This is a genomic window from Vibrio sp. 10N.222.51.C5 (assembly GCF_041474575.1).
Taxonomy (GTDB): Bacteria; Pseudomonadota; Gammaproteobacteria; order Enterobacterales; family Vibrionaceae; genus Vibrio; species Vibrio crassostreae_C.
Map to the genome: position 1 here is coordinate 1 of NZ_JBFRUJ010000050.1, position 57,671 is coordinate 57,671.

45 protein-coding genes are annotated in these 57,671 nt (G+C 44.1%); 24 read left to right on the top strand and 21 right to left on the bottom strand.

Annotation, left to right across the window (positions count from 1 at the left end; genetic code table 11):
* Nucleotides 1-347: 347 nt before the first annotated feature.
* From AB4558_RS15870 to fabV, 3 genes are all read left to right on the top strand, one after another.
* Nucleotides 348-977: a TetR/AcrR family transcriptional regulator gene (locus tag AB4558_RS15870; protein WP_017065403.1), complete on the top strand. Its 630-nt coding sequence runs from the start codon at nt 348-350 to the stop codon at nt 975-977.
* 55 nt (nt 978-1,032) lie between these two features.
* Nucleotides 1,033-3,315 carry an acyl-CoA dehydrogenase gene (locus tag AB4558_RS15875; protein ID WP_017071963.1) on the top strand — a complete coding sequence of 761 codons (2,283 nt, stop codon included), beginning with the start codon at nt 1,033-1,035 and terminating at the stop codon, nt 3,313-3,315.
* A 210-nt stretch (nt 3,316-3,525) separates the two neighbouring features.
* Entirely contained in the window at nt 3,526-4,728 is a 1,203-nt protein-coding gene (fabV, locus tag AB4558_RS15880; protein ID WP_017065406.1) for an enoyl-ACP reductase FabV, read from the top strand.
* A 306-nt stretch (nt 4,729-5,034) separates the two neighbouring features.
* Here fabV and AB4558_RS15885 read toward each other — a convergent pair whose 3' ends face one another.
* Entirely contained in the window at nt 5,035-6,717 is a 1,683-nt protein-coding gene (locus AB4558_RS15885; RefSeq protein WP_017060395.1) for an aspartate:alanine antiporter, read from the bottom strand.
* 249 nt (nt 6,718-6,966) lie between these two features.
* Nucleotides 6,967-7,230: a GrxA family glutaredoxin gene (locus AB4558_RS15890; RefSeq protein ID WP_009847069.1), complete on the bottom strand. Its 264-nt coding sequence runs from the start codon at nt 7,228-7,230 to the stop codon at nt 6,967-6,969.
* A 406-nt stretch (nt 7,231-7,636) separates the two neighbouring features.
* Here AB4558_RS15890 and AB4558_RS15895 point away from each other — a divergent pair, with 406 nt between their 5' ends.
* A complete protein-coding gene (locus AB4558_RS15895) occupies nt 7,637-8,929 on the top strand; it encodes an iron-containing alcohol dehydrogenase (RefSeq protein ID WP_017060396.1) in 1,293 nt (430 codons plus the stop codon).
* A gap of 124 nt (nt 8,930-9,053) precedes the next feature.
* On the opposite strand, the gene AB4558_RS15900 is transcribed toward AB4558_RS15895, so the two are convergent.
* The 5 genes from AB4558_RS15900 to AB4558_RS15920 all read right to left on the bottom strand — a co-directional run bounded on the left by AB4558_RS15900 (nt 9,054) and on the right by AB4558_RS15920 (nt 14,612).
* Complete coding sequence (locus AB4558_RS15900; protein WP_004734686.1) at nt 9,054-9,908, bottom strand: MurR/RpiR family transcriptional regulator; 855 nt, start codon at nt 9,906-9,908, stop codon at nt 9,054-9,056.
* A gap of 359 nt (nt 9,909-10,267) precedes the next feature.
* The gene (gene panP / locus AB4558_RS15905) at nt 10,268-11,911 is read right to left on the bottom strand and encodes a pyridoxal-dependent aspartate 1-decarboxylase PanP (protein ID WP_372074212.1); all 1,644 of its coding nucleotides are present in this window, start codon (nt 11,909-11,911) and stop codon (nt 10,268-10,270) included.
* Between the two features lie 118 nt (nt 11,912-12,029).
* Entirely contained in the window at nt 12,030-12,557 is a 528-nt protein-coding gene (locus AB4558_RS15910) for a hypothetical protein (RefSeq protein ID WP_017065407.1), read from the bottom strand.
* Nucleotides 12,558-12,731: 174 nt separating this feature from the next.
* Complete coding sequence (locus AB4558_RS15915) at nt 12,732-13,637, bottom strand: lysine exporter LysO family protein (RefSeq protein ID WP_017071961.1); 906 nt, start codon at nt 13,635-13,637, stop codon at nt 12,732-12,734.
* A 54-nt stretch (nt 13,638-13,691) separates the two neighbouring features.
* The gene (locus AB4558_RS15920; protein WP_017066065.1) at nt 13,692-14,612 is read right to left on the bottom strand and encodes an HDOD domain-containing protein; all 921 of its coding nucleotides are present in this window, start codon (nt 14,610-14,612) and stop codon (nt 13,692-13,694) included.
* A 358-nt stretch (nt 14,613-14,970) separates the two neighbouring features.
* On the opposite strand from AB4558_RS15920, the gene AB4558_RS15925 reads away from it, so the two are divergent.
* Nucleotides 14,971-15,552 (top strand): TfoX/Sxy family DNA transformation protein, encoded by a 582-nt coding sequence (locus AB4558_RS15925; RefSeq protein WP_017060401.1) that lies wholly within the window; start codon nt 14,971-14,973, stop codon nt 15,550-15,552.
* A 161-nt stretch (nt 15,553-15,713) separates the two neighbouring features.
* On the opposite strand, the gene AB4558_RS15930 is transcribed toward AB4558_RS15925, so the two are convergent.
* The 3 genes from AB4558_RS15930 to AB4558_RS15940 all read right to left on the bottom strand — a co-directional run bounded on the left by AB4558_RS15930 (nt 15,714) and on the right by AB4558_RS15940 (nt 18,976).
* Nucleotides 15,714-16,256 carry a hypothetical protein gene (locus tag AB4558_RS15930; RefSeq protein WP_017065409.1) on the bottom strand — a complete coding sequence of 181 codons (543 nt, stop codon included), beginning with the start codon at nt 16,254-16,256 and terminating at the stop codon, nt 15,714-15,716.
* A gap of 286 nt (nt 16,257-16,542) precedes the next feature.
* Entirely contained in the window at nt 16,543-17,040 is a 498-nt protein-coding gene (locus AB4558_RS15935) for a response regulator (protein ID WP_017065410.1), read from the bottom strand.
* Nucleotides 17,033-18,976, bottom strand: a complete 1,944-nt coding sequence (locus AB4558_RS15940; protein WP_017060404.1) for an ATP-binding protein — start codon at nt 18,974-18,976, stop codon at nt 17,033-17,035. Before AB4558_RS15940 ends, AB4558_RS15935 begins: the two co-directional genes overlap by 8 nt.
* A gap of 183 nt (nt 18,977-19,159) precedes the next feature.
* Here AB4558_RS15940 and AB4558_RS15945 point away from each other — a divergent pair, with 183 nt between their 5' ends.
* The 4 genes from AB4558_RS15945 (at nt 19,160) to AB4558_RS15960 (ending at nt 25,090) form a co-directional block, all read left to right on the top strand.
* Nucleotides 19,160-20,422 carry a DUF945 family protein gene (locus AB4558_RS15945; protein ID WP_372158927.1) on the top strand — a complete coding sequence of 421 codons (1,263 nt, stop codon included), beginning with the start codon at nt 19,160-19,162 and terminating at the stop codon, nt 20,420-20,422.
* Nucleotides 20,423-20,585: 163 nt separating this feature from the next.
* On the top strand, nt 20,586-21,680 hold the full coding sequence (gene serC, locus AB4558_RS15950) for a 3-phosphoserine/phosphohydroxythreonine transaminase (RefSeq protein WP_372158928.1): 1,095 nt from the start codon (nt 20,586-20,588) through the stop codon (nt 21,678-21,680).
* Between the two features lie 351 nt (nt 21,681-22,031).
* Entirely contained in the window at nt 22,032-23,180 is a 1,149-nt protein-coding gene (locus tag AB4558_RS15955; RefSeq protein WP_372055821.1) for an extracellular solute-binding protein, read from the top strand.
* A 20-nt stretch (nt 23,181-23,200) separates the two neighbouring features.
* A complete protein-coding gene (locus AB4558_RS15960; RefSeq protein WP_229647311.1) occupies nt 23,201-25,090 on the top strand; it encodes a GGDEF domain-containing protein in 1,890 nt (629 codons plus the stop codon).
* 211 nt (nt 25,091-25,301) lie between these two features.
* Here AB4558_RS15960 and AB4558_RS15965 read toward each other — a convergent pair whose 3' ends face one another.
* Both AB4558_RS15965 and AB4558_RS15970 read right to left on the bottom strand, forming a co-directional pair.
* Nucleotides 25,302-26,018: a 3'-5' exonuclease gene (locus AB4558_RS15965; protein ID WP_017060409.1), complete on the bottom strand. Its 717-nt coding sequence runs from the start codon at nt 26,016-26,018 to the stop codon at nt 25,302-25,304.
* Nucleotides 26,019-26,023: 5 nt separating this feature from the next.
* Nucleotides 26,024-27,913 carry a DUF294 nucleotidyltransferase-like domain-containing protein gene (locus AB4558_RS15970; RefSeq protein ID WP_017066062.1) on the bottom strand — a complete coding sequence of 630 codons (1,890 nt, stop codon included), beginning with the start codon at nt 27,911-27,913 and terminating at the stop codon, nt 26,024-26,026.
* Nucleotides 27,914-28,063: 150 nt separating this feature from the next.
* Here AB4558_RS15970 and AB4558_RS15975 point away from each other — a divergent pair, with 150 nt between their 5' ends.
* On the top strand, nt 28,064-28,705 hold the full coding sequence (locus AB4558_RS15975; RefSeq protein WP_017068768.1) for an outer membrane beta-barrel protein: 642 nt from the start codon (nt 28,064-28,066) through the stop codon (nt 28,703-28,705).
* Between the two features lie 124 nt (nt 28,706-28,829).
* Here AB4558_RS15975 and AB4558_RS15980 read toward each other — a convergent pair whose 3' ends face one another.
* The 3 genes from AB4558_RS15980 to AB4558_RS15990 all read right to left on the bottom strand — a co-directional run bounded on the left by AB4558_RS15980 (nt 28,830) and on the right by AB4558_RS15990 (nt 32,313).
* Nucleotides 28,830-30,020, bottom strand: a complete 1,191-nt coding sequence (locus AB4558_RS15980; protein ID WP_017065416.1) for an amino acid aminotransferase — start codon at nt 30,018-30,020, stop codon at nt 28,830-28,832.
* 202 nt (nt 30,021-30,222) lie between these two features.
* Entirely contained in the window at nt 30,223-31,764 is a 1,542-nt protein-coding gene (locus AB4558_RS15985) for an HD-GYP domain-containing protein (RefSeq protein ID WP_372158929.1), read from the bottom strand.
* A 249-nt stretch (nt 31,765-32,013) separates the two neighbouring features.
* The gene (locus AB4558_RS15990; RefSeq protein WP_017060414.1) at nt 32,014-32,313 is read right to left on the bottom strand and encodes a hypothetical protein; all 300 of its coding nucleotides are present in this window, start codon (nt 32,311-32,313) and stop codon (nt 32,014-32,016) included.
* 218 nt (nt 32,314-32,531) lie between these two features.
* Between AB4558_RS15990 and AB4558_RS15995 the strand changes: the two genes are divergently transcribed.
* Nucleotides 32,532-33,935, top strand: a complete 1,404-nt coding sequence (locus tag AB4558_RS15995; protein WP_017065418.1) for a PLP-dependent aminotransferase family protein — start codon at nt 32,532-32,534, stop codon at nt 33,933-33,935.
* Between the two features lie 127 nt (nt 33,936-34,062).
* The gene (locus AB4558_RS16000) at nt 34,063-34,269 is read left to right on the top strand and encodes a hypothetical protein (protein ID WP_004734707.1); all 207 of its coding nucleotides are present in this window, start codon (nt 34,063-34,065) and stop codon (nt 34,267-34,269) included.
* A gap of 133 nt (nt 34,270-34,402) precedes the next feature.
* On the opposite strand, the gene asnS is transcribed toward AB4558_RS16000, so the two are convergent.
* Nucleotides 34,403-35,803 (bottom strand): asparagine--tRNA ligase, encoded by a 1,401-nt coding sequence (asnS, locus tag AB4558_RS16005; protein ID WP_017060416.1) that lies wholly within the window; start codon nt 35,801-35,803, stop codon nt 34,403-34,405.
* A 557-nt stretch (nt 35,804-36,360) separates the two neighbouring features.
* Between asnS and AB4558_RS16010 the strand changes: the two genes are divergently transcribed.
* Nucleotides 36,361-37,851 (top strand): SulP family inorganic anion transporter, encoded by a 1,491-nt coding sequence (locus AB4558_RS16010; protein WP_136982514.1) that lies wholly within the window; start codon nt 36,361-36,363, stop codon nt 37,849-37,851.
* Between the two features lie 102 nt (nt 37,852-37,953).
* On the opposite strand, the gene AB4558_RS16015 is transcribed toward AB4558_RS16010, so the two are convergent.
* A complete protein-coding gene (locus tag AB4558_RS16015) occupies nt 37,954-39,576 on the bottom strand; it encodes a methyl-accepting chemotaxis protein (protein WP_372074216.1) in 1,623 nt (540 codons plus the stop codon).
* A 776-nt stretch (nt 39,577-40,352) separates the two neighbouring features.
* Between AB4558_RS16015 and AB4558_RS16020 the strand changes: the two genes are divergently transcribed.
* Complete coding sequence (locus AB4558_RS16020; protein WP_017060419.1) at nt 40,353-41,495, top strand: amino acid permease; 1,143 nt, start codon at nt 40,353-40,355, stop codon at nt 41,493-41,495.
* A 133-nt stretch (nt 41,496-41,628) separates the two neighbouring features.
* Here AB4558_RS16020 and AB4558_RS16025 read toward each other — a convergent pair whose 3' ends face one another.
* The 3 genes from AB4558_RS16025 to AB4558_RS16035 all read right to left on the bottom strand — a co-directional run bounded on the left by AB4558_RS16025 (nt 41,629) and on the right by AB4558_RS16035 (nt 45,273).
* Entirely contained in the window at nt 41,629-42,990 is a 1,362-nt protein-coding gene (locus AB4558_RS16025) for an L-serine ammonia-lyase (RefSeq protein WP_017060420.1), read from the bottom strand.
* 120 nt (nt 42,991-43,110) lie between these two features.
* Nucleotides 43,111-44,364 (bottom strand): aromatic amino acid transport family protein, encoded by a 1,254-nt coding sequence (locus AB4558_RS16030; RefSeq protein ID WP_017065422.1) that lies wholly within the window; start codon nt 44,362-44,364, stop codon nt 43,111-43,113.
* Between the two features lie 309 nt (nt 44,365-44,673).
* Nucleotides 44,674-45,273: a CoA pyrophosphatase gene (locus AB4558_RS16035; RefSeq protein ID WP_372074218.1), complete on the bottom strand. Its 600-nt coding sequence runs from the start codon at nt 45,271-45,273 to the stop codon at nt 44,674-44,676.
* Nucleotides 45,274-45,576: 303 nt separating this feature from the next.
* On the opposite strand from AB4558_RS16035, the gene AB4558_RS16040 reads away from it, so the two are divergent.
* On the top strand, nt 45,577-46,119 hold the full coding sequence (locus tag AB4558_RS16040) for a heme NO-binding domain-containing protein (protein WP_065584176.1): 543 nt from the start codon (nt 45,577-45,579) through the stop codon (nt 46,117-46,119).
* 1 nt (nt 46,120) lies between these two features.
* Nucleotides 46,121-47,839, top strand: a complete 1,719-nt coding sequence (locus tag AB4558_RS16045) for an ATP-binding protein (protein ID WP_102320450.1) — start codon at nt 46,121-46,123, stop codon at nt 47,837-47,839.
* Nucleotides 47,840-48,001: 162 nt separating this feature from the next.
* On the opposite strand, the gene pabB is transcribed toward AB4558_RS16045, so the two are convergent.
* Complete coding sequence (gene pabB, locus AB4558_RS16050; protein WP_017065426.1) at nt 48,002-49,381, bottom strand: aminodeoxychorismate synthase component I; 1,380 nt, start codon at nt 49,379-49,381, stop codon at nt 48,002-48,004.
* A 254-nt stretch (nt 49,382-49,635) separates the two neighbouring features.
* Here pabB and AB4558_RS16055 point away from each other — a divergent pair, with 254 nt between their 5' ends.
* The 8 genes from AB4558_RS16055 to AB4558_RS16090 all read left to right on the top strand — a co-directional run bounded on the left by AB4558_RS16055 (nt 49,636) and on the right by AB4558_RS16090 (nt 57,544).
* Nucleotides 49,636-51,153, top strand: coding sequence for a fumarate hydratase (locus AB4558_RS16055; RefSeq protein ID WP_017068776.1), 1,518 nt, complete (start codon nt 49,636-49,638; stop codon nt 51,151-51,153).
* A gap of 163 nt (nt 51,154-51,316) precedes the next feature.
* On the top strand, nt 51,317-51,502 hold the full coding sequence (locus AB4558_RS16060; RefSeq protein ID WP_004734731.1) for a hypothetical protein: 186 nt from the start codon (nt 51,317-51,319) through the stop codon (nt 51,500-51,502).
* Nucleotides 51,503-51,707: 205 nt separating this feature from the next.
* The gene (locus AB4558_RS16065; RefSeq protein ID WP_372074220.1) at nt 51,708-53,081 is read left to right on the top strand and encodes a YcjX family protein; all 1,374 of its coding nucleotides are present in this window, start codon (nt 51,708-51,710) and stop codon (nt 53,079-53,081) included.
* Between the two features lie 14 nt (nt 53,082-53,095).
* Entirely contained in the window at nt 53,096-54,148 is a 1,053-nt protein-coding gene (locus tag AB4558_RS16070; protein WP_102333205.1) for a YcjF family protein, read from the top strand.
* A 123-nt stretch (nt 54,149-54,271) separates the two neighbouring features.
* Nucleotides 54,272-55,816 (top strand): transcriptional regulator TyrR, encoded by a 1,545-nt coding sequence (gene tyrR / locus AB4558_RS16075; protein WP_136974821.1) that lies wholly within the window; start codon nt 54,272-54,274, stop codon nt 55,814-55,816.
* 18 nt (nt 55,817-55,834) lie between these two features.
* The gene (gene rimJ / locus AB4558_RS16080; protein ID WP_017065430.1) at nt 55,835-56,422 is read left to right on the top strand and encodes a ribosomal protein S5-alanine N-acetyltransferase; all 588 of its coding nucleotides are present in this window, start codon (nt 55,835-55,837) and stop codon (nt 56,420-56,422) included.
* A gap of 164 nt (nt 56,423-56,586) precedes the next feature.
* Nucleotides 56,587-57,060, top strand: coding sequence for a DUF2947 domain-containing protein (locus AB4558_RS16085; RefSeq protein ID WP_017060433.1), 474 nt, complete (start codon nt 56,587-56,589; stop codon nt 57,058-57,060).
* A gap of 268 nt (nt 57,061-57,328) precedes the next feature.
* A complete protein-coding gene (locus AB4558_RS16090) occupies nt 57,329-57,544 on the top strand; it encodes a hypothetical protein (RefSeq protein WP_017065431.1) in 216 nt (71 codons plus the stop codon).
* The last annotated feature ends 127 nt before the right edge of the window (nt 57,545-57,671 follow it).

Sequence of the window (57,671 nt, forward strand, 5' to 3'; positions counted from 1 at the left end):
CGATGAACCAAAAAAAAGCCCAAACCAACGTGGTTTGGGCGGATACAAGTATAGGAGTTAATAAGGAAAATGCAGTAATTAAGAAAGCAGTGAGAAGAACAAGTTTGACGGCCTGTTAAACTTCTAAATACGCTGTTTTCTATATAATTTATGACCCACCATTTCCATTTCAGTTCCAAGAAAATTCATTATTTTTTTCTTTTTTTGTAAACACACAGCGATTCAATCGGTTAGTGCTGAGTTTTATTAACTGGTACGACCAATTTGTGAAAATGTGATGTTGCTTGCTTGTTAAATAAATGTACTAAGCGTATATTTCAAACAGTTGTTTAATACGAGTGATTGAAATGGCACCAAGAAGTACAACCAAAGACAAAATCTTAGATGTGGCTGAAGGCTTATTTGCTGAGCACGGTTTTAATGACACTTCTTTACGCACGATTACGAGTAAAGCGAATGTCAACTTAGCTTCAGTGAACTATCACTTTGGCGATAAGAAGACTCTGGTTCGTGCGGTACTCAATCGTTACTTAGAAGCATTTATGCCAGCACTGCAAGATGCATTAGTGAACTTAAACTTGAACGAAACGTATTCTATGAGTGACGTGTTTGAGTCGTTGAGACAGCCACTAAGAGCACTTAATGATGTTAGGCCAAATGGTACAAGCCGGTTCATGTTACTTATCGGCAGAGGCTATACAGATGTGCAAGGACACTTGCGTTGGTTCATTACTACCCGTTATAGCGAAGTACTTTCTTTGTTTACAACGTCAGTAATGAAGGCGAATCCGAACCTCACTCAAGAACAGTTATTTTGGCGATTACACTTCACCCTAGGGACTTGTGTATTCACCATGGCATCAAGTCAGGCTCTGGTAGAAATTGCAGAGAATGACTATGACAGAAAGATAGATGCTAAGGCAGTGGTCGATATTCTTATTCCATATTTAGCCGCTGGCATGTCAGCAGAAGAATAAAACAATAAAAAGCGAAACATTCACAACCAATATAGTGAACAAAAGGATCTGAACTATGAGCTCTCTAAGACAAAAATGGGTAAGTGACCCAGCTTTTAAACTCTTTAAAAAAGTACTACCACCACTATCTAGCACCGAGAAAGAAGCGATGGAAGCGGGTAGCGTGTGGTGGGACGGAGAGCTGTTTTCTGGTAAACCAGATTTCACTAAGCTGCATCAATACCCAAAACCTCAGCTGACAGCAGAAGAGCAATCGTTCATGGATAATGAGCTTGAAACCTTGCTCGCTATGCTTGATGACCACCAAATTGTAAAAGAAGATCGAGACCTTCCTGAAGAGGTGTGGAACTTCTTACGCAAAGAGCGTTTCTTTTCGCTAATTATTGCGAAAGAGTATGGCGGTCGTGAATTCTCAGCACACGCTAACTCAACTATCGTAACTAAGATTGCGACTCGCAGTATCAGTACTGCGGTTTCGGTAATGGTTCCAAACTCTCTTGGTCCTGGTGAGCTGCTGTCTCACTACGGCACTCAAGACCAAAAAGACTACTGGCTACCTCGTCTTGCTGACGGTACAGATATCCCATGTTTCGCACTAACAGGCCCAGAAGCGGGTTCTGATGCGGGTGGTATCCCTGATGTCGGTACTGTGTGCATGGGCATGCACGAAGGTAAAGAGACGCTAGGTATCAAGCTTAACTGGAACAAACGCTACATTACACTAGCACCAGTTGCGACGGTACTTGGTCTGGCTTTCAAACTGCACGATCCAGAAAAGCTACTGGGTGACAAAGAAGACATTGGCATCACTTGTGCGCTAATCCCGGCTGACCACGAAGGTGTTGTGATTGGTGAGCGTCATGACCCACTTGGTCTTGCGTTTATGAATGGTCCAACACGCGGTCACGATGTATTTATTCCTATGGAATGGTTAATCGGTGGTGCCGATTACGCAGGTAAAGGCTGGCGTATGCTGGTGGAATGTCTGTCTGCAGGTCGTGGTATCTCATTACCCGCACTTGGCACGGCGATGGGCCACCTAACGGCGAAAACGACCGGCGCATACGCTTATGTTCGTAAGCAGTTCGGTATGTCGATTGGTAAGTTTGAAGGAGTTGCAGAGAGTTTAGGTCGTATTGGTGGCTTAACGTATCTACTAGAAGCGACTCGTACACTAACAACTACTTCACTCGATATGAAAGAGAAGCCGGGTATCGTTACGGCTATCGCGAAATATCACATGACAGAAATGGCGCGTACTATCCTGAATGATTCAATGGATATCCACTCTGGTCGTGCAATTCAAGATGGTCCAATGAACTACTTAGCTGCGCCTTACCTAGGTATTCCAGTTGCTATCACAGTAGAAGGTGCGAACATCTTAACTCGCAACCTGATGATCTTCGGTCAAGGTGCGACACGTTGTCACCCATACGTGCTAAGCGAAATGGAAGCGGCAGCAAACCCAGATGAGAAGCAAGGTGCGAAGGATTTCGATAACTTGTTGTTCAAGCATATCTCTCACGCAACTAAGAACACGTTTGGTGCGTTCGGTGCGGCATTGACAGGCTCTAAGTTCATTAAAGCTGATATGAGCGGTCCAACGAAGCCTTACTACCAAGACTTAACTCGCTTGAGCCGTGCGCTTGCAGTGAGTGCGGATTTCGCAATGCTTACACTAGGTGGCGAACTGAAACGTAAAGAGCTTATCTCTGCACGTCTAGGTGATGGTCTAAGTTACCTATACATGGCGTCTGCAGCGCTTAAGAAGTATGAAGATGAAGGTCGTCAACAAGCTGACCTAGACTACGTACACTACGCGGTTCAACACTGTTTCCATAACGCGGCTAAATCGCTACAAGAAGCGTACAGAAACTTCCCGAACAAGATGGTAGGTAAAGTACTTAAAGGTCTAGTTTTCCCTGTCGGTAACCACTTTGAAAAACCAAGTGATAATCTAACGGTACAACTGGCAGAAAGCTTGATGACTCCGGGTGCACACCGTGAACGTCTAACTCACCTTTGCTACATAGGCAAAGAAGAAGAGGATAGTGTTGGCCTAATGGAGAATGCGTTCAATGCGATGTACAGCATCAAGCCTCTCGAACGTAAGATCTTCAAAGCAGTGAAAGAGGGCAAAGTGGCTCGTAAAGGTCTATTGCAAGATAAACTTGCTCAAGCACTGGCGGCAGATGTTCTTACTCAAGACGAAGTTGACCAAATCATTGCAGCAGACAAACTTCGCTACGCAGCGATTCAAGTTGACCACTTCAGTCATGATTACAGTGAAACTTTGACGCGAAAAGAGTTAAAACCTAAGCTAAATAGCGTTGCTTAGATAAAGAAATGACAAAAGGCACCTTATTAGGTGCCTTTTTTTGTTTTTGTCGTAGAAGTTGCAATAGAGGCGTTAACAAATGGTGACTTAGTCAGCAAATATTCACTGAGTGCTCCAACCACTTGCATTTTCGCCACATTTTTACAGAAATTAGATGCCATTTGCGTACGAAACTTTTATCCTTAACCTGATTTTTTAAGGAAGTTGAATATGATCATCAAACCTCGAATTCGCGGATTCATCTGTACTACAACACATCCAGTCGGTTGTGAAGCTAATGTAAAAGAACAAATTGCTTACACAAAAGCTCAAGGCCCAATCGCAAACGCACCTAAACGTGTACTAGTTGTTGGCTCTTCAAGTGGCTACGGCTTGTCTTCACGTATTGCGGCTGCATTTGGTGGCGGCGCTTCAACTATCGGTGTTTTCTTTGAGAAAGCCGGTACTGAGAAAAAGCCTGGCACAGCTGGTTTCTACAACTCAGCAGCGTTCGACAAGTTTGCTAAAGAAGAAGGCCTGTATTCAAAAAGCCTGAACGGCGATGCTTTCTCTAACGAGGCGAAACAGAAAACAATTGACCTGATCAAAGAAGATCTAGGCCAAATCGATATGGTTGTATACTCACTGGCGTCTCCAGTGCGTAAAATGCCAGAGACTGGCGAAGTAATTCGTTCATCTCTAAAGCCTATCGGTGAAACGTACACGTCAACTGCGGTTGATACGAACAAAGACACAATCATCGAAGCAAGCGTAGAGCCTGCAACTGAAGAAGAGATCAAAGACACTGTTACTGTAATGGGCGGTGAAGATTGGGAACTTTGGATCAATGCTCTTTCTGAAGCTGGTGTTCTAGCGGACGGTTGTAAGACGGTTGCTTACAGCTACATCGGTACTGAACTAACGTGGCCAATCTACTGGGATGGCGCACTAGGTAAAGCTAAGATGGATCTAGACCGTGCAGCGACAGCGCTGAACGAGAAGCTAGGCCAAACTGGCGGTACTGCAAACGTTGCTGTTCTTAAGTCTGTAGTGACTCAAGCAAGTTCTGCAATCCCTGTAATGCCTCTTTACATCGCTATGGTGTTCAAGAAGATGCGTGAAGAAGGTATTCACGAAGGTTGTATGGAACAGATCTTCCGTATGTTCAGCCAACGTCTATACAAAGAAGACGGCAGCGCGCCAGAAGTGGATGAAGTGAACCGTCTACGTCTAGATGACCTTGAGCTTCGCGAAGACATTCAAGATCACTGTCGTAACCTATGGCCTCAAATCACAACTGAGAACCTAAAAGAACTGACTGACTACGTAGAGTACAAAGAAGAGTTCTTGAAGCTATTTGGTTTCGGTGTTGAAGGTGTTGATTACGAAGCTGACGTTAACCCAGCTGTTGAATTTGATGTAGCTGACATCTAATTCAAGTTATCGAATCTAAACGAAATAGGCGCTCATTGAGCGCCTATTTTTTTGTCTGCTATTTGGTTCAAGAGATTAAGAGCAGATATGGGATTCGAGTGGCGGGATGCGAAGAGATTTAAGAGCGGATACGGCTACCGCGATTCGAAGGGGGACAAGAGTAGAAATAAGGGATGAAGAGAGTTAAGAGCAGGAGTGGGGAAGAAGGCTTGAACCGCTTAAAACAGGTTATAAAAAATGCACTAACCCAAAGTGAATTAGTGCATTCGAAATATCTAAGCTTGGCTGCTTTTAATGCAGCAGATGCTAGCTAATTATGATGATGAAAGTACCTGCTAAGGTCATCAATATATTGGCTATCGCATAAGTACCCGCATAACCCAGAGCCGGAATCGTTGAGCGAGCGTGGTCATTTACGATGTCCATCGCTGGAGCGCAAGTTCGCGCGCCAATGATTGCACCGAACAACAAAGCTCGGTTCATCTTCAATACGTAAGCGCCAACCAAGTAAGCGAAGAATACTGGCAGCACACTCACTACTAGGGCAATACCTATTACCTGTGGGCCAACTTGGGTTAAGTGCTCAAATATCTTACCACCGGCGCTCAAGCCGATACCGACCATAAAGAACATCAAACCGAGGTCTTTGACCATGTTCAGAGCACCTTGAGGCACATAACCGAAAGTAGGGTGGTTCGCTCGTAGGAAACCAAGCATGATGCCCGATAGAAGCAGGCCAACCGCGTTACCTAGCCCAAACGATACCTGACCGAATGTCATGGTGATCAAACCAAACAAAATACCCAAAATGAAGAAGCTACAGAAGGCCATCAAATCCGCCATTTGGCTGTGGATTGAGATGAAACCAATTTTCTCAGCTAGGCCGTGCACTCGACTCTTTTCACCACTCACCTGTAGGACGTCACCTTTAGAAAGCACGATGTTTAAGTCCATCGGCATTTCAATCTGAGCACGTACTACGCGGTTAAGGAAACAGCCGTATTCAGACAGGTTTAAGTCAGATAGGCGCTTACCTGCGATACTGTCACTCTTAACGACGATCTCTTCTTCCACGATACGCAGATCGAGAAGGTTACGGTCGAAAACTTCTTTACCGTTACGGAAGCTTGGGTCTAGACGAGCGTGGCTATCTGGGAAACCAACCAATGCGATCTCATCGCCTTCTTGCAGAATTGCATCACCATCTGGATGGGCAAGAATACCATTACGTCGAATACGCTCGATGTAACAGCCTGTTTGGCGATAGATGCCCAGTTCACGCAGATTCTTACCGTCAGTCCAAGAGATGAGCTCTGGTCCCACTCGATAAGCACGAATAATGGGCAAGTAAACCTTACGCTGACCTGAAGCGCCTAACCCACGTTCTTGGGCGATTTGCTCTGCCGAGTCGTGTAGGTTCACTTTTTGAAGTTTTGGAATCAAGCGAGCAAACATAATCATACTGATTAAGCCAACCAAGTAAGCCATCGCGTAACCGACTGAAAGGTTTTCGATAATCAGGCTCAAGTCCATGTTTCTTGGTAATTCTGCAAGCCCAGAATTCAGAGCATCTTGAGCACCTACCAATATCGGCGTTGCTGTTAAGGCACCTGCCATCATGCCTGCAGATAAACCAAAGCCTAGGCCAAGGTAATGACTACTGAAATAGGTTAGGGCAATTGCGGTAGAAAGTACCACAAGGCTCAGAATGAGGTAGTGCTTACCGTCTCTGAAGAAGATACCGAAGAAGTTTGGTCCAGCTTCAATGCCAACACAGTAGATGAACAGCATGAAACCAATGGTGAGCGCATCTGCGTTAAAAGAAAAGCCAAGATGTCCCATGATAAGGGAAGTAATCAAAACACCGATTGAATTACCAAGTTGGAGGCTACCGAAACGAATTTTACCAATGGCTAATCCAATCGATAAAACAACAAAGATGAGGAGAATGGGGTTTTGTTCTAACAGAAAAACAACGTCGATATTCACGGTGGTCGCTCAATAATTGGCGTGGAACACAGGGTAAGTTTGAGAGGTGAATTGTATCTAAATATAAATAAATTATAAGCAATATTTTGTTAATTTACTTGATTTTGACCTTATTCTTATTCCGTATGAAAACTGGTCATAAAAAAGCCCGCTACAGTGAGCGGGCTTTCTATAAATCGTACAGTCTAACGCCTAAATGGGTCAGCTGTTTAAGGCTTTAGCCCTGATTCTCGTTTGAGAAATCCTAGCTTAGTCGAAAAGACCTAGGTTTTCTTTTGCGTATGCTTCAAATTCTGTGCAGCCGCCGATGTGGTCTTGGTCGATGAAGATTTGTGGAACTGTATCGACAGGTTTACCAACAGTCTTCTCTAGATCAGCTTTGCTGATACCTTCAGCGTGGATGTCAACGTAACGGTAGTTGAAGTCATCGCGTTTAGCTTTAAGAGTTTCAGCATGCTCTTTTGCACGAACACAGAATGGGCAAGCAGGGCGACCAAAAATAACTACAAACATTTAATTTCTCCTAAATACGGGATGAGGCTCGTTAACTCGATTATGTTAACTATTCTTTAGTGAATGCCACTCAAAATTTCATAAAACCAACTATGCCTCAATGCCATGGGGAAATAAAGATGGAATTACCTCTTAATACAATAGGTTTTGTCTATCAGAGCAAATAATGGTCACAAAAAGGATCCATGCTGATTTCTGATGGGTATTCAGATTGATTACCCTTAATTTAAGAGTGTGAATTACCCCTAAGAATACGACATTAATCCATCTTTAATGCGACAAGTTGCACCTCGTCAAAAAAAGCGCATACAGAACGAGGCATCTTAATACTGATGCACTATATAAAGGCTAAATTCCAATAACCAAGAGTTCGCAGTTTTGTTCGGTCATAGGCGCAGGAGGCACCATGTTTCAATTTATGACATCTACAAAGATCATCTTTGGTGATGGAGCACTTTCCGCTTCATTGTCTCTCTTTAATCAATATGGCTACAGCGTGCTATTGGTTACAGGCAATACATTAGAGCGCACTTCAATTGTTACTGACTATCTTGATGCGCAGAGTATGCGTTATCAGCACATTGCCGTTTCCGGTGAACCTAATATCAAAATGGTTGAAGAGGCGGCTATTTCTGCTCGTCGATTTAAGCCAGATATGGTTGTCGCCATGGGGGGCGGTAGCGCCATCGATATGGGCAAAGCGTTGGCTGCGGTTTTACCTAATCAAGGCAATTTATATGACTATGTTGAAGTGGTCGGGCGTAATGTTCCTCTTAAAACCAAACCACTTCCGTTTATCGCAATTCCAACCACAGCGAGTACCGGCGCCGAGGTCACTAAAAACGCGGTGCTGAAATCAGGCCAAGACCAAGTAAAAATCAGCCTGAGAAGCCCAGACATGCTGGCCGACGTTGCGATTGTCGACCCAACCCTAACTCATGGAACCAATCTATATCTATCTGGGCGAGGTGCGATGGATGCCTTTACTCATCTAATGGAAGCCTACGTGTGTGGTGAACCGAATCCGTTAACCGATATGATTTGTGAAGAAGGGCTGCGTAAGTTGAGTGGTTCTGTGGTTAAAGCGTGTGTTTATGATGAGCCTCAAGCGCGTTCTGATCTTGCTTTCGCTTCTATGCTCGGTGGTATGGCGATAACTAATGCCAAGCTTGGCGCAGCCCATGGTTTAGCCTCCGCACTAGGAGGTAAGATTTCTGCGCCTCATAGTGTGATTACCGCGCGTTTAGCGCCGTTTGTGATGTTGGAGAACATAGCCGTTGCAAAAGAGCAGCAAAGAAGCGACATCCTAGCGCGTTATCAGCGAATCGCTCAGATAGTAACAGGTAACGTAGAAGCAATAGAAGAGGAGGCAATTTCTTGGTTATCGGAAGTGCTTGATACGCTTAAGTTACCCAACTTGTTGGAATTTGGTGTCTGTGAAGCCCAGTTTGATGAGGTGTCTGCCGACGCGCTCAAATCAGTGGCGATTAAAGGAAACCCTTTGCCGCTTAACCAAGAGAGGCTCGTGCATATTTTGAAGCAAGTATGCGAGAAGTGCAGTTGTAGAGAAGGGCATCATGAGGGAGCTTCAATGAATCAAATTGGGCAAGAGCCAGCTGTCGAGTCGAGCTTTACCATTATCAATTCTTATGCGTCCGAAAACAGCGTGGTTGAGAAGGGCAATAGTTGGACTATCTAACGGTCTTAAACTTGTTCGTTGTATAAGTCATTTTATACAGACAAATAAAAACGGAGCTCTAGGCTCCGTTTTTTTAATTCAACTTGTTCTCTGGTCATCTGTTTTCAGTTCATGACTAAGCAGATTAGAACTGAGAGTACTTCTCGTAACGTGAATCACGAAGTGACTCTTTGACGCGCTTTAGGTTCTCTCTGAAACCAGAACCACGACGTAGCGTAAAGCCTGTCGCTAGCACATCGATAACCGTCATCTGAACAACGCGACTTGCCATTGGCATGTAAACGTCAGTGTCTTCTGGAACATCCAGAGAAATAGACAACGAGCTCGCTTTATCCAGTGGAGAATCTTTTGCTGTGATAGCAATAACTGTCGCACCGTTTTCACGCGCTAAGTTTGCAATCTCAACTTGGCTTTTAGTGCGGCCAGTATGAGAGATAAGAACAATAACGTCGTTATCACTGCAGTTAATGCAGCTCATTCGTTGCATCACGATGTCTTCGAAACATGTGATTGGGATATTAAAACGAATAAACTTGTTTTGAGCATCTTTGGCGACAGCAGAAGAGGCACCCAGTCCGAAGAACGAAATGCGTTTTGCTTGAGTCAGCAAGTCAACAGCACGGTTTACTTGCATCGCGTCTAGACTGTTTTTAGCAACGTCTAGACAAGCCATAGTTGATTCGAAAATCTTATGCGTATAAGCATCTGGACCATCATCTTCTTCAACATTACGGTTCACGTAAGGTGTACCGTTTGCCAAGCTTTGAGCTAGGTGAAGTTTGAAGTCAGGGAAGCCCTTTGTGTCTAATCGACGACAGAAGCGGTTAACTGTAGGCTCACTCACGTCAGCCATTTTAGCTAAGGTAGCAATGCTAGAATGAATTGCAGTTTGAGGGGAAGCCATAATTACTTCGGCTACCTTGCGCTCAGACTTGCTGAAATTTTCCAGGTTTTTTTGTATTTTTTCTAATGTATTCATAGTGTTCACAAGGGTATAGAGAACAACTTGCTAGTTAATATCTTTTACCAGGGGGTATGGCTGAAGCAAATATCAGTAAACACAAAGCCGATGTATATTCGGTTTCGTAAATACTGCTGCGTCAAATAGATATCAAGCTAACTAGCACCATAGAGTCAGTATAAACCCAACATACTATTTACTAATACAAAAACAGGGCATGAATGCTTAAGAATATGACAAACCTCAACAAAATTTTAGAAAACTACAGAATTGGAAGAGAGTTTGAGCAAAAAGAATGCAAAATGAGTATGAACTGACAGCTTAGTTACATCAAAAAGAAAGAAATTTTCAGTTTTGATGCAACTAAAATTGAATGACTATGCGTTGATTTGCGTAACCAGTTTGTTGATTTTGCCCATCAAGTTTGGTGCTAGTTTAGAGATCTCACGCTGTTCTTCAAGCACTGACGAAAGAATATCATTGCCTGTTAGTGGGTTTGCTAATACCACGCGGAAAACGATGATTGGCTGATGTACCCATGCTTCAGGGTTTAAGCGTGTACGTGACACGAAAGACTTACCTGTTTCACGCTGCTTCTTCTGGATAAACTTAGTCAGCTCATTGAGCAACTCATTCAGTTCGATACGATGTTCAGGCTCAGCTTTAAGCAGTGCAGCTTTGACTGATTCAGGTACGTAGCGATAAGTCAGTAGGCAAAGCTCAGGTTCTGAAACCAGTTCGAAGTCGCTCTGATCTTTAATTAGGTCGGCAAAGTAGCGTGCTTTGTTAATGCTTTGGTCTATCAGCAGTTCATAACCTGGGCGGCTAATGATGTGCATTGCGGCGTAAACCAGCATTGCCATGCCTGAACGAGAACCTTCTAACGTATGGCTGCCTAAATCTTTTGAGCCCTTACGAAGAATGTATTGAGCATGATGTTCAATCGCTGTCATCGCATCTGGCTTCTTAAACAGAACCATGCCCGCACCCATAGGGATATAAAGCTGTTTGTGCGCATCAATCGTGACTGAATCCGCCAGTTCAATACCATCAAGCAGGTGACGATGATTGTTAGACATCAGAGTCGCACCACCCCAAGCAGCATCAACATGGAAATGACAATCGGATTCGGCACACACCTCAGCAATGTCTCTTAGTGGGTCGATATTCCCGGTTTCGGTTGTACCAGCCACACCAATGACGGCGAAAGGTTTGATCTTGTTCTGCTTGAGCTGCTCGATCTTGAGCTTTAGATCATCAGTACAAATACGGTTGTCGTTATCTGTTTTAACAGACACTAGACCTTCTTGACCAATACCAAGGACATCCGCGGCTTTTTTCAGAGAGTAGTGGCCACGTTCAGAGACTAAGATGGCAAGGCCTTCGTAGTCGTAGTGCTTCATGGCTTTAAACAGGCCTTCTTTTTCTACACCTTTGAACGAACCTTGCGCTTTTAGTGCGTTGTTACGTGCAACCCAGAGCGCTGTAATGTTCGCGATGGTACCGCCAGAACAAAACGCACCTAAAGAGTGGTTTGCGCTGTGCATCCAACGAGAATAAAACTGGTCACTATCTTGATAAATCAGGCGATGTAACATGCCCAGAACTTGACGTTCTAGGGGAGTGAAAGCTTTTGAGGTCTCGATTTTTACTAGATTCTGATTCAACGCAATCATGATTTTTGAAAGCGGCATCAGGAAGTACGGCAACGCAGAGGTCATATGGCCAATAAAACTTGGCGAAGACGTGTGAACCGAATGAGACACAAGAGAATCGAGGAGATGCTCAGTATGTTCAGAAACAAACTCAGGCTGCTCTGGGATATGAGCATTTGAAAAATCTTTCTCAATTTCACGTAGCGGCTTTTCTTCAGCCACAATATGTTCACGTAAGAATTGATTCAGGTTTCGTGAAAGTTTGTCTTCAATTTGAGTGAGTGTTGAATCTGGGCCTTCAGGTACCGTGAAGATACGTAGAAGACTGTCGAAGCTAACATCTGCTGTTTTTTGTTCCGTAACCATAGCAAGCGAGTTATTTTTCTAATATTGACGCGAGCGGGACAATCTAAACGAAAACGGGAACAATGTCCCGTCTTAATTATGAAATCCAACTTCTCAAAAAAGCATATTAAATGCGGGGTTATTTACACTTAATCGCTTCAAGTTTACTGATCGACTGGTTGTAACGCTGCAGCGCTGAGTCGATTTGCTTAGGGTGACTAAGCAGCTCTGCAAAGGCAGAACGTAGTTCGTAGTTTTGAGCGTGAGGCGTTGATTGGCGGTCATCGAATGTTGTTTTCGCGATTTTACCAAGCTCATCATCACGTGTTGATAGCGTTTTAATGTCGTGTTGCTCAAGTTGCAACCAACCTTCTACAGGTTGCTCTGTTGCCACTTTGCTTGAATCGTTCACAAGGTAGTAGTTAACCGCAGCACGATTCAGCTCAAAGTGGTGCTTACGACCTTCTAGGAACCACTCACTCACTTCTGTTAGCTCTGGATATTGCTCAGAGGTTAATGCAGCAAGGTCGGCATACCAATTCAAAGAAGCGTCGATGTACGCATCATATTTTTTTGCTTGGCACTGGTTTGTCTCAGACATTGAATCTGCTGCAAAAGAGAAAGTAGAAGTTGAAGCTAGCAGTAATGCGACGCAAAGGCGTTTCATAGTGGTTCCTTTTGTAAGTTTATTCTTTTTATAACTTTGTCGTTACAGGTTACCGTGATCGTTATTTGTTGAGCAATGACACTTAGTGTCTTTTTATTTCGGTAACTGTATCGGTGTCTTGGGCATTGGTATTCGAGTTGCATTCTAATCTAAAACAAACGCTATTCCTGCGATCTAGTTAGCAAGAGATACAAAGAACAACATCAATATCGGAACAAGCAAGCTGAGGATAAAGCCACTGACGATAGCGATAGGCACACATCTAACGCCGCCTGTTGTTTGAATGACCGGTAAGGTGAAGTCCATCGCAGTCGCACCAGCATAACCAATGGAAGTGCATGGGTAGCTGCGAATTAGCACTGGAATCAGTACCAAGGCAACTAACTCTCTTAACAGCTCAAGCATGAAAGAAGCGCCACCATAGACAGGACCAAAGGCGTCACCCATTAAGATACCAGCCAGAGAGTACCAACCAAATCCAGAAGACATTGCCAAGGCTTTGAACAGAGGGATATCTAGGATGTAAGCCGCGATTACACCACCTAACATTGAGGTGATGATAATGGTGATTGCGATAACCATACCGTGCTTGTTGAGTAAGATCTGACGAAGTGTGAGTCCGCTATTACGCAGCTGAATGCCGATAAAGAATAGAAGAACAAACAGAATCCATTCGCTTGCGGTATCAACCCAATCAAGGCCAATAGGCAGCACTAAGCCAGCGATTAGCCCTGAACCTACCACTAAGATGAGTTTTGCAGATTCCATCGCCATAGAAGAGAGGGGAAGCTTCTTCTTGCTACTGTCGGTTTTGAGTGGCAATAACTTATCAATAGCGGGCAGTGCCATTAGGTTACATACGCTTAAGCAGACAAAGAAAGTGACGGTATATAGAAGGATTGTCTGCAGGTTACTGCCTAGGTTATCGAGGGCGGCTAAGCTTAGTCCCATTAACGCCAGAATCACGTAGATCAACCGCGATGTTGAGCGGTTGATAAATTCTAATGTCTGAGCGTTCGAAATTGCAAAAAGATACCCCACGACGAGTGGCGCAAATATAAAGATCATCCCTGTAAACATGCTTTCCCCATTGCATTTACTTCATATTACACTTACTTGTAATTTAACAGTGACTTAGAAGCCGCTAGTATTGATCACGTCGCTTAGCTTTGCATTAAAATCATGCTTGCTCAAGTTGCTTAATTTATAAAGCACCTCTGCACCTGTCACGTTAAGTTCAACTTCGTGATCATCGATGTTCTCATCCTTGTTTCTGAACATCAGCAGGTGGTTAGCGATTCGAGCGATATCTAAGTAAGAGACTTCACGCTGTTCGTGGTTATTGATGGTATTGCTGCACACATCAATAAAGTCGCTGTCGAAGCCCCAACGGTTAAGCACCAATTTACTGGTAGCAGAACATTGGCCTTGGAAGATTTGTAGAGCGATGTCGTGATCTAGGTAATTGCCATTTTCGAGGTAGAGGTGGTATTCGCTAACCAAACAGAACAAACCAATATCAGCCAGTAATCCAACAAGCAGCGATTTTTCATGCTCAAGGTAACGGTATTCAGTAGGGGAGAGCTCTTTGAAGCTGTTGGTAACAAGCACCATAGTAGCGCCCAGCTCTTTTGATACAGAAGCGCTCTGAACCAATACCTTATTACATTCTTTACTGAGGTTGACTGAGTGTTTGAGTTGCTCAATAGCCTGAGCCGTCACGATGTCACGTACTCTTAATATGCCAAGGCGCGACACCGCCGTCATAATATCAACACAAGTAATATTACGTCGGTTAAAGACGACAGAGTTAGCCACACGAATGACAATAGCAGCGAGGCCTGGGTCTTCGAGTAAGCACTCGGCAACGTCAGCAATCCCAGTTGATTCAAGGGTACAAAGCGATTGAATCTTCAGTACAACGTTAGGGATAGGAGGAAGTGTTATTTTTCCCGCTGAGATAGAATGTCCAACAAGTTGGGCAAACTCTGATTCTAGACCCTTTAAGAGAAGAGTCTTATTTTGAGGTAGCCAGAAAAACGATAAATGATTCATATAAAAAGTAAAAACAGGTCTGTCCTGCCATTTTACAAGCCACGATGCTGCGAGGCAATACTCACCCGTCTACATAACCTTTAATAATTTGAACCGGTGTATCACTAGGTGTCCAAATTCAAGCATGGTTTGATAGTTTACTGTGAAGTCAATCATGAAAAACCGGAATATTCAATAGATTGATGTGAACTAAGTCCAGACTTATTTTTCTTTTCGAAGTATCATTTATTTAAAGGTGGAAAACGAAACCATAATATTCACCTATAGAATAAAAAAATAGATTTAAAATTTTTCGCATAACAAGCTGCTTGTCTGGTGATCAACCTAATCGGGGTAATTTGATTAAGGATCAACGGATATGACCGAGACAGCATTTATTAATTACGTGAATCAATTTGGTGAGCATCAAAAACGTTCTATGTTCGGAGGTATTGGCCTCTTTCAAAATGACGCTATGTTCGCTTTATTGAGTGAAGGTTGTTTATTCATTAGAGGTGGAAAATCACTAGATAAAAAACTGACCGATCTTGATTGTGAAAAGTATCGTCATGTAAAGAAGCAGACAACAGCAACCGTAAACTATTACGACATTACGGATCTGTTTACTTGCGAACATCCTGAATTGGATAGTATTATTCGTACTTCAATCGATAATTCAATTCAGCAGCGTAGCTTCAAGAAATCATCAGCTAGCCGTAGATTAAGAGATCTACCAAACATGCAGCTTACGTTAGAGCGCATGGTTAAAAAGGCGGGTGTGGATGATGTTTCAATGTTTATGCAGTTGGGCGCGCCTGAAGTGTTTAATAAGGTTCGCGAAGCGTACGGAAACGATGTTGACCTAAAACTACTTTGGAAATTTGCGGGTGCAATTGATGGTATTCACTGGAAACTATTACAAGAGCCACGCAAGCAGCAATTACTAAAGAGCTGCCACTAAAGAAGTTTGCCTTATATGCTTAAGATTACTGTTAATAAATAAAAACCGAGGAATGTCCTCGGTTTTTTTGTTTCTGTCTTAGCCGGATTTCTTAAAAGACTAAGTATCAAAAGGCTAAGTGCTCATAGAGAGCTTATTTGCTAGGGCTTGAGCTTTAAGTATTAGTACTTGAAGCGAGCAGTGAACATAAGTTGGTCACCGTAGAAGTCGTTAATACGAGCTTCAGCACCTAAAGAGAAAAGCTCTGTAGAGTGGAAACGCGCGTAAACAGAACCTGTCCAATCATCGTTGTCATCGATAGAAACGTAACCACCTTTACCACCAACTTCTAGTTGTGGACCAAGCCATTGGCGAACACCAATGTTGATTTCCATACCGATATCAGTAGAGCTTGAGTTCTCAGGTTGAACGATACGAGCTAGCATTTCACCTGTTAGGTCTGCCCAGTTGTTTAATGGAGCGTGGAAACCAAGACCTACAGCTGAGTCGTAATCGCTTTCAAATTCTGAATCGATACGTGCTATAGCGTGAGCGTTCGGGTGAATGGACTTACTGAACGCACCACCAAATGTTACTGGGCTAGCACCGATACGTGCTTCAAAGTAATCATAGTTAAAGTTGCTCATTACCTGTGGTTGTTCATCAACAGCTAGTGCTTGACCAGAAGCCAATAGCATAGCGGTAGTAAGTAGAATTTTGCGCATAACGACTGTAAACCTATATTAGTGTTAATTCCTTTGGTTTGAGACAAATCGGCAAACCATAAACATTGAGACAGTTTAATCTAACTCACGGAAAAGTAATCCTTTAAAATGTAAAACCTTACTCATTTAGTTAAAAAACAAGCAAATTAAGGATCAGTATGTAACGGAGATCTCATGTTTAGGGCGAATGAGAAAAATAGACGAGCTAATTATCCAAAATTTGTATACATTCGGAAGGTTTTTATATCGGATGACGCTATTCTCAGTATCCATTAACCAATCAGTGCTATTCACCAAAACTGGTGCGTTTATCCGCCATTGAAGTCAGTATGCGCTCGGTATCTAAGATGGAAGTCCAGTTTAGCAATTGCTTGTCGTTGGCAATGACATAGTCAGTCAATTGTTGAGTAATCGTGTCTCTCAGTTGGTCGCCTTGCCAAGGTTTTGAAATATAGAAATCAAGTGCTGCGTTGTTAATGGCTGTGACGGTATCTTCTAGCCCAGCTTGCCCGGTGAGCAACAGCTTACGCGTTGGTTTAGTAGCGTCGTGTTGGTTGAGTTCGATCAGAAAATCAATGCCGGTTTCTTCTGGCATGATGTGGTCGCATAAGATTAACGCGAGCTTAATACCATCTTGTCCCATTTCTTTGATTACTTGCTTGGCTTCATCGACCGACTCTGCACCTTCAACCAGAAAGTTCTCTTCAAATATCGCCAAGTCCTGAAGGACACTATTGAGAACTTCAGGTTCATCATCGACACATAAAATTAGGTACTTATTCATGAGGTGCTCCTTCTTGTTTGAATGGAAGCCACACTTGCATGTTTGTATGGCTGCCTACCTCTGACTCCACCAAAATAAACCCTTGATGAGCCGAAACGATTTGTTGAGAAATGGATAACCCAATCCCTAAACCAAAGTTGCCTTCTTTTTTAGTCGTGAAATTTGGGTTGAAAATGGTGTTGATGTCTTCTTTGGCAATGCCGTGGCCAGTATCGGAGATTTGCACCACAAGAAACGCGTCGTCGCCTTTTGTCTGTTGAGAAGTGGTGATGGTCACTTTTCCTCGTTCAGATAGGGCATCGAGCGCATTGGAGATAAGGTTGGTCCACACTTGTTGCAGCGAGAGCGACTGGCACAATAAAGGCGGTAAGTCGGTATCGTAATGCTTTTCGAGTTGGTGGTGTTTAAGCCTGTTTTCGAAGATCACTAAGGTATCTTCAAGCCCTTCGTGGATATCTGTGTAGTGGCGAACTTCTTCATCTTCTCTAGCATAGCTTTTTAAGCTTTTGACCATATCGGCAATACGCTTGCTGCACACTTGAATTGAGCGGATAGAGTTTCCAACATAATGGTAATGCTCTAAGTCATTGAGCAGCTCTTTGCCTGCGACAGGGGACGCCTTTAATGTGTTTAGAACCGTAGAGTCTTGGCTTAGGTTTAGTCTCACGGCTTTTTTTGCTAAAGCACGGTCATTAATCGTCGACGTAAGATGCTTTACGAGCTGTCTTTCTTGGGCTGTTGATAGTGGCTTAGCTAACTTTGAATGTGCCAGTACGTCAGTCCCTTTATTGGACTCTGGAACGGATAGGTTTGCCAATATTTGGTCGAGATGGTCTGACAGAGTTTCGATGCTTCTTAATATGGCAGCAATCGGGTTATTCAGCTCATGTGCGACTCCCGCGACTAGCTGCCCGAGCATCGCCATTTTCTCTTTCTCGATCAGTTGTTGATGTGCAGACTCTAATGATTCTAGTGTCTGCTGCAGTTTGATCTTATTGGTGATGCTGCGTTGCAAACGTCGATTAAAATGACGGAGCAATAGATTGGTAAATAAAGGCAGCAGGGTATTGTTTGAATGCATCACCTGAGCAAAGCTATCTTTATCCAGTTTGATAACGCGAGTCTGCGTTAGGGTGATCGCCGTAGAAAACGAAGGCTCGCCTGTTACAAATGACATCCCGCCAACAATGTTCCCTTTGGAGTGACGTACCACTTCCCGCTGTTGCCCAAGTTCATCTTTCTTATAAAGAGCTGCTTCACCCTCAATGATCAGCCATAAAAAGCGATTGTCTTCGCCTTCCACAGTGAGTAGATGCTCGGGGGAATAGTCACGAATGGCCTTAGTTTTGTCATCTTTTGAAAACACATCTTGTAAGGCACTGACGACACGTTCTGCAAGGGCATTATCAGAAAGCTGGTGGTAGTCGTGAATGAAACCCGATTGGAAAGAGTGAATCTTTTGCTCAATGTGCGCTCTGAGTAAGCGTTGTTGATCCAATGCATCGCTGTAAGAGAGCAGGTTTTCTGAGTCGTATTGGATAACAAAAGAGGTCAGCTCTTTTTGCGCTGATTTGAACAGAACCTGATCTTGAACCGGTTTGGTTAAACAGTGGTTGAGCCTACCTTCATTCACAGCGGTTAAAATGGATTGAATGTCTGACGAAGCGCTGACTAATATCGTTCTTGCGGTATTACTATGGGGCAGCTGTTGAAGTTCAATCAGGAATTGCACGCCATTAAATTCAGAATGATGATGAGTGATCACCAAGGCAACGGTTTGGTTGTGATCATGAATATCTTCTAATGCGTGATGTGCGTCTTCTATGTTCTCGGCAGTATAAATATCGAATACAGAAGCCAACGGAGCCAGCTCCGAACGTATTCTTTCAATGCTAACCGGATTATTGTCCAAACAGATAACAGCGTATTGATTCACAGCTCAACCTTAATAGTAGCGACGTCTCTAGCCTAGCAAGAACCGCCGAATAAGGATGAGAGCTAGCCGTTAATTTATTGAGGCAATCGAAGTATCGAGCAATAGACTGATTTAACTCAATGTTTCTTGTTTGCTACTGATGGGGTAGACTAAAAAAAACAGACACGTGTAGAAAGAGAACTCATGGAACAGTTAAGAAAAATTGGTGCAATTGGCGGAGCAATCTCATTGGCACTATGTTGGCCTTTAGCGGTTGGCCAAATTGGACAAAATGCTATTACTGACGGTGTTGCAAAGCTTAACAATTCAAGCATTCAAGCTGAGATCGTGGAATACGATAGAGGTTACTTGTCTTCCAACGTAACCACTCGTTTAACTGTGACGGATGAAAACCTGAAAGAGCAACTTGCGATTGATGGGTTGCCGAGTGAGTTTGTCATAAATAGTGCGGTTAGCCATGGTTTGGTGAGTCTAAATGCACTGTCGACGTTTGAGAATACCGATATTCTGCCTTTAACTCTGACCACTAGTACTGAGCTAAACGGCAACACTGACTTTAACTTTGAGTTAAGCCAGTTCAATCACCAAGGTTCTGATGAGAATGGGACTTCGGTCTCGATCACTAAATCGAATCTTTCTGGCCATGCGACTGTTTTAGGCCAAGTTGATTACGAGCTTTCAATCCCTTCAGTTCAAATTGATTTTGAAACCGGTGAAGAGGTAACGCTGTCTAATCTGAAAGGTGTGGGTTCAGGCCAACAAGCGAAAGGCTACTGGTTAGGTACTCAGAATTTTACTATCGATAGCTTCTTGGTTTCAGATTCTACAATGCAGCCTTTCATGACCATTGAAAATTCTAAGTACGATTTTGAATCACATCTAGATGAAGCAACTAAGCGTCTGCGCAGCAACCTCAAGCTGGATATCGCAAACATCGAGACCAGTGAAGGCCAGTTGAACAACCTAAACGTCGATTTTGAAATGTCGAAGTTGGATAGCGAGTCGTTTGAGAAAATCTTTGAGATTTACCAATCTAATCCTGTGATGACGCAAGAAGACGTTGCAGAGATCATTCCATTTATCGATATCCTGTTTGCTAAAGGTTTCGACCTTTCAATGAACAACATGTCGTTAGAGTTAGGTAAGGGACAGTTCGAATCTAAGTGGTTGGTGAGCGTGCCGGAAGGGACCGAAAACATCAGCAGCAACCCTTCGATGATCATGCCTGCATTAACGGGCAACGTTCACTCTAGCTTCTCAAATGAACTTGTTGAAGAGTATCCATTCATCCGTGAAGGTATCGATGAATTGCTTGTGATGGAAATGATCAAGGAAACAGACAGTGGTTATGAAATCAGCGCTGACTTAGAAAATGGAAACCTAGTGTTCGAAAATGGACAAGAAATTCCATTAATCGCTCTACTTATGCCGGTTTTGGTTCAATAAACAGAGCAGGCGTGAATACTGATAGGGTGATTTAGCAGGTTAAGCTTAAACATTTTATACGGTACAAAACAAAAGAGGTCTTAAGACCTCTTTTGTTGTTTTTATGTTGGGTAAAACATGGTATTACTTGCATAGTTATTATTTAGCAGGAGCAATCATCCCCATGGAACTTACATTAGATAACGTATTCAACTTCAGTGCTGGCCCAGCTGCACTGCCTAAACCGGTAATGAAACAAGCGCAAGCGGACTTTATTGATTGGAATGGTTTAGGGGCTTCCGTGATGGAAATCAGCCATCGCAGCAAGGAATTTATTCAAGTTGCTGACGAGTCCGAACAGGACCTACGTGATCTTCTGAACATCCCAGACAACTACAAAGTTCTTTTCTGTCAGGGGGGCGCTCGTGCTCAATTCGCTGCTGTTCCTCTAAACCTTTTAGGTGATGCGACGAAAGCGACTTACATTGATGCGGGTTACTGGGCAGAAAGTGCAGTGACTGAAGCGAGCAAATATTGCGAAATCGATGTATTCAACGCGAAGACGTCAATTGATGGTAAAGCAGCGGTTGTTCCAGCTAAAGATTGGAAAATTGACCCGGAAGCTGCGTATGTACATTTCTGTCCGAATGAAACCATCGATGGTATTGAAATCAGCGAGCTTCCTCAAACGGATAAGCCAATCGTAGCGGATATGTCATCTAACATTCTGTCTCGTAAGATTGATGTGTCTCAGTACGGTGTTATCTACGCGGGCGCGCAAAAGAATATCGGCCCTGCGGGTATCTGCATTGCAATCGTACGTGATGATCTACTCGAACTCGCAAACGACGTGTTGCCGAGTATTCTGAACTACAAAGTACTTGCTGAAAAAGACTCAATGTTCAACACACCACCAACCTACGCTTGGTACCTATCAGGCCTTGTGTTCAAGTGGCTGAAAGCTCAAGGTGGCGTTGAAGCGATGGAGTTGGTGAACAAAGAGAAAGCAGCGCTGCTTTACGATGTAATCGATAGCTCAGCTTTCTACAAAAACGATGTTCACACTGCAAACCGTTCTAGAATGAACGTGCCGTTCCAACTGGCGAAACCTGAGTTAGATGGCAAGTTCCTAGAATTGGCTGATGCTGCAGGTCTGAAATCACTGAAAGGCCATAGAGCAGTAGGTGGAATGAGAGCTTCACTTTACAACGCAATGTCTCTGGAAGGCGTTCAAGCGCTGGTTAGCTTCATGAAAGATTTCGAAGAGAAATACGCTTAATCGATGATAGGGCTTTGACTGATAAATTGCTTATTTGATTTTTATTGTGTCGAATGCACCGAACGAGATAGATGCCGCTTTTGCGGCATTTTTTTTGTCGTTAATAATAAAGGGTATGGTATGTTGATTTATTGTAAGAACAGTCATCCAGAGATATGACGGATGTATCAGAATGAGCAGACCTTTCTCTTAAAGCGAGAGTATCAACTGTTATTTAGGCACTTTTTACTATATAACGTGTCGCCCAAAGCTAGGTCTCTAATCATGAGCAGTGAGCGATAAGCCGCATCGCCCGGTTTATTGATGGGCGATTAAAATCCAACGTCTAATTTTTACCACAAGGAACCAAGTGTGAGGTTATTGAGTCTATTTGCGATGCTATTTCCGGCCGTTGCTTGTTCGTCCACACTTGAAATATGGGCTGGTATTAATTATGAAACGGCCGATTATGTAAAAGAACATATCGAAGCGATGACTGATCATCGTGTAGAAATTCGTTCGTTTGACGTCAACAGTATTCGTTCTGAACTGCTTGTTGCTGATCCTAGAGACAATACCTTTCCCGACGCCATCTGGGTTCCTTCTGACTTCTTAGGTCTAACTGAATATATCGATTTAGCGACGCTTCCTGATGCTTGGGTCGATACCCAACGCTATGAGAAAAAAGCGCTCGATGCAGTGGTCATCAACGGTGAGCTTAAGGCGTTACCGGTTGGTATTGGAAACCAAGTCGTTCTGTATTCGAGCAAGCCTCAAGCGCAAGTCGTGACATGGGAGAGCCTAATTGAACGCTCTGCTCAGTCCGATCAAGTGAGCGTGCTTTTTCCCAATCCAAACATGTACTTCTATCTAGCTTTCTATCAGCTTTTTTCTGAAGACTTATTATCGTCGAAGAATGTTAATGGTGAAGGGTTAGTTGCTATCTTTGATTTCATCGACATGTTGCAGCAGAAAAAAGTCATCGAATCATCGTGCAGCGATATTTGCGCGAGGCAGAGGTTCATCAATGGGGAAGTCGAGTTTTTGATTGACGGTGATTGGGCGTTCAGCGAACTCGATGCCGCCTTTGGTCGAGATTTGTACATCAATTCGTTGCCGACCTATCGTGGTGAAAGTATGTCTTCATTTAGTGGCGCAAAGGTTTTTGCTGTCACGGAAAAAGGCATGCAAAACCCAGATAAGAAATTGGCTTTGAAAGAAGTCGTTCAATACCTGCAATCAAACAGTTTCACCTCTTTAGCTCACTCGAGTGCCATGGTTTCGCCGTTTTATGAGGTTAATCAACGCCGTGTTGAGGAAGGTAACCAGACACTTTCAAATATGTACGATGAGTTTCAAGCATCGCAAATGATGTCGAGTGACTACAAGATGGCGATCGTTTGGGAGGCATCGGCTCGGGCGTATCAGCGTTACAAGTCAGGGATGCCAAAGAGTGAACTGCATAAATTTTACAATGATTTTGTTCAATATTACTCGGCGAATATGAGGGTAAGAGATTGAAGCTATCATTAAAATACACCATGGGCTTGGTGTTGCTGGCTTGCTCAATGCTTCCTGTTTACCTAGCGGGACAGTTGATTCTCAATAAACAAAACCAAAGTTCTTTAGAGCAAAAAGAAACCAAGCTGGACAACTCTACGACCGGTATTCGTCAAACCGTACAAGAGCAAATTAAGCTGACGGCGAGCCTAACTCAATGGTATTCGCATGACCGATCATTGATTAAAGCGGGTGGTAATATCTTTTTCTCGAGTGTTGTTTGGGACAAGATGGATAGCTTCAATGCGCTAGCGGAGAGTGTGTCCGCGACTTATATTCTGGACCAAAACTGGAAGCCCATTTATGACAGCAAAGGCAGCTTGTACCATTTTGAGCAGAGCCAGTTATTAGAAAGCTTGAAGCGTCCTCAATCGGTTTATGGGCAAGGGAAATTGTTCCACACCGAGTTTACCGAAACTGAAGTGGCGGATAATGCCGCTGCAGGTATCGCTTTTGTCGCGCCGATTTTACCTTATCGTTTGATAGAAGGTTCTACATACACGCCGCAGGGTTATCTTGTGGTTCTTATGGGGTATGACAGACTTAAGACTAAAGTGACGCCTTTCCTTTATCAAAATGAGTCGGTTGAGTTTAACTATATTGATTCAACGGATGCTCAATCTTCTGAACAAAGTGCGAACATTATCTCTATCGACAGCACATTCTTTACCGACAAATTGGTACTGAACGTCAAACATCATATTTCCGACAGTGAGCGTTTATTAGAGATGCAACAAGCTCAGGTGGTCTTTGTCAGAATATTGGTGGCGACGCTTGCCATCTCGATTGTGTTTGCTCTGTTCCTAAGCCGCTGGTTCTCAGGGCAGTTAAACTTGTTGGCTGAATCTGTTACGTCGTATTCGCATAACCAGTCACCGACTCATAGTGTGGATGAACATCGTTTTACAGAGTTCGTCACGCTGAGTCGTTTATTGGAAACCTTGTGGGGTCGCATACAATACCAAGTCCGTGAGCTTACCGAAAGTAACGATAAACTCGAAAGATTTAATGTTCAGCTAGAGGACTTAGTCGAAGAGAAAACCAGCAAGTTAACTAATTCGCTCGCGCGTGAAGAATCCCAGAAGCATCGTATTTTGAAGATCGTTCAGTTTGCATCATCAAGACACGCGGCTGAATATCGGTTGATTCCTCAAATGGTCGATCAAGAGTTAAAGACATTACTTGTTCAACATTCGATTCAGTTTCATTTTAACCGGACTGGCGAGGCTGACCTGATACTCTGTGACTCACAGGGGACGGCGATCGGGTATTTTTGTTCAAGTTCATTTGATGTCCTCAGTGAAGAAGATCTTCTGATTTTTGACATGTACCAAAAACAGTTAGCTGGTTGGCTAGAGCTCGAAAATATTACACGGATTAACATGCCGACTGGCTGTTTGAATCGTAAAGCTTTTAATGAAGATCTCGAATTCAGTAAACGCAGCATTAACGACAATCAAAATCAGATTTCTTTGATCATTATTGATATCAATGGCTTGAAAACGACCAATGATGTTCATGGGCATGAGATCGGGGATGAGCTGATACAGCGCTGCGTAGACGTAATCAGCCACGAATTGACACCTGCCAGTAACCTATACCGTTTGGGTGGAGATGAATTTGCGGTGCTTACCTTAACGTCTGGTGAGTCGAGTTCGCTCAATGTCGCAAAGATGACTGAGCAGTTGTACATTGCTCAGGAGCAACAGGCAATCGAGACTAAAGCGGGTATCTCTATTCCTGTCAGATTCTCGATTGGTGCAGCCTCTAGTGATTCAACAGACGTTGAGCAATTGTTCTCAGTCGCTGATGAGAATATGTATCAGCAAAAGCGTCTTTATTACCAAACGTTGTCTGTGGTTGGGAAGTAATAATGCCAATCACGCTGACAAATAGCGATCACGATTTTCGACGTCCATTAGAGCGGAACTGCTGCGGTGTGACGTTATAATATGTTTAAACGCTTATGGGAAATGCGCTTAGTCGGGCCAACCGTTGCTTAAACACAGACGATAAAAATGAAAAAGCCCACCAATGGAAAGTTGATGGGCTTTGTGTTTGTATTTAGCTTACGTAACTCAGCTAGAGCCAGAAACTCTTCAGAGGCATCTCAGAGTCAAAGTGATGAGCAATTTGCGCTTGGAGTAGCTCAGCGGTCGCAATAGCGTCAGTTAATGCATGATGCGGCGTGTAGTCGGGCAGATGGTATCGACGACGACTCTGACCCAGTCTCACTGAAGCTGGCTTCTTACCTTTCAGCTTATTCCACAAGCCGCCAGCCAGTTTATTTTGGATCTGAGATTCAATCTCCAGCGTGTCGAGGACTGGGAACTCAATGCCTTCACCGAGTCGCACTTTCAATGCATTGTCCAAAAAGTCACGTTCGATACGACGATAGTGAACCACAGGGATATGCCCCGCCATTGATTCTAAGATCTCGCCCAACACTTCGCTAAGGTCTGGCGCATCAATGATGTCATTGTGAGTGATGCCATGAATCACGACAGACTCTTCTTCTAACTTCTGTTTTGGTCTCAGCGTCCAGTGTTTGGCTTGTCGCAAGTAGATGCGATTGAGCGTAAATGGCACTAAACCAATGGTAATGATGCCGTCTTTGTTTGGGTTTAACCCCGTTGTCTCAAAGTCGACAGCCAAAAACATCACTTCTGAAAGTGGCGTATCAGGCGCAGGAAGAGGCTGGCTATAAAAGTGCTTTAAGCGCTCGTCTCTCGCTCGTTCAAGCTTCTGAGCAAACTTAAATGGCCAATCGACCGCAGGTGATCTGAATAGTTTGTTCATAGGCCCTACTTAAACTTGTTGCTGGCTTGATAACGGAACTTAAGGAAGTTTTGCGCATTACTTAATATTTGGAATGCATCCTTTAGGTTACGTCGTTCGAAGTCAGACAGGTTCTCTGGCTCGATGTTGTTATCAGGCTCGATGTTGTTGTCGACATCGTGTGCTTGGTGGCGAATACGAACCAGAGAGATAAACTCCATCGCATCTTTCAAATCTTGAGCTCGGCCTTTTGGCAGAATACCGGCGTCAATAATGTCATCTAAGCGTTCGAACGAGTTCTTAGAGCGAGACGCTACCGCGAGCGAGTGAACACGAATCAAATCGGCGAGTGGCGCAGTACCACGACGCTTAAGGTTGATAGAGTTGTTGTGACGGCCATCTTTCTCCATCACGAAATCTTTGAAGAAGCCGAGCGGAGGTGTACGGTTGAGTGCGTTACGTGCAAGACACGCCAAGAAGCGATTGTTCTTACGTGCGCGTCGAACAATAAAGCTGTTCAATTGCTCGGCCCATTTCAGACGACCATAAACGCCATCTAAGTCGAAGAAGATTGAAGCATTTAACAGTGCTTTCGGGTTTGGATCATCAATCCAATCGGCAAAGCACTCTTCCCATTGTCGACGAGTCATACGCCACGTTGGGTTAGTCGCCATGATATCGCCAGTACAATACACATAGCCACACTGATCTAAGCCATCACAAATAAAGGTCGACAGCTCCTCAAAGTATTTACCGTGCTTTTTCTCGTCGTAGGTATCATCAAGAATGATTGCGTTATCTTGGTCGGTAACCAGCAGCTGCTCATCACGCCCCATAGAGCCCAGTGCGAGGAAACAGTAAGGAATAGGCGACTTGCCCAATTTCTCTTCGCCCAGTTCGATAATTCGCTGCTTAAAGCTACGACCAATTACCGACATTGCAGTACCTACCATGTGGGCGTTGGCATCTTCGTTAACTAAGCGCACAAAGCTGTCTTTTACTTGCTCGGAAAGCACCTTCAGATCTTCGATACTTTGTTGCTGGAAGATACTACTTACCAATAACAGCGAGTTTTGAGACTCATAACGAACAATATCGGTCGCTTCGATAATACCAATCGGCTTCTTATCTTTAAGCACTGGTAAATGATGCACGTTATAGCGAAGCATGGTCATCATAGCTTCGTATACGTAAGCATTGTGATCGAGAGAGATAACCTCAGGTGTCATTACGCTAGAGACTTCATCCGATGGGTCAAGCCCTTCAGCTAAAACGCGAGTACATAAATCTCGGTCGGTGATGATGCCAATCACGGGTGTTGAGTCATCTTCATCATCTTCAACGATTTCTGGATCAATGATCAGCAGGGAAGAGACATTGTCTTCGGCCATCATAGTCGCGGCTTGTTGTATCGTACGAGTCTTCTCGATCATCGGCGCTTCGCTAGTCAGTAGCGTTTTTACCTTGGATGTCGTGAGATCGTTGGCATCGTTATTACTTGAGTTTGCTTGGCGAAGACGGGCGTTGTCTTCTACTTCTACGAAATCTGCAAAGGAGTCGTAGTTGTCGTAGAGCTCTTGGAAGATAGGCTCAGGAATACAGTAAAGCAGGGTATCTTCGGTGGCTTTAACTGGGAAACGAACCTTGTTGTTGGTCAGTAGACCCATTTGCCCGAACAAGTGGCCTTCATCAAGGCGGTTATAGAGTTCGCCTTTACGACGGTAGACTTCGACTTCGCCACTTCGAACGATATATAAGTCATGAATTTGATCACCAAAGTGAATGATAGGGGTATCTTGGCGGTAATAAGAAATTTCCACGCTACTGGTCACTTTCGCCAACATCTCCTCAGGGAGTTCTGTGAAAGGGGGGTATTGTGCCAGAAAGTTTTGAATCTCTAATAACTCAGCATCCATAATGATCATCCATTGGTTTGTATGATTTCATGGTACAACATTTGATAATATTTTGCCGTCACAAATCAATCTGTGAGCTAAAACCTTTTTAAAGTCTTATGGATAGACTAACCTTTCAATTAATGGAGTGACAGTTTAAGGATGATAGGAATGTCGAAGTGGAAGCTTAGTTTTGTATCTGCGGTTTTTATGTTTTCTCCAAGTTTGTGGGCGGACACTAACGCGGTGGATATTTTAGATTACGACCATATTTATGCCACGGCGCATTCGGGCAGTTTAAATGAAGATGCAGGCAGTAATAATAACGCCTCGTCGTATGGATTAGGCGTCAGTTACGCGATGACGGATGATTGGTTGTTGCTGGGAGACTACAGCGCACGCTTTATTCACCCTGATGACACCACAACTCGAATTGATACGCTGATGCCAGGTGTTGGTTACCGTTACAGCATTAAGAAAGATTTAGATATAGTGGCTTACTACCTGCTTGGTATCACAAAAGGTAAGGTTGAAGATAATGACACCAACCGAACTGAATCTTCAGACACTGAGTTCATCCAAGGGGTAAAAGCTGAGCTTAACTATGGCTTTGCGAAACGTTGGATAGCTAACGGGAGTGTGCAAGTGAATCGAAGTGACCTGTTTGATGAAGAGGTCTATCACTTAGGTTTACGTTATCTAGTGACCAATAAGTTTGCGATTGGTGGGTCATATCAACATCGAGATGGTGAAGGTAAAATTCGTAGCGAGCGTACTCACGAGCTAGGAGTGGAATTTTTCCTAGAGTATTAGCCAGTAACGAAAAGGCTAAGTGCACTAATAGCTCTTATATACAAAGAGACAGACACAAAAAAGCCAGCTTAATTGCTGGCTTTTACACATCTATTGGTCTGCAAATACAGGTTTCGCTTTTCGATTAAAGAACCGCAGCGATACCTTTACATAGAGGACCCATGTTTGACTTAGTCATACCAGCAACACTGATACGGCCAGAACCAACAATGTAGATTGCGAATTCGTCTTTTAGGCGAGTTACTTGCTCTTTGCTTAGACCTGAGAACGAGAACATGCCGTTTTGACGTTCGATGAATGTGAAGTCTGCATCAACACCTTCTGATTTCAGTGTCGTTACGAATAGTTCACGCATCTCTTGGATACGGTCACGCATTTCTGCCACTTCTGCTTCCCATTCAGCACGTAGATCAGCATCACCAAGGATGTGAGTAACGACAGCACTGCCGTGGGCTGGTGGGTTAGAGTAGATAGAGCGGATAATGCTCTTAACTTGAGAGAATGCTGTCGTTGCTACGTCTGCTGATTCAGCAACCAGAGTGAATGCACCAACACGCTCGTTGTACAAGCCGAAGTTCTTAGAGAACGAGCTAGCAACAAGGATCTCTTTGTTGTATTGAGCAAAAATACGTAGGCCAGCAGCATCTTCTTCAACGCCTTTTGCAAAACCTTGGTAAGCAAAATCGAATAGAGGCAGCAGTTTCTTCTCAGCAACCAATTTAGCCAGTACTTCCCACTCTTCAGTTGTTGGGTCGATACCTGTTGGGTTGTGACAGCAGCCGTGAAGAAGAACGATATCGCCTTCAGAAGCTTTCTCTAGGTCAGCAACCATACCAGCGAAGTCTTTGTCTTTAGTTTCAGCGTTGTAGTAGCTGTATTGAGCAGTTTCGATCCCCGCAGCTGCGAAAACGCCGTTGTGGTTAGCCCAAGTTGGGTTACTGATCCAGATTTTCACTTCGCCCAGTTGGCGCTTGATGAATTCACCCGCTACGCGAAGTGCACCTGTACCACCTGGAGCTTGTGCTGTTTTAGCGCGTTGAGATGCAACGATCTCTGCGTCTGAACCGAAAAGAAGTTTCTGAACCGCTAGACCGTATTCAGCTGTACCTTCAATCGTTAGGTAAGATTTGGTTTTTTCGTTTTCAAGAAGTGCAGCTTCTGCTTTCTTTACTGTTTTAAGTACTGGTGTTTGACCATCTTCATTTTTGTAGATGCCAACGCCAAGGTTGATTTTCTCTGCACGAGAGTCTTTTTTAAACTCTTCAGTAAGGCCGAGGATAGGATCGGCGGGAGCAGCTAACACTTTTTCAAACATAATCTTCATCCATGTCAATTGAGAGGGGATAGTATCTATGGGTAGTTATACCTGTATGGAATTTTTAAGACAATACGAAGTGAACAGAAAGACCAAAAAAAATCCATTTCAATCAGATTTATTGACTAAAGAGGATATTTGATAACAAAACACCCTACGGATTAACCTATAGGGTGCAAGAAGTTAGTGGATTTTGAATAGATTACGCAGGTTGAGCAATAAAGCTTTCGCGCTCGAGTTCACTCGCTACATTTTTGCCATCTTTGTAGGTCGCAGCAATTGAAACAAACGCTTGTTCGACGACCAGAAAAGCTTGGACAACTTGCGGATCAAAATGCGTCCCATTGCCCTTTAAGATGATCTGTTTAGCTTGTTCATGAGTAAAGGGTGGCTTGTAGACTCGCTTCGAGATGAGCGCATCATAAACATCAGCTAATGCCATTAAACGGCCAGATAACGGGATATCTTCACCAGACAACTGATTAGGATAACCACTGCCATTCCATTTCTCGTGGTGAGTCAGAGATATCTCCTTTGCGACTCTTAAGAAAGAGCTACTTCCCAACTGCTTTTCTGCAATAGATAACGCTTCAGCCCCAATCGCGGGGTGACCTTTCATTATCTCAAACTCTTCGTCCGTCAATTTGCCCGGCTTCAATAACACACTATCAGGAACACCTACTTTGCCCACGTCGTGCAAAGGCGCAGATTTGTAGAGCAACTCGATGTAGTTTGGTGTTAACAAGCTTGAGTGGGTTTCTGATTTGCTGAGCTCTTGTGCGAGCACCTTGACGTACTCTTGAGTTCTTAGGATATGTGCGCCCGTTTCATTGTCTCGAGATTCAGCCAATGCCGATAAGCTCACAATGGCCACGTCACGTGTGGTTTTGACTTCGTTTTGCGCGGTTTCAAGGCTATCAAGCATGGTATTGGTCATAGATGCCATTGAGCCAAGCTCGTTGTAGCCGAAAATAGGTAAGCGAACGCCTTGCTCGCCATTGGTGACTTTGTTTAATGCGTGCTCTTGGCTTAGGAGAATACGCTTAATTAGCTTGCTCCAAAGCGTCATGATGGTTATCGCGTAGCCACCCAGTACCACAGCCAAATAAATAAACTCTTTGATCACGCTGATCTTGCCGGTGCCATCCAATAAGCGGTCAGGGTTATGTTCTAACCAGAAGATGTCTTTGACAGCAATCATCGTCAACATAGTCGTCAGTGTTACCAGAAGCACGATAACCAAGCCTATCATCTGCTTGACCAGTGAACTTCTTTCACCAACCAGTTGGAAGTCGAATTGTCCAGTCGTCTCCATTTTATCTATTTGGCTGAGCTTGGCATTCAATTGAAGAATGGTTCCGGTAAAGAAGCCGAATAGACTCATGCCAAACAGCACCTTCAAATTACTATCTATGGTGAATTCATAGCTTAAGTTGTAGTAGAGCGCGAAAGGCACACTTGCAGCAAAAAATAGCAGGGTATCGAGTTGCGCGAATCGGCCTTGCTTGACCAAGGTATGTTGCGCCAATGGGTAACGACGTGCGAGCCATAATAAGATAAACATAATACTGACTTGTGTGAAAATCTCTAACGTCGTTAAGCTATCGAGCATAGGGCACACCCGACTGCCATAGGTGCCAAACAGCACGCCAGCAATGACGTATAACTTAGTCGTTAGCGATTGATTGTAATTTGAAGTATCCATCGGTAAGCCTTTGTTCTCATTCTTATTAGATTTACGCATTCATTGATTCACGACTTTAGAATTGCGAATGATTAGCATAAGTGACGTGAATAAGACCGGAAATTCTATCGATAGCTTTCGTGGATTGATACAAGAAACTGGTTTGTGTTAGAGATTTGTTAGCTAGGTGGGGGTTATTGCAGCATTTTTATGAAGATACTTGAATAGCCTCGGTCGAGGTTCGAGGCTATTCAGTCTGTGTACTGGTTAGAATCGCGAGTGATTGAGTTTGCTATCTACTTTACCCCGTTACTTTTTGAGATTGATTTCAGCTTCGATTGAGCCGGTTTCAATCTCAGGGTGAGACGCTAGTTTGTCTGCAGCCCATTGGTTGATGTGTTTCAGAATAGCAGACACCGCGTGTTTTTCCGTTGGTGCTTGGTCTTGTTCGACATCGATCTTTTGCTTTGGATGTGAGCCTGTCGCATCTTCAGCAATATGGAGCCAATCTGGGTGCCAGTAATATGGCTGACCGCTCGGTGTTGTCCAACTGTGAACACCGTTTGACTCTCCTTTATAACTTAATTGGTCTGCTTCTATTTTTTTCATTGTTATCTCGCATGTTTTTGGGTTACATCAAATTATTGAGGTAGAAAGCCAACTTAGCTCCTACCTTGGGTACAAACTTAGCAAAGCTTACAAAGTTATCTGTGAACCAATTCACACTATTGTGGAAATTAGGTGCGATCATATGGATAGCAGCAATAGTTGTTGGCGTAAGTGATAAAATCACCGGCTCACAGAATTTCTCTAGGTAGTACAATTAGATGGCGCGTTATGAAGAGCTTGCAAAGGATATTCGAACTCAGATAGCCAACAATACGTGGCGATCCGGAGAGAAGATCCCTTCGGTACGCATGAGTTGTCGAAATTACAACGTCAGCAATAGTACTGTCTTACAAGCCTACCAGTTGCTAGAAAGCGAAGGGTGGATCATCGCTAAACCTCAGTCGGGCTACTTTGTAGCGCCAAGGCTGGACGGCGTTGACTACGCACAGCCACTCGTTAGTGAAAAGAAAGCCATTAATGACCGCTTATTTGATTTCTTGAAGTCGAGTTCAGCCGAAGGTGTGATTCCTTTCGGCTCTGCATTCCCAGATCCCGACCTTTTCCCGTTACCTACCTTGACTCGAAACCTTGCCAGCGCGGGTAGGAAGATGACTGGCGCGAGTGTGATAAATAATTTACCACCGGGCAGTGAGTCCTTGAGAAGGCAAATCGCACAGCGTTATCTGCAGCAAGGGATCACGGTTAATCATCAAGACATCGTGATTACGTCGGGTGCTATGGAGGCGCTCAACTTGAGCCTGCAAACGGTCACCAAGTCGGGTGATAACGTCGTGATTGAGTCTCCCGCATTCTATGGTGCTCTGCAGGCTGTCGAGAGGCTCGGACTTAACCCGATCGAAGTGGACGTTTGCCCAATCAATGGGTTGAATATAGAGCAGTTTGAAAACGCGCTACAAAACCAAGATGTTAAAGCGTGTTGGCTGATGACGACTTTTCAAAACCCAACGGGAACCAGTTTGTCGGAACAGGCAAAGCGCCGTGTGGTAGAGATTGCAGAACAGCATGGAACCTACATTATTGAAGATGACGTGTATGGCGATCTTTATTACGAAGGGCATAAGCCGAAGCCACTAAAGGCCTTCGATAAGACCGATTCCGTCTTGCTTTGTGGGTCGTATTCAAAAAGTTTGTGTCCTGGTTATCGAGTAGGGTGGGTTGTGAACACGCGTTTTAACGACGCGATTCAAAAGTTACAGCTTCTTTCTACGTTATCGAGTAGCGCTCCTGTTCAACTTGGTGTCGCTCATTTCTTAACGCATGAAAGCTACGACAATCACCTTCGTAAACTGCGTAAAAACCTTGTCGTCAGGAAAGAGCGATTTATCGATGTCATTAAGCAGTACTTTCCGCATTCAATAGAGATTGAAGAGCCGGCTGGTGGTTACTTGATATGGATTCGCTTTTCTGAAAAATTCGACAGCCAACAGTTTCATCAACTGGCTATCGAACAAGGTATTAGCGTTGCATCTGGCGATCTGTTTAGTGAGCATGGCAGAGTGGATAACGCGATACGATTGAACTTCTCTTATGAACTGACAGAAGAGAAAGAACAGGCGCTCATCTGGCTTGGCAAACTGGCACATCAACTTACGCACTCGTAAAACCTTAAGTCCCTCATAAAAAAGACAATCATTCCAACTGTACGGGTTGTTTGTGGGGTAACTGTACGCCTAATTGACCAAAGAGTTGTGATTCAATAACGGTAGACCAAATATTGGAGATACCGTTATGTTGAAAATGACTATGGGAAATGAAGTTAAGCTGATTATTGTCGCTATTGTGTGTGCGCTTCTGCTTATTCTCGGCCACGTACTGCTGGCAAAAGCATTCGCTGATATGGCGTGGGCGGAATACACCACTGCCGCGATCCCATTCGTTATGATGGCAATTTGCGGTCTTGCAATAAAATACGCTATCGACCAAGATGTGGATTAGCTTTTGAAATAATGAGTCTCAGATAGTGGTACGCAGAAGCATCTGGACTCGTTTTATTCCGAACATAAAAAAACCTCCGCAAGTGCGGAGGTTTTTGTTTGTTCTTAACTTTTAATATCGAATAGGTTTCGAATTAGAAGTTTGCAGAGCGTGGTGTACGTGGGAATGGAATCACGTCACGAACGTTACCCATACCTGTTACGTAAGATACTAGACGCTCGAAACCAAGACCGAAACCAGCGTGTGGCACTGTACCGTATTTACGTAGGTCGCGGTACCAGCTCATGTGCTCAGGGTCGATACCCATAGCAATCATACGCTCGTCTAGAATGTCTAGACGCTCTTCACGTTGTGCACCACCGATGATTTCACCGATGCCTGGTGCAAGTACGTCCATTGCTGCAACTGTTTTGCCGTCGTCGTTTAAGCGCATGTAGAAAGCTTTGATGTCTTTCGGGTAGTTCTTAACGATAACAGGTGCTTTGAAGTGCTCTTCAGCTAGGTAACGCTCATGCTCAGAAGACATGTCGATGCCCCACTCAACGTCAAACTCAAATTTCTTACCAGAGTCTAGTAGGATTTGGATTGCGTCAGTGTAGTCAACTTGTGCGAAGTCAGCGTCAACGAATTGCTCTAGACGAGTAATTGCTTGCTTGTCGATGCGAGAAGCGAAGAACTCAAGGTCATCGCGGCGCTCTTCAAGAACAGCAGCGAAAACGTACTTAAGCATGTCTTCAGCCAGTTTCGCTACATCGTTAAGGTCTGCAAACGCAACTTCAGGCTCAACCATCCAGAACTCAGCTAGGTGGCGGCTTGTGTTTGAGTTTTCAGCACGGAACGTAGGACCGAACGTGTAAACCTTGCTTAGTGCACAAGCATAAGCTTCAGCATTAAGTTGGCCAGATACTGTTAGGAACGTCTCTTTACCGAAAAAATCTTCGTTGAAGTCTACGTCGCCTTTTTCAGTGCGTGGTAGGTTTTCCATGTCTAGCGTAGAAACACGGAACATTTCACCAGCGCCTTCTGCATCAGATGCAGTAATAAGCGGAGCAGAAGTCCAGAAGAAACCTTGCTCGTGGTAGAAACGGTGAATCGCTTGAGATAGACAGTTACGTACACGTGCTACTGCGCCAATCACGTTTGTACGTGGACGTAGGTGAGCAACTTCACGAAGGTACTCGATAGAGTGACGCGTCTTAGCCATTGGGTAAGTGTCAGCGTCTTCAACCCAGCCTACAACTTTAACGTCAGTTGCTGCTAGTTCGAAGTCTTGACCTTTCGCAGGAGACTCAACAATCTTACCCGTTACTTCAACAGAGCAGCCAGTTGTTAGCTTTAATACTTCGTTTTCGTAATTATTAAGATTATTAGGAACCACGGCCTGAATCGGGTCGAAACAAGAGCCGTCATAAATGGCAAGGAAAGAGATTCCAGCTTTGGAATCACGACGTGAACGGATCCAGCCGCGAACAGTTACTTCACTGTCTACCGCTAGCTTGCCGCCAAGTACGTCTGTTACAGGCGCGTAAGTCATGTTGATTTCATTCTCCATTGAGGGACAAATTCAACTCAAAGTCTCTGGCATTGCTGCAAATAAATATACATTTGCACAATAATTAGCCGAAACATTAAGTTGTATAAACTTTTTAAATCGATTGAACATATTACCTGTCATACCGACAGCTTCAACCTTTATTCTTGCTTGGTGAAAGAAATATTGTGTCTACTGACGATAAATAGGTTTGAGGGTGTGTTTTTTGTTCGATCTTAGCGTCAGCCTTACCTTTCACCCTATGTGAGCTGCTGAACGAGCATGGCGTAATCGAAACCTTTGTTTTCAATAATGGGAGTGTGATTGTGTTGAGACTCACTCTATATTGGCGCGGATTCAGTCATTTTGGACTTGATCACCTTCTTAATTTCCCACTAAAGTACAAGAGGAGTTTAATATCTACGTGTTAATTACGCCGCCTTAACCCCTGCATTCTCTCTACACCCGCACTTTTCGAGCGCTCGCTCATTCAAGAAAAACAGTCGATCAAATTATGTCTCAACAAGGCAGGACTGGCTGTACAAGTAAAAGAGAATTACATGCTTAATTATTTAAAAAAACACTGGTTATCAAACGTTAAAGGAGATTCATTATCTGGGATTGTGGTTGCACTCGCATTGATCCCTGAAGCCATCGCATTTTCAATTATTGCAGGCGTTGACCCTAAAGTAGGGCTCTATGCCTCGTTCTGTATTTGTGTCGTCACTGCTTTGGTTGGCAGTCGTCCGGGAATGATTTCCGGTGCAACAGGCGCTATGGCGCTACTAATGGTCACTTTAGTGAGAGAGCACGGACTAGAATATCTACTCGCCGCTTCATTTCTAGCTGGCGTCATTCAGATCGCAGCTGGTTATCTCAAGCTTGGTAACCTGATGAATTTCGTTTCCAAATCGGTGATTACTGGATTTGTTAACGCGCTCGCCATTCTAATTTTCATGGCCCAACTTCCTGAATTAATCAACGTCCCTTCAAGCGTTTACGTGTTAGTCGCTTTGGGTTTGGCGATCATTTATCTGCTTCCTTATTTCCCCAAGTTTGGTCGCGCAATACCTTCTCCACTGGTCGCGATTGTTACCCTGACAATCATTAGTTTGCTCTTCGGCTTAGATGTGAGAACGATTGGCGATATGGGCAAGCTTCCCGATTCACTGCCTGTGTTCTTGATTCCTAATATTCCATTCACGTTTGAGACGCTTGCAACCATCCTGCCATATTCGATTGCTCTGTCTCTGGTTGGCTTGTTGGAATCCTTGATGACAGCGACCATAGTCGATGACCTGACTGATACTGAAAGCAATAAAAACAATGAGTGTAAAGGGCAGGGCGTTGCGAACATCGTGGCTTCCCTTTTTGGTGGAATGGCGGGCTGCGCAATGATCGGTCAGTCGATCATTAACATCAAATCAGGTGGCTTAACCCGATTGTCCAGCATGATCGCTGGGGTGGTTTTGTTGCTAATGGTGGTGTTTGTTTCTGATTGGTTGAAGCTGATACCGATGGCCGCTTTAGTGTCTGTGATGATCATGGTTTCTATCGGCACATTCTCATGGCGTTCCATTGTTGAGCTTAAAGATCACACACTGCCAACCAATGTAACCATGCTAGCAACCGTGGCGGTGGTGGTGTTTACTCATAATTTAGCAATAGGTGTTGCGGTTGGCGTGGTGCTGTCGGCTCTGTTTTATGCACATGCCAGCAAATCCATGGTGTTTATATCCGATGAAGTCGTGACAAACGAAATGCACACCATTCACCGAGTAAAAGGCCATGTCTTCTTTGCTTCGTCAGATGCGTTTGTCGACTTATTTGATTATGACAACGCGACCTCTTTAGTGACCATCGATATATCTGATGCGTCATTCTTAGATAATACCTCTGTTGAGGCGCTTGATAAGGTTGTGTTCAAGTTCCGTAAAAAAGGGGCTTACGTTGAAGTGTCAGGAATGGATAACGTGAGTGCGAACCTGATAGTCAAACACGCGATGTATCACAAGCATAAAGACTTAACCGCGGTTTCCATTACGCACTAATCTTGGTTTAAGGTACTTTTAAAGCCTGAAAGCCTGAAAGCCTGAACTAGACATTGTTATGAAGTTAAAGCGCTCATTGTTGAGCGCTTTTTTGTTGGCGATCTATGACTTCTTCTTTGTACTCGACAAAGTAAACTGATTAATCAGCGATTCAAGATGATCAGATAGCTCTTCTAAGTCATTGCTGATGTTGCGAGTTTCAGCCGCGGATTGCGATGTGTTGTTGGCGTGAGAGGTGATGGTTTCAACCTTTTGTTGAACATCTTGAGTCGCTTGTGTGGTGGATTGCGTTTGCTGCTGAATATTCTGTGCGTGAGCCAGCACCTGTTTCATCTCTTCGACCACACCATTCATTTCAATTGAAAGTGCGTCGATATCGGTTGAGCTTTGATGGGCTTGTTCGCAAACGCGATCGGCAGAAGTCAGCGACTCTTCGCTGCCTTGCTGGAACTGATGAATGATTGACTCAATACTGCCTGTTGCTTCAGCGGTTCGTGATGCAAGATGGCGAACTTCATCAGCCACCACCGCAAACCCACGACCTTGTTCTCCCGCACGTGCCGCTTCAATTGCTGCATTCAAGGCCAGAAGATTGGTTTGGTCAGCAATGCCACGAATCACACTCAATATTGAAGAGACCTCTCCGGTTTGCTCATTGAGTGTCAGTATTTTGTGTTTCACTTCTTCTATGCTGCTAACGAGGTTTTTTATCTCACTGCTTGCTTCGTGTGCTTGGTTGGCACTCTTACACGCCACATCAGCGGTGTGATTGATAAGCTCTGAAGCTGTTAAAGTCGCTTGTTCTACATTGACTTGCTGTGCCTGTATTCCTTCGACATTGTGTTGCACTTCTGCGGTTTCGCTTTGCTGGTCGCTGGCGGCTTGCTCGGTAATTTGCGCGACACTAGTCAGTTGGTTGGCAGACGCATTTAACTTGTGCGAGGTGCTTTGTACCTTTTCTAAGCTGTCAGATACGGTTCCCATGAACGAGTTGATGGAGTTAGCCAGCGTGCCAATCTCATCCTTGCTTTGTTCCGGCAGGCGAGTGGATAGGTTTTTATCGTTGCTGACTTGGGTCATAAAGCGAGAAGTCTGTTGCAGCGGGCGCACGATAATCTTACGAATTAATCCCATCGTAAGGACAAATCCGGCAAACGAGATCACTGCCATAATGCCAATAGCAGCCATGGTTTGAGTGTTAATCAGCGAGTTAACATGGTTAAGGTTAAATTCGAGACGAATCGCACCCAAGACTTCACCTTCTGGTGCCATATGACAGGCGACACAATTGGTTCCTCGGTAATCTTCACTCGACTTCATTGGCAGAGCAATAACCAAGCCTTTGCCCCAATCAGCAGAAAAAGGTTCGATAACGGTTTCGCCCGCTAGCGCTCGTTTATCAATATCGTCAACCGGTGTTTGGTTGTCATTACCTGGGCCATATAACTTGCTGACAGCGTCGGCGCGTAAAACACGAACGTCTTCAATGCCTTCTTGAGCCAGTGCTTTCTGACGAAGGGTCTCTTTTTGTGCCATGGTGCCGGTGAGCATCATCATATTGAGGCTATCGAAGTAGTTACTTGCTTTGTCGTGAAGCTGCTCACTTAGCACTGAGTTTACAAGTTGCTTTTGTTGCGAATATTGGAAATAGGTCGATATTGCCAGCAAAAAGGTGAACACGATGGCGAGGGCCACTAGGATTTTAAAGGTGATTGTTGAGCGCATAAGGTGTTTTTATTAATTATAATGACGCAAATACTGTACTAGTAAGAATTCTTACCACCTATGGGGTATAACGAATTGTGTGACCACACTCCGGTTGTGGTTATGCTTCTGTGATGTAGCAAGTTTGTGCGGATCCTGGTGTTGAAATGGAACGCGCTTCAAGCTCCTCGCTGTTCTTAAAACAGACTGTTGTTTTGGGAAAATTGAAGTGCAGCATCGAGTTTTGATTGTGCTGATAATTAGAAAAGCCTAGGTTGTTAATTAGCTCGATGTATTTGTCCGCTTGTCTTTTATCAATAAAGACTATTGTTTTAGACGACTTAGTGGTCAATTTATATCCAAATGGTTGTTTTGTTCAATTTAATAGCAAAAATTGTGGTTATAGCGTTGTGTTTCGAGGCTCATTCGATAAGATGAAAAGACCTCTATGATAGAGGTAGGGCAGCAACGGATACGCTGCTTCAAATACTATGGAATGTGACTTATTGGACACATACATGAAATTCAAGATTACATCACCGATTATTGAACCTACGGAAGGTTCACCACATCAGTTAATGCTTACTCACGCTTCTCGTTTTACCTCTTTTAAGACAAGCTCCCCTTTGAACGCCCTGTTCGACAACGTCTCTGCACGCTTCTTTACCGCTTATCGCTCCTATTGTTATTCGTTTTATAACTTTATTTCTATCTGAACTCCTTTGTCATCCGCTCGATGAACGAAGACTCACATCTATAAAAACTAAACAAATAAGTTAAAAACAATGAATATTAAAATGATGGGTAGCTCCCTAATTATCGCTGGTACCGCTCTCGGTGCTGGTATGCTTGCGATCCCAATGGTATTAGCTCAATTCGGATTGCTTTACGGCACACTGCTTATGGTACTGATCTGTTTCGGTACGACTTACGCAGCATTACTACTTCTAGAAGCGACCATCAAAGCGGGTGGCGGTCTAGGATTAAACTCTATTGCCCGAAAAACCTTGGGTAAACAAGGTCAGTTGCTTACCAACGGCTTGCTATACGCGTTGTTGATTTGCCTATTAATGGCTTACATTCTGGGCGCAGGTGACTTGCTGAGTAAGTTACTGTCTAACTTTGGCGTCGAAATTACCGCGACTACCAGCCAAACCGTGTTTACCTTGCTTGCTGGCGCAGTAGTCGCAAGTGGTACTGGTGTGATTGATAAGCTCAATCGAGCATTGTTCTTCGTGATGCTTGCTAGTTTGTTTGCAACCATGGCCTTCTTAGCGCCGAGCATGACTCAAGAAAACTTGATGCAGGTAACCAGCCATGACCACGTTGACCTAATCAAAACCAGTGCCATCCTGTTTACGAGCTTTGGCTTTATGGTGGTGATTCCAACCTTGGTTTCTTACAACCACGAAGCGACAGACAAACAGCTGCGTAACATGGTGATCATCGGTTCTCTGATCCCATTAGTGTGTTACTTGTGTTGGTTGTTTGCGGTAGTGGGCAACTTGAGTGAAGAGCAATTCAGAAGCTTTGAGAACGTATCAGATTTGATGGCGGCGTTTGAGGCTCAGTCTCCTTGGGTGGGTAACGTTCTGTCTACCTTCACGGGCTTGGCGTTGTTGACCTCTTTCTTTGGTGTGGCGATGGCGTTGTTCAACCAGAACAAAGACATGTTCAACCAAAATACAGCGGTAACGTACTGCATTAGCTTTATCTTGCCGTTGGCTGGTTCATTGCTTGCGGCAGACAAGTTCCTACAAGTACTGAATTACGCAGGTATCATCTTGGTGTTCCTAGCGGTGTTTGTTCCTCTGGTTATGGTCCACAAACAGCGTTTCATGAAAGTTGCTGATGACCGATACCGAGCAGAAGGTGGCAGCGCAATGATGTTGTTCTCACTGCTGTTTGGTTGCTTCCTGCTTATCTCACAAGTGATCTAGTTCTTTGGTCCATTATCTAAGATGCGAATCGAGCATCTTAGATATAAGTGGCCGGAATTCAGATACAAAAAAGGAACGCATCGGCGTTCCTTTTTATTATCTGCTGATTAAAAACAGATTGATTCAAAGGCTATCAACAAACAACCTTAACAGCCAAACCACCTTGAGAAGTCTCACGGTATTTAGCGTTCATGTCTTTACCTGTTTCTAGCATTGTTTCGATAACTTTATCTAGAGAAACAGTAGGAGCAGAAGAACGACGAAGTGCCATACGAGTCGAGTTGATTGCTTTAACTGCAGCAATACCGTTACGCTCGATACATGGTACTTGTACTTGGCCAGCAACTGGGTCACATGTTAGACCTAGGTTGTGCTCCATGCCGATTTCTGCAGCCATACATACTTGCTCAGGGCTACCACCCATAAGCTCAGCAAGACCAGCAGCAGCCATAGAACATGCCACACCAACTTCACCCTGACAGCCAACTTCAGCACCAGAGATAGAAGCGTTACGCTTGTAAAGACCACCGATCGCGCCAGACGCTGCGAAGTAACGGATGTAATCTTTCTCTGTCACTGTTTGGATGAATTTATCGTAGTAAGCCAATACAGCAGGGATGATGCCACATGCGCCGTTTGTTGGTGCCGTTACTACACGACCGCCAGCTGCATTTTCTTCGTTTACTGCGAAAGCAAACATGTTTACCCAGTCAACAACCGACATTGGATCATTGGTTGTTTTTTCTGAAGTCATTAGCTGTTGGCGAAGTGCTGCTGCACGACGAGGTACACGTAGTGGACCAGGCAGGATACCTTCAGTATTCATACCGCGATCCATACACTCACGCATAGTTTTCCAGATGTTAGCGAAGTAAGTGCGAGACTCTTCGTCTGAGTGGAACGCTGCTTGGTTTTTCATAACCAGTGTACTGATAGAAAGACCGCTTTCTTTGCACTGATTAACCAGCTCTTCAGCTGTTGTGAATTCGTAAGGTGCTTTGATTGGGTTTTCTTCTTCTTTGCCGAAGTTCTCTTCGTCAACGATGAAACCGCCACCAATTGAGTAGTACGTTTTTGAGTATGCAACTTCGTCACCAACCCATGCATGAATGCTCATGCCGTTCTCGTGTAGAGAAAGGTTGCTAGTGTGGAAGTTCATACCGCCATCGCGTGGGAACGATACTGTATGACAGTGCATGCCAACAGGAAGGCGCTCAGTTTCTTCTACGCGAGCAATGAAGCCAGCAATAGAATCGATATCAACACGCTCAGGAGTATTGCCAGCAAGACCCATGATGATTGCGATATCTGTGTGGTGACCTTTCCCTGTCAGTGATAGTGATCCATATACGTCCACGGTGATTTTAGTGATGTCGCGCAATTTTCCCATTGAACGTAGGTCATCAATAAATTCTTTACCCGCTTTCATTGGTCCAACTGTGTGTGAGCTCGATGGACCAACACCGATTTTATAGATATCAAATACACTAATCATAGCGATTACCTCAAAAAGAGAGCCTCCCAAGGGGAGTAGGGAGGCTCATTTATTATCATTATATTTTTTGTCTAATCTCGCGATATAAGATGGATGCCATCTTATAAAAAGGGCTTGAGATTAAAGAGCGCCGTAGATTACAGAACTAATAGCCGCTAGACCACATAAAGCTGTAAAGATTTGCACAGGTGCTGAAGTTTTGTACTTAGCCATAGCTGGTACTTTCTGCATCGCGAACACAGGCATTAGGAACAGGATAGCTGCAATCATTGGAGCACCCATTGTTTCAATCATACCTAGGATACTTGGGTTAACTACCGCAACAATCCAAGTTGTAACAACGATGAACGCTAGAGATGCTTTTTCAATCTTAGAGATTGAAGAACCAGAGCGAGACTTGATTAGACCAACAAGACCTTCGTGAGCACCTAGGAAGTGACCGAAGTAGCTAGAAGTAATCGCTGCGAACGCTACTAGAGGACCCATGTAAGAGATAAGTGGAGACTCATGTACGTTTGCTAGGTAAGAAAGAACAGAGATGTTCTGTGCTTGTGCTGTTGCTAGTTGCTCTGGAGATAGAGAAAGAACTACAGAGAATACGAAGAACATTACAAAACCCATCAGCATCATTGCTGCGCCGCCAGTGATCGCGTCAGTTTTCTTAACTGCGTTTTCACCGTATACACGACGTTGCTCTTTAGAGAACTGTGAAATGATTGGGCTGTGGTTGAAAGAGAACACGATGATTGGAATTGCAAGCCAGATAACAGAAGGCATTGTTGACCATTCAGGTGTTACTTCCATCATTGAAGTGTTCCAATCCGGAACTAGGTAGAAAGACAGTGCTAGTAGGATGAATACTAGTGGGTAAACCATTGCTGAAGTCGCTTTCAGCATCAGATCTTTACCGAATACAACACCTGTAGTCATAGCAAGGATAAGTGCACCAGAAAGAAGAGGACGAGGAATAGATTCCATACCCATTTGGTTTACTAGGAAAGAATCAACAGTGTTTGTGATACCAACACCGTAAATCAGAACGATTGGGTAGATAGCGAAAAAGTAAGCGAAAGTAATAAGGTTTGCGCCAGTCTTACCGAAGTGTTCTTCTACTGTATCTGTAATGTCAGCTTCAGGGTTTTTAGCAGACAGTACGAAACGAGCTAGAGATTTGTGTGCGAACCAAGTCATTGGTGCCGCAATTAGAGCTAGGATAACTAATGGCCAAAAACCACCCGCACCAGCTTTGATTGGAAGGAATAGTACGCCAGCACCAACTGCTGTACCGAATAGTGATAAACACCAGGTAAAATCTTTATAGTTAAACTTGCTTGAATCTTTAACGGCATTTGCCGAAGAAGTTGTTGTGTTCATGTTAAATTACTCATTTTTTGGGAACAGGAAATAAGTCGGGGCTAATTCTGCAGAATTTTCTTCTGCAAAAAATAGATCTAAATCATGTAATGAAACGGCGTGTCACATGATATGCGAAAAACGGATTTTTGATCACGAAAATAGCGTGCCACAGGTGATTTATGTTTATGCTTGGTATTACTTTTATTTATGCGAAAGGCGGGGTTGTATAGATTTATACCAGGGAAACGTTTGCGTAAAATTGCATTAATAAATCTGTTCCATAGAAAGTCTGGATTTTGTTAACAGAGATTAAACAAAACGTAGTTGCTATGTAATTTGTTGCACTACATGTTGCTGCAGTGAATGGATGATTTGCGCCGTAACGCCCCAAATTAGGTGCTCTTGGAAGGGCATAGCAAAAACTCGATGCTTGATTTGTTTAAAGTTAACAGTGTGGCTGTGTAACTTGGCTTGGTCTAAAACATAGGTAGCGGGCACCTCAAAAATTGAGGCAACTTCGTTCTCATCGATGATGGCTTTATAGTCAGGATCGACCATGGCAACAATCGGCGTCACAGAAAATTTACTAATAGTACTCAATGCTGGTAATTGCCCAATAATTTTAACTTGATCCGATCGAATTCCCACCTCCTCATGGAGCTCTCTGAGTGCAGTGAATTGCATAGAAGGGTCAGAAAGTTCGTGTTTACCACCAGGAAAGCTGACTTGGCCGGGGTGATGCTTTAAATGAGCCGCTCTTTTAGTAAAAATGACATGTAAACCATCTTCTCTTTCAACTAAACCTACCACCACTGCCGCTTTACGTAATTGCTCGCCACTGATGTGCGAAACACGCTCTACTGACTCAGGATGATAGCCAACGGTAGGGTTAAGTTGGAATTGCTGAAGGAAGTTTTCTTTATTCATATCAAGCCAATATATTGATTATTATGATTTTAAGTATAGACATAACCGTGGGTTGATTACCAATATCGAGTTTTTCTTCATTCACTTTCCCTCTTTTAGTTATCAATTGGGCGTCATGAGAGGCTGTTTACCGATGAATCTCCTCAAAATGACGATTTTTGCTATATTCAATATGTGCATACAGGCGAGTAAGCGTTACCCATGTCATAAAATTGGGTGACGAAACGTAGATTTTTTGTTTAAGAATTTGATAACAATAACTTAGTGGACCATTCTAAAAAGAAATAGAAGAAAAGGTATGAGATGAAAGGAATCATATTCACCGAATTTTTAGAGCTTGTTGAAGACAAGTTTGGGCTAGAGCTTTTGGAAGAAGTTCTAGAAATGTCAGAAGATGAAGGAATCTATACGTCGGTCGGCAGTTACGACCACAAAGACCTTGTCAGGTTGATTATCAACTTGAGTAAGAAAACCGATATTGATGCGGCAAGCTTGCAACGCGTGTTTGGGCAGTCTGTATTTAAGAACTTACTGGCCTCATTACCGAATAAAGCGAGCCTTGCTCACAGCAATACCACCTTTCAATTTATTCAGCACGTAGAGCGTTACATTCATGTTGAAGTGAAGAAGCTCTATCCAGATGCTGAGCCACCTGAATTCAGTTTTATCACCACGAACGAAGCACAACTTGTTTTTGACTACAAAAGCGCAAGGTGTATGTCTCATGTTTGCTTAGGGCTTATTGAAGGATGTGCTGAATACCACGGTGAATCTATCGCGGTGGAGATGACGCCACAAAATGATGACCAAAGCGTGGTTAGGTTTAATCTCAAAGTAGAAAAGTAATATGGATCTGGCATCTGCCCTAGAGAAGAAGCTTAAGCGTCAAATCGCGGCAAGGAAAGCGGCTGAAGGATTGTTGGAACAGAAGAGCCTCGAACTGTTCGAGGCTAACCAACAGCTTGAGCTTGCTTTGCGTCAGTTAGAAAAGCGCTCCAACGCGAATATACGCCGCATTGAATTCCAAGAACAAATCGACAACCTGTTGATTGATTTTGGGCGCGCGTTTCTAAGAAATGATCTCGATGATGTCATGCTATCTGAACTAACGACCAACGTGACTAACAGTTACTTAATCGAAGCCAGTCGTTTGATTCTACCTCCCAAGCTCATCCCTCAGTTACAGACCTATGATTATGGCGATGAGACTGTCGAGGTGTTAGAGCAAGACATTCAAGAACCTCATTGGCAAGACAACCTACTGACCGTGCCCTTAGAGGTTGAAAAAGTCATAGTTGGTGCGTTAATCGTCAGAGTCAGGTTGTTAGACCAAGACTACGAGTTTATCCAAAGCCAACTGTTGTTGGTCACGGACCTTATCTGCAGTGCCTTAACCCATCAACTAGCAATCAACCGAAATATTGAATCACGTAAACGAGCGGAAGAGTCCGAAAGGGCAACGCGTGACTTTGTGGCCATGATTAATCATGAGTTAAGAACTCCACTTAATGGCTTACTAGGCAGTGCCGAGTTGATCAGTGATACCGAACTGAATAGCTCTCAGCGTGAGATAGTGAACAACCTGAGCCAATCTGGAGAGTTTCTCCGAACCATCATTAATGATCTATTGGATTACAGCAAAATTAACGCAGGGATGTTAGAGCTTATTCCAAAGAAATTTGCCCTGAATGACTTGCGAAACACGATTGATAGTATTTTCGTCAATCGAGCAATCGAGAAGCAGCTTGAATTTAATATCAGTGTTGCGTCAAATGTTCCCTCCCATTTCCAAGGTGATTTAGAGCGCATCACTCAGCTGTTTGTGAACTTAATCGGTAATGCGATTAAATTTACAGAAGAAGGACATGTGAATGTCGATATCGAATGGGACAAAAACCAATTTGTTTTCTCTGTAGAAGATACCGGAGTCGGAATCGCTGAATCGGCGCATAAGACGCTGTTTGAACCTTTTACGCAGGCAGATAACTCAAGTAGTCGGAACTATGAGGGTACAGGACTTGGGTTAGCGATTTGTCGCAAACTGGTGGCTCTGATGAATGGTGATATTGGGGTGACCAGTGTCGTTGGTTCAGGCACGACGTTTACCATCTCGATTCCTCTTCAAGTTGTCGATGTTCCGGCAGAGAGTGATAGTGTCGCCAAGGGCTTTGAGTATGAGGCGGAATTGTCACTACTTAAAGTGCTGGTGGTTGATGATATTAAGATGAACCAGATCATCATCCAACAGATGCTTCGTAAACATGAGATTGAACCAGCTATCGCAAGCAATGGTGTCGAAGGGTTTGAGCTCGCGTCAGACAACGAATACGACATTGTATTCATGGATTGCAGAATGCCTGTTATGGACGGGTTTGAAGCAACAGAGAAGCTAAGAGAGAAGGGTTACGTTAAATCTATTGTGGCACTGACCGCCGGAACGACATTGGAAGAACGCGAACGTTGTATTCAGTGTGGAATGGATGACATTTTGAGTAAGCCTTACACCGCCAACGATCTGAAAGAGATGCTCAAGAAGTGGGGTGTCTCAGCGGTGAAGGTCGCTTAAACACGCGAATAAAGCGTTGTGAGTTATGTACTCTAACTTACAGACTAAAAAACCGAAGTGATCTTACGATCCTTCGGTTTCTTTTTATATCGAACTTTTGCTAGCCGTTAAGCTACGGAACTCGTCATTAAGTCGCGGAACTCGCAGTTAATGACACTAGGTTTAGCAATCTTCAAGTACCGGTAGAATTCGACTCAGCTTATCCAGTGTTTCTTGGTATTCAGAAGCACAATCACTATCAAATACCACACCACCGCCAGCCCAAGCATAAAGCGTGTTGTTCTCGGCGACTAATGTACGAATGGTAATACTGGTATCCATTCTGCCATTTCGGCTGATGTAGCCAATACTGCCGCAGTACGCTGAACGTCGATGCGGTTCTAACTCTTCAATGATCTGCATCGCGCGAACTTTTGGTGCGCCAGTAATCGAGCCTCCAGGGAAACAGGCTCTCAGAAGGTCAGTTGCAGAGTATTGGTCATCAAGGTCCGCTCGTATCGTGCTCACTAAGTGGTGCACGGCAGGGAAGCTTTCAATATCGAAGAGCTTTGGTACATGCACTGTGCCCGGTTTTGCTACTCGGCCAATGTCATTACGAAGTAGGTCGACGATCATCAAGTTTTCCGCCTGATCTTTATCGGCGCTTGCTAGGTCTTGCGCGTTGGCATTATCAATCATCGGGTCCTCAGAACGAGGTCGTGTGCCTTTGATTGGCTTGGTTTCAATGACGTTGTCTTTGAGTTCTAAGAAACGCTCTGGCGAAACACTGATGATTGCGCAGTCGGCCAAACGGATAAAACCCGAAAAGGGCGCTGAGTTGTACTGTTCTAACTTGTCATAAGCCAGCCATTCACTACCTTGGTATTGGGCATTGAAGCGCTGAGCTAAGTTAATCTGATAGCAGTCCCCGGATAACAGGTACTCTTGAACACTATCGAACTTAGTGGCGTAGCTCTCTTCGCTCATATTGGATTGCCACGGTGTGGTTAACCCAAAGGGCGCATGTGATAGGTGTGATTGAGCCATCTGCTGCATTAGCCAATCATGATGTTCATCGATATTGCTACCGACAATACACGCCGTTTTCAATTGGTGGTCAACGATAACAGCCCATTCATACAAGCCAACTGCCATGTCAGGTGCTTCAATATCACGCTTTGCGAGTGATGGAAGTGTCTCGACTCTGCGCCCTAAATCATAGCTAAAATAGCCTAAAGCGCCGCCAACGAATGGCAACTGAGTGTGCTCTTTAGTCGCAGGCAATAATTGTTGCTGATATTGGTCGAGTAGTTCGAAAGGATCAGAGTCTGAAACCTCGCACGTCTCATTAACATTAACGGTCGTTTCTGCACCGATTGTCTCGAAGGTGGCGATGGGTTGAGCAACTAAAATATCGTATCGACTATCAACGTGGCTTTCTGAAGCGGAGCGTAATAGCATTGCCCACGGCAGGTTTTCAATATGGGAAAACAGCTGTTTAGCTAAAGTTGATTGATATTCAAGCGGCTTGATTTGGATAGAGCGAAATTCGTTGTTATTCATTTGTTTAATTTGTGACAAAGAGTTCGATCACTGCATGGCGTGTGAGAGGAAGCAAGAGTATCATAAATTGAAAATAAAATGGGTTCTTGATTAGAACGGAGTAATCCAAGTGGTTTAGTTTAAAGCTATGCAAGCGATTGCTAAAGCAACTAAATACAGCTCAACACAATAAAAAGCTAAACCACCTAATTCGATTTGGCACATATAGTCAAACTGTGAACCCACATGGAACCAGAACAATAAAGAGGCATGCAATGACGGTTATTCGTAAGCAAGATGTGATCAGCAGTGTCGCTGACGCACTTCAGTACATTTCTTATTATCACCCTTTAGACTTTGTCCAAGCCCTAGAAAAAGCGTACGAGAAAGAAGAGAGCCAAGCAGCTAAAGATGCGATCGCTCAGATTCTTATCAACTCGCGCATGTCTGCGGAAGGCCATCGTCCAATTTGTCAGGATACGGGTATTGTTACTTGTTTCGTGAACATCGGTATGGATGTTAGGTGGGAAACGGATCAAACAGTACAACAGATGGTTGATGAAGGCGTTCGTCAAGCTTACAACAACCCAGATAACCCATTGCGTGCATCTGTCCTAATGGACCCTGCAGGTAAGCGTATTAATACCAAAGACAACACACCAGCGGTTGTCCACATTAATATGGTTCCAGGCAACAAAGTTGAAATTCAAATCGCGGCTAAGGGCGGCGGTTCTGAGAACAAAACCAAGATGGTTATGCTGAACCCTTCTGATGATATTGCAGAATGGGTAGAGAAGACGCTGCCAACAATGGGTGCAGGCTGGTGTCCACCGGGTATGCTAGGTATAGGCATCGGCGGTACGGCTGAGAAAGCAGCTGTGCTAGCGAAAGAATCTTTGATGGAACACATCGATATCCAAGAGCTTATCGAGAAAGGTCCTGAGAACGCAGAAGAAGAGCTTCGTTTAGACATCTTCAACCGTGTAAACAAGCTTGGCATTGGTGCACAAGGTCTTGGCGGTCTCACTACTGTGGTTGATGTAAAAATCAAAACAGCACCAACTCATGCTGCTTCTAAGCCTGTATGTTTGATCCCGAACTGTGCAGCAACGCGTCACGTTCACTTCACACTAGATGGCAGCGGCCCAGCAGAGCTAACGCCACCTAAGTTAGAAGAGTGGCCAGACATCACTTGGGAAGCGGGCGCAAATACACGTCGTGTTAACCTTGATGAAGTGACTAAAGAAGACGTACAAGAGTGGAAGACCGGCGAAACGGTTCTTCTGTCAGGTAAGATCTTAACCGGTCGTGATGCTGCTCATAAACGTATTCAAGGCATGCTAGAAAGCGGCGAAGGCTTACCAGCCGGCGTTGATTTCAAAGGCAAGTTCATTTACTACGTGGGTCCTGTTGATGCTGTAGGTGATGAAGCGGTAGGTCCTGCAGGCCCAACAACTTCAACACGTATGGATAAGTTCACTGACATGATGCTGAACGAAACTGGCATTATGGGCATGATCGGTAAAGCGGAACGTGGCCCTGCAACGGTTGAATCAATCAAAGAGCACAAAGCGGTTTACCTAATGGCGGTTGGCGGTGCAGCTTATTTAGTCGCGAAAGCAATTAAAAAAGCACGCGTTGTTGCGTTTGAAGATCTCGGTATGGAAGCGATTTACGAGTTTGAAGTTGAAGATATGCCTGTAACGGTAGCGGTTGACTCTAACGGCGTGAACGCACACCAGATCGGCCCTGACACGTGGAAAGTGAAGATTGCTGAAGCTGAGAAAGCGTAATTAACCGACGCCAAAAATCGTAATTGTCGCTAACTTCAGCGTTTGAATTGCAATTTTTGACAGAAAGTTAAAGACAAAAGTGCAGCATTATCTGCACTTTTGTCTTATTATCAATGATATAGTGATAAACACATAGTTTGATATAAGAACATAGGAGAGAGGAATGCCTCGTTTTATTCAGATCCTACAGATTATCTTGGCAGTGGTGATTGGTGCTTTTGTTGGCTACGACCTGATCTTGAAAGGGATCAGTATCTTTGATAATAAATACGTGACGATTACATGTGCGCTTTGGCTAATTGCAGAGATTGCACTGTTTGTTATCTACAAGTTGATTGAAGACGATTAAACGTCGGATATCGTACAAAAATTCTAAAGCCCCTGATTATGAATGTAGTCAGGGGCTTTTATTCATCTAGCATTAAGAATGTGTATTGCATACTCATCAACATCAAGATAAGCAAAAGTATACAAACTATCCCTACTGGGAAAGAACATAGGCTTGCCTCTCTATTATCATAACCAGCTAGCCTAACTATCACGGAGTCGTTCAAATGAAACACCTAACTCAAGAAGTGAGTGACTTTATAAGCAGAGGAACGGATTCTCATATTCGAGTAGCGGTCACGGGGCTTTCTCGTGCGGGTAAGACAGCATTCATAACTTCGCTGGTCAATCAGCTTCTTCATACGTCTACCCACAAAAATCTACCACTGCTTGCATCGGCGAGAGATGGAAGAATTATTGGCGCAAAGCGCATCCCGCAACACAACATGATGATCCCACGCTTCTCTTATGATGAAGCGATGGAGTCGTTGAATGCACAGCCACCAGAATGGCCGGTACCAACGCGTGATGTCAGTGAGATTCGTTTAGCCATCAAATATAAGCCTGCGAAGGGCGCAAAGAAGCTACTGAGTAAAAACAGCACCCTTTATCTCGATATTGTCGATTATCCAGGTGAATGGCTGCTTGATTTGCCGTTACTGGATATGGACTTCGATACCTGGAGCCAATCTCAGTTTGCCGCATTGAAAGGCGACAGAGAAACTTACTCGCAACAGTGGAACGTAATGCGTGGTGATATCGATTTGCTAGCAGAAGCGGACGAAAAGAAACTGGTCGCGATTGCCGATAGCTACACCCAGTACCTTCATACTTGTAAAAGTAACGGACTGCATTGGGTACAACCGGGTCGATTCGTATTACCGGGTGAGCTTGAAGGCGCGCCTGTGTTGCAATTCTTCCCGTGTCTCGCACCTGAGGGTAAGTTCTCAAAAACAAGTAACTATGCGGTACTGAAAGCGCGTTATGAAGAGTATCAACAGAAGGTCGTCAAAGCGTTCTACAAGAATCACTTCGCGACGTTCGACAGACAAATCGTGCTAGTGGATTGCTTACAGCCACTTAATGCGGGCTATGACTCTTTCATGGACATGCGTGGCGCGTTAGAACAGTTACTTAAGAGCTTTAAGTACGGTCGAAGCAATATCTTAAGACGTTTATTCGCGCCGAAGATCGACAAGATCTTGTTTGCAGCCACAAAAGCTGACCACGTGACACCGGATCAACATCCGAACTTGGTGTCACTGTTACAACAGATGGTGCATCCAGCTTGGCAGCAGGCGGCGTTTGAACACATCGACATGAGTTGTATGAGTATCGCGTCTATTCAAGCGACCAGCGCGGGTTATATCTCGTCGGGTTCAGACAATGTTCCGGCGTTGCAAGGTGTGACTTTGGATAATGTCCCTCAAACCATGTATCCGGGAGAGGTGCCGCGTAAGTTGCCTAATAAACAGTATTGGGAAACCAACCAGTTTGATTTCACGAGCTTTAGACCGATGGAGCAACATTCCGATGAGCCTTGCCAACATCTAAGAGTCGACAAGGTTTTAGAGTATCTCATTGGCGACAAGTTGAAGTAATTGAGGCAATCAAAATGAGTGAATTAAAAACAAAGCAGGTCTTTAATGAACCGTTGAAGACCTCTTTTGATGAGCAAGACAAGAGTGACGTTGGCCCGGATTTAGGCGCTCAACAACTGTTCACAGAGCAAGAGAAATTTGTCCCTGTCGCACCGCAAGTGAAAGCTGATCTTGATGGTGAAGCTGAGCAGCAATTGGAACAAGTGATTCGACCGAGCAAAAAGAAGAAGTGGTTTGGAACGGGTTTATTGGTCGCTTTCTCTGGCCTAGTTGGATGGCAGGCAATTGATTCGGTCATTACCGCGATTCAATCGGCTGACTGGCTGGCGTTAGGTTGGGCAGGCTTCATTGCTGCCATTGCTTCATTGGGTTTAGGCGCAATAGGCAAAGAGCTGTGGAAACTGCGTTCACTTAAAGATCACTTTAGTGTGCAAGAGCAGAGTGAAGAGCTACTCCAAAGTCAAAGTGTCGGCAAGGGCAAAGCGTTCTGTGAAAACATCGCCAAGCAAGGCGGCATTATCGCTGAGTCTCCTTCGTACGATAAGTGGCGAAACAGCATTAACCCTGCACACAGTGATGCAGAAGTGTTGGATATGTACGATGCGTTAGTCGTGAGTCAACAAGACAAAGTAGCGACTCAAATCGTCACTAAGTTTTCGACCGAATCGGCGGCTTTGGTCGCGGTGAGTCCATTGGCGGCGGCTGATATGTTGTTGGTGGCTTGGCGAAATTTCACCATGATAGACAAGCTTGCTGATGTGTATGGCATTGAGCTTGGCTACTGGTCTCGCATTAAGCTATTTAAACTGGTGTTAATCAACATGGCCGCTGCAGGAGCAAGTGAGCTCGCGATTGATGCAAGTATGGATCTCGTCTCGATGGATCTTGCAGGCAAAGTCTCTGCTCGAGCAGGGCAGGGGCTAGGTGTCGGTATCCTTACTGCAAGACTGGGCTTAAAAGCCATGACATTGCTGCGTCCTATGCCTTGGCATAACGAACGAAAAGTAAAACTGGCAGACCTCCGCAAAGCCGTCCTATCTGAAATAAAGCGTATCACTCTTAAATAAAGCATTTGAAGCTCAATAGTTTGAGAAGAAGAGTAAACATATGTTTACTCTTCTTCTTGACTGAACTCAGAGCTTAATCCACACTACTGTCAACTTATCCTGACACCTATAATAGGACTATTTGTGCGTCTTGAAGTATTGTGTGAAGACAGACTCGGCTTAACGCGTGAGTTGCTCGATATCTTGGCCTCAAAAAGCATTGATTTAAGAGGAATCGAAATTGATGTTAAAGGTATTATTTATCTAAACTGCCCTGATATTGATTTTGATGCTTTTAGTGAACTTATGGCTGAAATTCGCCGAATTTCAGGTGTGAAGGATGTACGTAAAATCCAATTTATGCCAAGCGAAAGGCATAACACAGAGCTGATTGCTCTGCTGGCAAACCTACCTGATCCTGTGATTGCGATTGACCTTAAAGGCTCAGTCGATATGGCTAACCACGCCGCATTGAGCCTCTTCAACAAACAAGAAGATGAAGTCATCGGTGAACCGCTCGCGACGTTTGTTCCTAGTTTTAACTTTGCTCGTTGGATCGAAGGCGATGTAACGCGCCATCGTGAAGTTGTCGTGTTGGATGGCTTAGATTTCTCTATTGAGATCCTGCCGATTTACCTTGGTGGTGATGTCAACGAAGCGGTACTGGCAAGCGCAGTAATGACGATTCGTTCTTGTAATCAAGAGATGAACTCGCCAGATTCAATCCCAGAACAGAACAACCTGGGTTTTGAACACTTTGTTGGTGTCTCTAATCGCCATAAAGCCTTGATCAGCCAAGCTAAGAAATTGGCTATGCTGGATCAGCCTCTATTAATTGAAGGCGATACAGGTACGGGTAAAGAGATGCTGGCGAAAGCGTGTCATAACCGTTCAAATCGATCGTCTTTCCCATTCTTGATTCTAAGCTGTGCATCGATGCCTGATGACGTAGCGGAAACGGAATTGTTTGGTCATGCGCCGGGTTCATTCAACCATGAGCAAGGTCATAAAGGCATTTTCGAGCAAGCGAATGGCGGTACGGTATTTTTAGATGAAATTGGCGAGATGAGCCCGCATCTACAAATCAAATTGCTGCGTTTCCTACAAGATGGTTCATTCCGTCGTGTTGGTGAAGAAGAAGAGATGCACGCTGATGTTCGTATTATTGCATCAACGCGCCACCGTCTTTCTGAATTAGCCGACTCGGGTTCGTTCCGTGAAGATTTGTTTTACCGCTTGAATGTACTGACTCTGTCTATCCCTGCATTGCGTGAACGCTCAAACGACGTAGCACCGCTATTGGAACTGTTCGTTGCAAAGTACGCGCAGCAGTTAGGTATGTTAAAACCAAAATTGACTCAAGAGTTAGTCGACCAGCTTGGTAATTACCAATGGCCGGGCAACATTCGTCAGTTAGACAACATGGTTCTACGCGCACTAACAGAGTTGGATTCAGACACGCTAACGGTTGAGCAATTCCACTTGCCACAGCTTGAAACAATGACGGCAGGAATGGCGAACCTGAGCTTAGATGGTTCGCTCGATGAAATCATGAAAGACTATGAATCTCAGATTCTAGAGAAGCTTTATCAGTCTTTCCCATCAAGCCGTAAGCTAGCAAAACGTTTGAATGTATCTCATACCTCAATTGCGAATAAGCTTCGTGATTACGGTATCAGAAAGAACTGATCGAATAAGAACAAGATTATGGAAGATTTGAGTACACCAGAGCGCATTTATAAGCATGATGGTAATCTGATTCTACGCACGGCTGAAATCGATGATGCTGGCATGATCAGCGAGTACTTTCAGGTTAACAGAGAGTATCTGAAACCTTGGGAACCGATTCGCGAAGACGCGTTCTTTGATAGAGCGAGTTGGGCGCAGCGACTGATCAAGTTAAACGAGCTTCATAAAATGGGGCTAGGCTATTACTGTTTACTGATTAACGCTGACTCTAATGAAATGTTAGGCACCATATCGTTCAGTAATTTGTCTCGTTTCCCGTTCTACGCTTGTAATGTCGGTTACTCATTGGCGCAAAGTGCACAGGGCCACGGTTACATGCGCAGAGGTTTGAACATGGCCAAAGACTACATGTTTGATGTGCAGAACATGCACCGCTTAATGGCGGGCTACATGCCTCACAACGAACGCAGTGCTGGCGTATTAGAACATCTTGGTTTTGTCCGAGAAGGTTTTGCTAAAGACTACCTACAGATTAACGGTAAATGGGAAGACCATATACTGACAGCATTAGTTAACCCAAATTGGGAAGATAGACGCGTTATTTAGCGGCAATATTGCTAAGACGTAGTACTAGTTAAAGGCAAATAGCTTTTAAACGTAAACAAAATTTAGACGCAGCGTATATCAAGCTTTGCTAATCGCCGCTGCATCAAAAAGAACAGATAGGCATGGTAAATCCATCAGCCTGAGCAGATATTTGAGGAATTTTGATGTCATACACAACTTTGGACGAATACCAAAGAAAATGGATTTTCACACACCAGTCAATGCCGCTTCCGGCAGAGGACTTGGAAAAGATTAAGCCAATGACACAGGCGAGAGCATCTCAGTTCTGGAAAGAGAACGTGAGCCCTCAAAGCCCAGACGCAGAACGACTGAGCTCGCAAGACTGGCCAAGCAAAGCATCGAACTGGAATGAAGAGATCAGTTGGATGGCGCATTGGGAAGCGGATGAGCCTGAAATGCCAGAAGAGATTCTTAACTTTATTGATTGGCAAGATGACGTAACTGTTTATTTTTGTTACGAAAAGTACAATGTTCTTGAAACCAAATGGGCGATTTTCAAGAAGCATTGGAAGAACTTCTTGTTCTACGATGATGGCCCGATTCTAATCGGTCGTCGTCGTTCAGAAGCCCTTTGGTTTGCTACCAATGGCAAGGTGAAAATTGGTAACCGTGCTTAACCTCGGTGTGATTTAATCGAGCTAGTGCTGGTAATCCGAGCAACAGATAGATAAACAAAAAGCGAGCATCGAGCTCGCTTTTTTTGTGCCTAATGATCTTCGAAGATCATGGGGAAAGACCCACTATTTGAGCCCAACTAAAAGTGACCATATCCACTCATTTAAAGCGAGTGAATTACGAAATTGAGATCGCTATCTCATTGGGTTAGTTGAAGTTTCATGGGGTTGAGCTATCTTTATATTACTGCCTTAGTGGAGGTGAAGTATTATGATTTGGGATACTCTCGAACGTGTAAATAAACTTCGCAAGGAAGCAATGGAGGATCCAGAGTTTTTGGATTCAGCAAAAATGCATGAGGAATGGCTTTTAAGCGAAACTCATAATCAATCGAACAAAGGAGCAAAAGAGAATAAACCGAAAAAACTATCTGACATTTATGAAAATACGGATTTTCCTATCAACCCAACTGGAACCAAACATTAACAATGATGAACTGCAACACGGCTAAGGCTCTTAACCAAAAAGCTATAAGTCGATTACACATACCAGCCTTAAGCCACCAATAAAAAAGCCACTTTCAACGAATCGAAAGTGGCTTTTTCTTTTCTTG

Bases quoted from the DNA above. Each gene is read 5' to 3' on its own strand.
- AB4558_RS15875 (WP_017071963.1), top strand. From the start codon at position 1,033: ATGAGCTCTCTAAGACAAAAATGGGTAAGTGACCCAGCTTTTAAACTC.
- AB4558_RS16020 (WP_017060419.1), top strand. From the start codon at position 40,353: ATGATGGGTAGCTCCCTAATTATCGCTGGTACCGCTCTCGGTGCTGGT.
- AB4558_RS16055 (WP_017068776.1), top strand. From the start codon at position 49,636: ATGACGGTTATTCGTAAGCAAGATGTGATCAGCAGTGTCGCTGACGCA.
- AB4558_RS16085 (WP_017060433.1), top strand. From the start codon at position 56,587: ATGTCATACACAACTTTGGACGAATACCAAAGAAAATGGATTTTCACA.
- asnS (WP_017060416.1), bottom strand. From the start codon at position 35,803: ATGACTTACGCGCCTGTAACAGACGTACTTGGCGGCAAGCTAGCGGTA.
- AB4558_RS16060 (WP_004734731.1), top strand. From the start codon at position 51,317: ATGCCTCGTTTTATTCAGATCCTACAGATTATCTTGGCAGTGGTGATT.
- serC (WP_372158928.1), top strand. From the start codon at position 20,586: ATGGAACTTACATTAGATAACGTATTCAACTTCAGTGCTGGCCCAGCT.
- AB4558_RS16010 (WP_136982514.1), top strand. From the start codon at position 36,361: ATGCTTAATTATTTAAAAAAACACTGGTTATCAAACGTTAAAGGAGAT.
- AB4558_RS15980 (WP_017065416.1), bottom strand. From the start codon at position 30,020: ATGTTTGAAAAAGTGTTAGCTGCTCCCGCCGATCCTATCCTCGGCCTT.
- AB4558_RS16035 (WP_372074218.1), bottom strand. From the start codon at position 45,273: ATGAATAAAGAAAACTTCCTTCAGCAATTCCAACTTAACCCTACCGTT.
- panP (WP_372074212.1), bottom strand. From the start codon at position 11,911: ATGGTTACGGAACAAAAAACAGCAGATGTTAGCTTCGACAGTCTTCTA.
- fabV (WP_017065406.1), top strand. From the start codon at position 3,526: ATGATCATCAAACCTCGAATTCGCGGATTCATCTGTACTACAACACAT.
- AB4558_RS16000 (WP_004734707.1), top strand. From the start codon at position 34,063: ATGTTGAAAATGACTATGGGAAATGAAGTTAAGCTGATTATTGTCGCT.
- AB4558_RS15870 (WP_017065403.1), top strand. From the start codon at position 348: ATGGCACCAAGAAGTACAACCAAAGACAAAATCTTAGATGTGGCTGAA.
- AB4558_RS15985 (WP_372158929.1), bottom strand. From the start codon at position 31,764: ATGCGTAAATCTAATAAGAATGAGAACAAAGGCTTACCGATGGATACT.
- AB4558_RS16065 (WP_372074220.1), top strand. From the start codon at position 51,708: ATGAAACACCTAACTCAAGAAGTGAGTGACTTTATAAGCAGAGGAACG.
- AB4558_RS15990 (WP_017060414.1), bottom strand. From the start codon at position 32,313: ATGAAAAAAATAGAAGCAGACCAATTAAGTTATAAAGGAGAGTCAAAC.
- AB4558_RS15910 (WP_017065407.1), bottom strand. From the start codon at position 12,557: ATGAAACGCCTTTGCGTCGCATTACTGCTAGCTTCAACTTCTACTTTC.
- AB4558_RS15965 (WP_017060409.1), bottom strand. From the start codon at position 26,018: ATGAACAAACTATTCAGATCACCTGCGGTCGATTGGCCATTTAAGTTT.
- AB4558_RS16070 (WP_102333205.1), top strand. From the start codon at position 53,096: ATGAGTGAATTAAAAACAAAGCAGGTCTTTAATGAACCGTTGAAGACC.
- AB4558_RS15925 (WP_017060401.1), top strand. From the start codon at position 14,971: ATGACCGAGACAGCATTTATTAATTACGTGAATCAATTTGGTGAGCAT.
- AB4558_RS15895 (WP_017060396.1), top strand. From the start codon at position 7,637: ATGTTTCAATTTATGACATCTACAAAGATCATCTTTGGTGATGGAGCA.
- AB4558_RS15975 (WP_017068768.1), top strand. From the start codon at position 28,064: ATGTCGAAGTGGAAGCTTAGTTTTGTATCTGCGGTTTTTATGTTTTCT.
- AB4558_RS15945 (WP_372158927.1), top strand. From the start codon at position 19,160: ATGGAACAGTTAAGAAAAATTGGTGCAATTGGCGGAGCAATCTCATTG.
- AB4558_RS15920 (WP_017066065.1), bottom strand. From the start codon at position 14,612: ATGAATCATTTATCGTTTTTCTGGCTACCTCAAAATAAGACTCTTCTC.
- AB4558_RS16090 (WP_017065431.1), top strand. From the start codon at position 57,329: ATGATTTGGGATACTCTCGAACGTGTAAATAAACTTCGCAAGGAAGCA.
- AB4558_RS16045 (WP_102320450.1), top strand. From the start codon at position 46,121: ATGGATCTGGCATCTGCCCTAGAGAAGAAGCTTAAGCGTCAAATCGCG.
- rimJ (WP_017065430.1), top strand. From the start codon at position 55,835: ATGGAAGATTTGAGTACACCAGAGCGCATTTATAAGCATGATGGTAAT.
- AB4558_RS15890 (WP_009847069.1), bottom strand. From the start codon at position 7,230: ATGTTTGTAGTTATTTTTGGTCGCCCTGCTTGCCCATTCTGTGTTCGT.
- AB4558_RS16030 (WP_017065422.1), bottom strand. From the start codon at position 44,364: ATGAACACAACAACTTCTTCGGCAAATGCCGTTAAAGATTCAAGCAAG.
- AB4558_RS16025 (WP_017060420.1), bottom strand. From the start codon at position 42,990: ATGATTAGTGTATTTGATATCTATAAAATCGGTGTTGGTCCATCGAGC.
- AB4558_RS15960 (WP_229647311.1), top strand. From the start codon at position 23,201: ATGGGCTTGGTGTTGCTGGCTTGCTCAATGCTTCCTGTTTACCTAGCG.
- AB4558_RS15970 (WP_017066062.1), bottom strand. From the start codon at position 27,913: ATGGATGCTGAGTTATTAGAGATTCAAAACTTTCTGGCACAATACCCC.
- AB4558_RS15930 (WP_017065409.1), bottom strand. From the start codon at position 16,256: ATGCGCAAAATTCTACTTACTACCGCTATGCTATTGGCTTCTGGTCAA.
- pabB (WP_017065426.1), bottom strand. From the start codon at position 49,381: ATGAATAACAACGAATTTCGCTCTATCCAAATCAAGCCGCTTGAATAT.
- AB4558_RS15900 (WP_004734686.1), bottom strand. From the start codon at position 9,908: ATGAATACATTAGAAAAAATACAAAAAAACCTGGAAAATTTCAGCAAG.
- AB4558_RS15915 (WP_017071961.1), bottom strand. From the start codon at position 13,637: ATGTTTACAGGGATGATCTTTATATTTGCGCCACTCGTCGTGGGGTAT.
- AB4558_RS16040 (WP_065584176.1), top strand. From the start codon at position 45,577: ATGAAAGGAATCATATTCACCGAATTTTTAGAGCTTGTTGAAGACAAG.
- AB4558_RS15995 (WP_017065418.1), top strand. From the start codon at position 32,532: ATGGCGCGTTATGAAGAGCTTGCAAAGGATATTCGAACTCAGATAGCC.
- AB4558_RS16015 (WP_372074216.1), bottom strand. From the start codon at position 39,576: ATGCGCTCAACAATCACCTTTAAAATCCTAGTGGCCCTCGCCATCGTG.
- AB4558_RS15935 (WP_017065410.1), bottom strand. From the start codon at position 17,040: ATGAATAAGTACCTAATTTTATGTGTCGATGATGAACCTGAAGTTCTC.